The organism is Nocardia sp. NPDC059764, from assembly GCF_042732555.1.
In the GTDB taxonomy this organism is placed as follows: domain Bacteria; phylum Actinomycetota; class Actinomycetes; order Mycobacteriales; family Mycobacteriaceae; genus Nocardia.
In genome coordinates this window covers 1-56922 of sequence record NZ_JBHWHH010000022.1, presented here as the reverse complement: position 1 = coordinate 56922, position 56922 = coordinate 1, and the positions used below count along the sequence as shown (strand labels likewise).

Annotated in this window: 52 protein-coding genes and 4 tRNA genes; 18 read left to right on the top strand and 38 right to left on the bottom strand. The window is 67.4% G+C overall.

The window, feature by feature from the left end:
* Positions 1-54: 54 nt before the first annotated feature.
* The gene (locus ACFV4K_RS07250) at positions 55-1722 is read right to left on the bottom strand and encodes an FAD-dependent oxidoreductase (RefSeq protein WP_379272798.1); all 1668 of its coding nucleotides are present in this window, start codon (positions 1720-1722) and stop codon (positions 55-57) included.
* 228 nt (positions 1723-1950) lie between these two features.
* Between ACFV4K_RS07250 and ACFV4K_RS07245 the strand changes: the two genes are divergently transcribed.
* Entirely contained in the window at positions 1951-2442 is a 492-nt protein-coding gene (locus ACFV4K_RS07245; protein WP_379272797.1) for a SixA phosphatase family protein, read from the top strand.
* Positions 2443-2467: 25 nt separating this feature from the next.
* Here the strand turns inward: ACFV4K_RS07245 and ACFV4K_RS07240 are convergent, their stop codons facing one another.
* Entirely contained in the window at positions 2468-2671 is a 204-nt protein-coding gene (locus ACFV4K_RS07240; RefSeq protein ID WP_213559226.1) for a hypothetical protein, read from the bottom strand.
* Positions 2672-2800: 129 nt separating this feature from the next.
* Between ACFV4K_RS07240 and ACFV4K_RS07235 the strand changes: the two genes are divergently transcribed.
* Both ACFV4K_RS07235 and ACFV4K_RS07230 read left to right on the top strand, forming a co-directional pair.
* Entirely contained in the window at positions 2801-3253 is a 453-nt protein-coding gene (locus tag ACFV4K_RS07235) for a MerR family transcriptional regulator (protein ID WP_379272795.1), read from the top strand.
* Positions 3254-3256: 3 nt separating this feature from the next.
* Positions 3257-4267, top strand: a complete 1011-nt coding sequence (locus ACFV4K_RS07230; protein WP_379272793.1) for an aldo/keto reductase — start codon at positions 3257-3259, stop codon at positions 4265-4267.
* 64 nt (positions 4268-4331) lie between these two features.
* On the opposite strand, the gene ribA is transcribed toward ACFV4K_RS07230, so the two are convergent.
* Positions 4332-4952, bottom strand: coding sequence for a GTP cyclohydrolase II (gene ribA / locus ACFV4K_RS07225; protein ID WP_379272791.1), 621 nt, complete (start codon positions 4950-4952; stop codon positions 4332-4334).
* A 165-nt stretch (positions 4953-5117) separates the two neighbouring features.
* On the opposite strand from ribA, the gene ACFV4K_RS07220 reads away from it, so the two are divergent.
* From ACFV4K_RS07220 to ACFV4K_RS07210, 3 genes are read left to right on the top strand one after another with little or no spacing between them, the layout of a single operon-like run.
* A complete protein-coding gene (locus ACFV4K_RS07220; protein ID WP_379272790.1) occupies positions 5118-5573 on the top strand; it encodes a carboxymuconolactone decarboxylase family protein in 456 nt (151 codons plus the stop codon).
* A 3-nt stretch (positions 5574-5576) separates the two neighbouring features.
* The gene (locus ACFV4K_RS07215) at positions 5577-5897 is read left to right on the top strand and encodes a GNAT family N-acetyltransferase (protein ID WP_357091126.1); all 321 of its coding nucleotides are present in this window, start codon (positions 5577-5579) and stop codon (positions 5895-5897) included.
* 16 nt (positions 5898-5913) lie between these two features.
* Positions 5914-6900, top strand: a complete 987-nt coding sequence (locus ACFV4K_RS07210) for a pirin family protein (protein WP_379272788.1) — start codon at positions 5914-5916, stop codon at positions 6898-6900.
* 3 nt (positions 6901-6903) lie between these two features.
* On the opposite strand, the gene ACFV4K_RS07205 is transcribed toward ACFV4K_RS07210, so the two are convergent.
* Positions 6904-7743 carry a helix-turn-helix transcriptional regulator gene (locus ACFV4K_RS07205; protein ID WP_379272787.1) on the bottom strand — a complete coding sequence of 280 codons (840 nt, stop codon included), beginning with the start codon at positions 7741-7743 and terminating at the stop codon, positions 6904-6906.
* 169 nt (positions 7744-7912) lie between these two features.
* Between ACFV4K_RS07205 and ACFV4K_RS07200 the strand changes: the two genes are divergently transcribed.
* Entirely contained in the window at positions 7913-8938 is a 1026-nt protein-coding gene (locus ACFV4K_RS07200) for an aldo/keto reductase (RefSeq protein WP_379272785.1), read from the top strand.
* A gap of 2 nt (positions 8939-8940) precedes the next feature.
* Here the strand turns inward: ACFV4K_RS07200 and ACFV4K_RS07195 are convergent, their stop codons facing one another.
* The 3 genes from ACFV4K_RS07195 to ACFV4K_RS07185 form a co-directional block, all read right to left on the bottom strand.
* Positions 8941-9417, bottom strand: coding sequence for a PaaI family thioesterase (locus tag ACFV4K_RS07195; protein ID WP_379272783.1), 477 nt, complete (start codon positions 9415-9417; stop codon positions 8941-8943).
* 147 nt (positions 9418-9564) lie between these two features.
* On the bottom strand, positions 9565-11070 hold the full coding sequence (mqo, locus tag ACFV4K_RS07190; RefSeq protein WP_379272782.1) for a malate dehydrogenase (quinone): 1506 nt from the start codon (positions 11068-11070) through the stop codon (positions 9565-9567).
* Between the two features lie 128 nt (positions 11071-11198).
* Positions 11199-11735, bottom strand: a complete 537-nt coding sequence (locus ACFV4K_RS07185; protein WP_379272780.1) for a CGNR zinc finger domain-containing protein — start codon at positions 11733-11735, stop codon at positions 11199-11201.
* A 39-nt stretch (positions 11736-11774) separates the two neighbouring features.
* On the opposite strand from ACFV4K_RS07185, the gene ACFV4K_RS07180 reads away from it, so the two are divergent.
* Together ACFV4K_RS07180 and ACFV4K_RS07175 are read left to right on the top strand one after the other, a co-directional pair.
* Positions 11775-12728 carry a DMT family transporter gene (locus tag ACFV4K_RS07180; RefSeq protein ID WP_379272778.1) on the top strand — a complete coding sequence of 318 codons (954 nt, stop codon included), beginning with the start codon at positions 11775-11777 and terminating at the stop codon, positions 12726-12728.
* Positions 12729-12806: 78 nt separating this feature from the next.
* On the top strand, positions 12807-13499 hold the full coding sequence (locus tag ACFV4K_RS07175) for a hypothetical protein (RefSeq protein ID WP_379272777.1): 693 nt from the start codon (positions 12807-12809) through the stop codon (positions 13497-13499).
* A gap of 18 nt (positions 13500-13517) precedes the next feature.
* On the opposite strand, the gene ACFV4K_RS07170 is transcribed toward ACFV4K_RS07175, so the two are convergent.
* The 26 genes from ACFV4K_RS07170 to ACFV4K_RS07045 form a co-directional block, all read right to left on the bottom strand.
* Positions 13518-13991, bottom strand: coding sequence for a hypothetical protein (locus ACFV4K_RS07170; protein WP_379272775.1), 474 nt, complete (start codon positions 13989-13991; stop codon positions 13518-13520).
* 139 nt (positions 13992-14130) lie between these two features.
* Entirely contained in the window at positions 14131-18084 is a 3954-nt protein-coding gene (locus ACFV4K_RS07165) for a DNA-directed RNA polymerase subunit beta' (RefSeq protein ID WP_379272773.1), read from the bottom strand.
* Positions 18085-18187: 103 nt separating this feature from the next.
* The gene (locus ACFV4K_RS07160; protein ID WP_357281766.1) at positions 18188-21676 is read right to left on the bottom strand and encodes a DNA-directed RNA polymerase subunit beta; all 3489 of its coding nucleotides are present in this window, start codon (positions 21674-21676) and stop codon (positions 18188-18190) included.
* 578 nt (positions 21677-22254) lie between these two features.
* Positions 22255-22998, bottom strand: coding sequence for a hypothetical protein (locus ACFV4K_RS07155; protein ID WP_379272771.1), 744 nt, complete (start codon positions 22996-22998; stop codon positions 22255-22257).
* Between the two features lie 12 nt (positions 22999-23010).
* Positions 23011-23685 (bottom strand): hypothetical protein, encoded by a 675-nt coding sequence (locus ACFV4K_RS07150; RefSeq protein WP_379272770.1) that lies wholly within the window; start codon positions 23683-23685, stop codon positions 23011-23013.
* 29 nt (positions 23686-23714) lie between these two features.
* Positions 23715-24959 (bottom strand): MCE family protein, encoded by a 1245-nt coding sequence (locus tag ACFV4K_RS07145; RefSeq protein WP_379272768.1) that lies wholly within the window; start codon positions 24957-24959, stop codon positions 23715-23717.
* Positions 24956-26182: an MCE family protein gene (locus ACFV4K_RS07140; RefSeq protein WP_379272766.1), complete on the bottom strand. Its 1227-nt coding sequence runs from the start codon at positions 26180-26182 to the stop codon at positions 24956-24958. Before ACFV4K_RS07140 ends, ACFV4K_RS07145 begins: the two co-directional genes overlap by 4 nt.
* Positions 26179-27414 (bottom strand): MCE family protein, encoded by a 1236-nt coding sequence (locus ACFV4K_RS07135; protein WP_379272804.1) that lies wholly within the window; start codon positions 27412-27414, stop codon positions 26179-26181. Before ACFV4K_RS07135 ends, ACFV4K_RS07140 begins: the two co-directional genes overlap by 4 nt.
* A 45-nt stretch (positions 27415-27459) precedes the next feature.
* A complete protein-coding gene (locus tag ACFV4K_RS07130; protein WP_379272765.1) occupies positions 27460-28467 on the bottom strand; it encodes an MCE family protein in 1008 nt (335 codons plus the stop codon).
* Positions 28467-29543, bottom strand: coding sequence for an MCE family protein (locus ACFV4K_RS07125; RefSeq protein ID WP_379272802.1), 1077 nt, complete (start codon positions 29541-29543; stop codon positions 28467-28469). Before ACFV4K_RS07125 ends, ACFV4K_RS07130 begins: the two co-directional genes overlap by 1 nt.
* 8 nt (positions 29544-29551) lie before the next feature.
* Entirely contained in the window at positions 29552-30886 is a 1335-nt protein-coding gene (locus ACFV4K_RS07120; protein WP_379272763.1) for an MCE family protein, read from the bottom strand.
* Positions 30887-30956: 70 nt separating this feature from the next.
* On the bottom strand, positions 30957-31745 hold the full coding sequence (locus tag ACFV4K_RS07115) for an ABC transporter permease (protein ID WP_379095702.1): 789 nt from the start codon (positions 31743-31745) through the stop codon (positions 30957-30959).
* 80 nt (positions 31746-31825) lie between these two features.
* Positions 31826-32620, bottom strand: a complete 795-nt coding sequence (locus tag ACFV4K_RS07110; RefSeq protein WP_357091085.1) for an ABC transporter permease — start codon at positions 32618-32620, stop codon at positions 31826-31828.
* A 10-nt stretch (positions 32621-32630) separates the two neighbouring features.
* Complete coding sequence (locus ACFV4K_RS07105) at positions 32631-33689, bottom strand: ABC transporter ATP-binding protein (RefSeq protein WP_379272762.1); 1059 nt, start codon at positions 33687-33689, stop codon at positions 32631-32633.
* A 279-nt stretch (positions 33690-33968) separates the two neighbouring features.
* Positions 33969-34349, bottom strand: coding sequence for a 50S ribosomal protein L7/L12 (rplL, locus tag ACFV4K_RS07100; RefSeq protein ID WP_379272760.1), 381 nt, complete (start codon positions 34347-34349; stop codon positions 33969-33971).
* A 63-nt stretch (positions 34350-34412) separates the two neighbouring features.
* Positions 34413-34976: a 50S ribosomal protein L10 gene (gene rplJ / locus ACFV4K_RS07095; RefSeq protein WP_379272759.1), complete on the bottom strand. Its 564-nt coding sequence runs from the start codon at positions 34974-34976 to the stop codon at positions 34413-34415.
* 536 nt (positions 34977-35512) lie between these two features.
* Positions 35513-36223, bottom strand: coding sequence for a 50S ribosomal protein L1 (rplA, locus tag ACFV4K_RS07090; RefSeq protein ID WP_357091073.1), 711 nt, complete (start codon positions 36221-36223; stop codon positions 35513-35515).
* Positions 36224-36293: 70 nt separating this feature from the next.
* On the bottom strand, positions 36294-36728 hold the full coding sequence (gene rplK, locus ACFV4K_RS07085; RefSeq protein WP_357091071.1) for a 50S ribosomal protein L11: 435 nt from the start codon (positions 36726-36728) through the stop codon (positions 36294-36296).
* 163 nt (positions 36729-36891) lie between these two features.
* On the bottom strand, positions 36892-37707 hold the full coding sequence (gene nusG / locus ACFV4K_RS07080; protein WP_379272756.1) for a transcription termination/antitermination protein NusG: 816 nt from the start codon (positions 37705-37707) through the stop codon (positions 36892-36894).
* A 138-nt stretch (positions 37708-37845) separates the two neighbouring features.
* A complete protein-coding gene (secE, locus tag ACFV4K_RS07075; protein ID WP_379272755.1) occupies positions 37846-38235 on the bottom strand; it encodes a preprotein translocase subunit SecE in 390 nt (129 codons plus the stop codon).
* 29 nt (positions 38236-38264) lie between these two features.
* Positions 38265-38337 (bottom strand) — tRNA-Trp (locus ACFV4K_RS07070).
* A gap of 183 nt (positions 38338-38520) precedes the next feature.
* The gene (locus ACFV4K_RS07065; RefSeq protein WP_379272800.1) at positions 38521-39564 is read right to left on the bottom strand and encodes a fused (3R)-hydroxyacyl-ACP dehydratase subunits HadA/HadB; all 1044 of its coding nucleotides are present in this window, start codon (positions 39562-39564) and stop codon (positions 38521-38523) included.
* Between the two features lie 199 nt (positions 39565-39763).
* A complete protein-coding gene (gene rpmG, locus ACFV4K_RS07060; RefSeq protein WP_029925945.1) occupies positions 39764-39934 on the bottom strand; it encodes a 50S ribosomal protein L33 in 171 nt (56 codons plus the stop codon).
* Positions 39935-39976: 42 nt separating this feature from the next.
* Positions 39977-40049, bottom strand: a tRNA-Met gene (locus ACFV4K_RS07055).
* Positions 40050-40130: 81 nt separating this feature from the next.
* A tRNA-Thr gene (locus tag ACFV4K_RS07050) sits at positions 40131-40203 on the bottom strand.
* Positions 40204-40439: 236 nt separating this feature from the next.
* Positions 40440-40521 (bottom strand) — tRNA-Tyr (locus ACFV4K_RS07045).
* A gap of 138 nt (positions 40522-40659) precedes the next feature.
* On the opposite strand from ACFV4K_RS07045, the gene ACFV4K_RS07040 reads away from it, so the two are divergent.
* Complete coding sequence (locus tag ACFV4K_RS07040; RefSeq protein WP_357091065.1) at positions 40660-41151, top strand: YajQ family cyclic di-GMP-binding protein; 492 nt, start codon at positions 40660-40662, stop codon at positions 41149-41151.
* Here ACFV4K_RS07040 and htpX read toward each other — a convergent pair whose 3' ends face one another.
* Entirely contained in the window at positions 41152-42030 is an 879-nt protein-coding gene (gene htpX / locus ACFV4K_RS07035) for a zinc metalloprotease HtpX (protein WP_379272753.1), read from the bottom strand.
* A 198-nt stretch (positions 42031-42228) separates the two neighbouring features.
* Positions 42229-43251 (bottom strand): polyprenyl synthetase family protein, encoded by a 1023-nt coding sequence (locus ACFV4K_RS07030; RefSeq protein ID WP_379272751.1) that lies wholly within the window; start codon positions 43249-43251, stop codon positions 42229-42231.
* Between the two features lie 179 nt (positions 43252-43430).
* On the opposite strand from ACFV4K_RS07030, the gene ACFV4K_RS07025 reads away from it, so the two are divergent.
* Together ACFV4K_RS07025 and ACFV4K_RS07020 are read left to right on the top strand one after the other, a co-directional pair.
* Complete coding sequence (locus tag ACFV4K_RS07025; protein ID WP_379272750.1) at positions 43431-44705, top strand: geranylgeranyl reductase family protein; 1275 nt, start codon at positions 43431-43433, stop codon at positions 44703-44705.
* Positions 44702-45121, top strand: a complete 420-nt coding sequence (locus tag ACFV4K_RS07020; RefSeq protein ID WP_379272748.1) for a helix-turn-helix transcriptional regulator — start codon at positions 44702-44704, stop codon at positions 45119-45121. The genes ACFV4K_RS07025 and ACFV4K_RS07020 overlap by 4 nt, the downstream gene beginning before the upstream one ends.
* A gap of 18 nt (positions 45122-45139) precedes the next feature.
* Here ACFV4K_RS07020 and ACFV4K_RS07015 read toward each other — a convergent pair whose 3' ends face one another.
* Entirely contained in the window at positions 45140-46789 is a 1650-nt protein-coding gene (locus tag ACFV4K_RS07015; protein ID WP_379272746.1) for a purine-cytosine permease family protein, read from the bottom strand.
* A 196-nt stretch (positions 46790-46985) separates the two neighbouring features.
* Between ACFV4K_RS07015 and ACFV4K_RS07010 the strand changes: the two genes are divergently transcribed.
* Entirely contained in the window at positions 46986-47423 is a 438-nt protein-coding gene (locus tag ACFV4K_RS07010) for a VOC family protein (protein ID WP_379272744.1), read from the top strand.
* A gap of 50 nt (positions 47424-47473) precedes the next feature.
* Here the strand turns inward: ACFV4K_RS07010 and ACFV4K_RS07005 are convergent, their stop codons facing one another.
* Positions 47474-47977, bottom strand: coding sequence for a DUF2505 domain-containing protein (locus ACFV4K_RS07005; RefSeq protein WP_379272742.1), 504 nt, complete (start codon positions 47975-47977; stop codon positions 47474-47476).
* A gap of 39 nt (positions 47978-48016) precedes the next feature.
* On the opposite strand from ACFV4K_RS07005, the gene ACFV4K_RS07000 reads away from it, so the two are divergent.
* The 4 genes from ACFV4K_RS07000 (at position 48017) to ACFV4K_RS06985 (ending at position 55175) form a co-directional block, all read left to right on the top strand.
* Complete coding sequence (locus ACFV4K_RS07000; protein ID WP_379272740.1) at positions 48017-48511, top strand: DUF3592 domain-containing protein; 495 nt, start codon at positions 48017-48019, stop codon at positions 48509-48511.
* Positions 48512-48682: 171 nt separating this feature from the next.
* Positions 48683-49396, top strand: coding sequence for a demethylmenaquinone methyltransferase (locus ACFV4K_RS06995; RefSeq protein ID WP_379272738.1), 714 nt, complete (start codon positions 48683-48685; stop codon positions 49394-49396).
* 144 nt (positions 49397-49540) lie between these two features.
* The gene (locus tag ACFV4K_RS06990) at positions 49541-53983 is read left to right on the top strand and encodes a molybdopterin-dependent oxidoreductase (RefSeq protein WP_379272736.1); all 4443 of its coding nucleotides are present in this window, start codon (positions 49541-49543) and stop codon (positions 53981-53983) included.
* Positions 53984-54101: 118 nt separating this feature from the next.
* Positions 54102-55175 carry an alpha/beta hydrolase family protein gene (locus ACFV4K_RS06985; RefSeq protein ID WP_357091046.1) on the top strand — a complete coding sequence of 358 codons (1074 nt, stop codon included), beginning with the start codon at positions 54102-54104 and terminating at the stop codon, positions 55173-55175.
* 4 nt (positions 55176-55179) lie between these two features.
* Here ACFV4K_RS06985 and ACFV4K_RS06980 read toward each other — a convergent pair whose 3' ends face one another.
* Positions 55180-56214 (bottom strand): aldo/keto reductase, encoded by a 1035-nt coding sequence (locus tag ACFV4K_RS06980; protein ID WP_379272734.1) that lies wholly within the window; start codon positions 56212-56214, stop codon positions 55180-55182.
* 83 nt (positions 56215-56297) lie between these two features.
* On the opposite strand from ACFV4K_RS06980, the gene ACFV4K_RS06975 reads away from it, so the two are divergent.
* Positions 56298-56922: TetR/AcrR family transcriptional regulator (locus ACFV4K_RS06975; RefSeq protein ID WP_379272733.1), on the top strand; the 625-nt coding region annotated here is incomplete at its 3' end.

Below are 56922 nucleotides of genomic sequence, written 5' to 3'. Positions count from 1 at the left end.
GCACCTTTCCGGGTGGGGCCGCAGTCGTTCATGCGTGGTCGGGCTCCGAGGAAGTTACCCCTTGGCGGCCTTCAGCAGGTCCTCGACGCTGGTGAACTTCACGCGGGGGCGGCCGGCGGCCTTGCCCGCGGCCTTCTCGGCGGCGTCGATGGCCTTCCAGCCCTCGCGGCCGATCTGGTCGGGCTGACGCTCGGCGAGCAGCGCATCGAGGGCAGCGCGGTCGCCCTGCGGGGCGGCCAGCTTGCCGTTGGTGTAGTCCTCGATGATCTGGTCGACGGTCTCGGTCGAGTCGACCCGGTTGGAGCCGATGACGCCGCGCGGGCCGCGCTTGATCCAGCCGGAGACGTACACGCCCTGAACCGGGTTGCCGTCGGCCAGGACTCGGCCCTTGTCGTTCGGGATGACGCCGTTGGACTCGTCGAACGGCACGTCCGCGACCGGCTCGCCCTTGTAGCCGATGGAGCGCAGCACCAGCGACGCCTCCAGGCTGCCGGTGCGGTCGGAGGCGCGGGCCACGGTGCGGCCGTTCTCCTCGACCAGCTCGTTGTGCACGTACTCCACGCCCTCGGCCTTGCCCTCACCGGTGACGGCGGTGGGCGAGACCAGGTAGCGGAACACGATGCGCTTGTTGTCCGGGTTGCGGGTACCGGCGGCGTATTCCTGGGCGAGGGTGTACTTGAGCTGCAGCGACGGCTCGACCTCGGGGCTGTCCAGCTCGGCCTGCGAGGCCGGGTCCAGGACCAGATCCTCGGGGTCGACGATGATGTCGACGCCCTTCAGGTACGCCAGCGCCAGGAACTCCGGCGAGGTGTAGGCGGCCTGCAGCGGGCCACGGCGGCCCAGCACCACGACCTCCTTGATGTTGCTGCGGCGCAGCGCATCCACGGCGTGGTCGGCGATGTCGGTCTTGGCCAGCTCGTCCGGGTTCACGGTGAGCACGCGGGCCACGTCGAGCGCCACATTGCCGTTGCCGACGATGACGGCGCGTTCGCCGGACAGGTCGAACTCGCGGTCGGCGAAGTCCGGGTGGCCGTTGTACCAGGCCACGAACTCGGTGGCGGAGTGGCTGCCGGGCAGGTCCTCACCGGGCACGCCGAGGCGGCGGTCGGTGGCCGCGCCGACGGCGTAGATCACCGCGTGGTGGTGGCCGAGCAGCTCCTCGTGCGAGATGTGCTTGCCGACCTCCACGTTCAGCCGGTACTGCAGCGCCTCGCGCCGGAAGGCCGACTCGAACAGGTTGGCCACCGACTTGGTGCCCGGGTGGTCCGGCGCGACGCCCGCGCGCACCAGGCCGTACGGCGTGGGCAGCCGGTCGAACAGCTCCACCTCGACATCGGCGCGACGCAGTAGCTCCTCGGCGGCGTAGCAGGCCGCGGGGCCGGCGCCCACGATGGCGACGCGCAGCGTGCCCAGCTCCTTGGGCGCGCGGGTCGGGGCGACCAGCGGCTCGAAGTTGGACTCCAGCGGGTGGCGCTGGAAGTAGGCGGCGTTGATATCGCGGAACCGCCCCAGCGAGGCGAGCAGATCGTCCTCGGAGAAGATCGCGTCGACCGGGCAGGCGTCGACGCAGGCGCCGCAGTCGATGCAGGTATCCGGGTCGATGTAGAGCTGCTCCGTCGTCGCGAACTCGCGTTGCTCGGGCGTGGGACGAATGCAATCGACCGGACACTCGGGTACGCAGCTGGCGTCGTTGCAACAACGCTGCGTGATCACATAGGCCATATCTCGCAGATCCTCGAAACTGTCGCGTGGTGCTACTCCGCTCGGGGTTCGAGCAGGGTCGGTAGAACACGTTCTAATATAGGCGGCATTCCAACGGGTGTCGGCACTGCTGTGTGCCGCCAACCACCAGTGTGCCTCGAGTGTGAGCAGTGTCTCGCGGCGGTACCGGCACACACCGCTGTGAGTCCGGTCTCCGGGCTCCGCACGAGGACACCTACCGTAGTGCGTATGGCGCGGACTCTCATCCTGATGCGGCACGGCAAGTCCGGATACCCCGAGGGCGTGGCCGACCACGACCGGCCGCTGGCCCCGCGCGGGCGGCGGGAGGCGGCACTGGCGGGCGAGTGGCTGCGCGCCACCCAGCCGGAGATCGACGCCGTGCTGTGCTCCACCGCGACCCGGACCCGGGAGACGCTGGCGGCCACCGAGGTCACCGCGCCGGTGTCCTACGAGAAGTCGATGTACGAGGCGTCCCCGCACACCCTGATCGAACTGGTGCAGCTCACCGATCCGGCCGTGGAGACCCTGATGCTGGTCGGCCATTCCCCCGGAATGCCCTGGACCGCATGGGAATTGGCAGCCAATCGGAACTCCGGCCCGGCCGGGGAGATGAGCGAGAAGTTCCCCACCTCGGCGCTGGCCGTGCTCGAATTCGACCGGCCGTGGGCAGACGCCGACCCGGGCACGGGTGAGCTGGTGCGCTTCCACGTGCCGCGTTAGCCGCCCGGGCAGGGCGGGCTCGGGCTCAGCCGAACAGCTTGCCCTTCCACACCACGACTCCCGCCATGATCAGCAGGAGCAGCAGCGCCCAGCCGAAACCCGCGAGCGCCCACACGACACCGAGCACCGCCAGCACCGGTAGTACGGCGATGGCCGTGATCACCGGCTGTTCCTTGGCCGTCTCCAGAGCCGATCGCGCTCTGATCCGATCCATGTCTTTTCCAGGCATGCCCCCAGGGTAGGCCTGGAATCGGCCGATTCGCCGACCGTTCGAATCTTCGCGCGCCCCGCCCTTGCTTGGAGTGCACTCCAACCCAGTAGCGTCGATACCGGGGTTCGGCACAGGAGGGCGAGACCGATGAACGCAGCACCGGCGACGAGCGACACCGTGGACTTCGAGCGACCGCGGTATTCGATCGGCGAAGCCTCCGAGCACAGCGGGCTCACCCGCGACACGCTGCGCTGGTATGAGCGCATCGGCCTGATGGACTACGTGGATCGCGACCATTCCGGTCAGCGCCGCTTCAGCGACCGCGACCTGCAGTGGCTCGCGTTCATCGGCAAGCTGCGCAGCACCGGCATGTCGGTGGCCGACATGGTCCGCTACGCCGAGCTGGTGCGCGAGGGCGACCACACCTTCCCGGAGCGCCTCGCCATGTTCCGCCGGACCCGCGAGGAGGTGCTGGCGCAGATCGAGGAACTCCGATCGACGCTGGTGGTCCTCGACCGCAAGATCGCGCTCTATCAGGCCGGCCCGGTCTGCGCACCACCGCCGGCCCGGGCGAAGAGCAGTGCAAACCAAGGGGATTGATTGATGACCAGCACAACGGCGTTGCCCACCACCGCGCTCGGGACCACCCGGGTCGGCGCGCAGGGCTACGGGGCCATGGGGATCAGCGAGTTCTACGGCCCGACCGACGCCGCCGAGGCCCGGGCCACGCTGGAGCGGGCCCTCGAACTGGGCGTGACCCTGTTCGACACCGCCGACATGTACGGCAGCGGCCACAATGAGGAGTTCGTCGGCGAGTTCGTGCGCGCACACCGCGAGAGCGTGGTGCTGGCAACGAAATTCGGCCTGGAGCGCCGCGCGGACGACCCCGGCTTCCGGGGTATCAACAACTCCCCGGAGTACATCCGCGCCGCCGTGGACGCCAGCCTGGGCCGGCTCGGCATCGACGTGATCGACCTGTACTACATGCACCGCAAGCAGGACGGCGTCCCGATCGAGGAGACCGTCGGCGTGATGGCGGAACTCGTGGCGGCGGGCAAGGTTCGGCAGCTGGGATTGTCGGAGGTGACCGGCCCGGAACTGCGCGCCGCGTACGCCGTGCACCCGATCGCGGCCGTCCAGTCGGAGTGGTCGTTGTTCTCGCGGGACGTGGAGCGCGCGGTGGTTCCCGCCGCGGCCGAACTCGGTGTCACCTTCGTGCCCTACTCGCCACTGGGTCGCGGCTTCCTCTCGGGCGCCGTCACGCCGACCGGCGAACTGCCGGAAGGGGATTACCGTCGCCTCCATCCCCGCTTCTCCGGGGACAACGCGGTGCGCAATGCCGAGATCCTGGCCCCGATGCACGTCATCGCGGCGGCGCGGGAGCTGACCCCGGCGCAGGTGGCGCTGGCCTGGGTGCACGCCCGGGCGCGGGTGCACGACCTGCCGGTGGTGCCGATTCCGGGTACCCGCAGCCGCACCCGGGTCGCCGAGAACGTCGCCGCGGCGACGGTGGAACTGACCGCGGCGGAACTGGAGACCCTGGACGCGATCGCGGACCTGGTGGCCGGAGATCGCTACGCGGACATGAAGTTCAGCTCGGCCGGACGCGAATAGTCCCCCTGCCCATACTGTTTCTGGCCCCGCACCGACTCGGCGCGGGGCCCGAAACGCGTCGGGTTCAGCCGACCAGGCGGATGGTGTGCCCGGTGTGCTCGGCTTTTGCCCGGAGGTAGCGCAGGTTGCCGGGATTGGCGTGGACGCCGGTCGGGACGGTGTCGCGCACGGTGACGCCGAGCGCGGTGAGCTGCCGCACCTTGTCCGGGTTGTTGGTGAGCAGATCCAGCTCGCCGACGCCGAGCGCGGTCAGCATCTGGGCGGCCGCGGTGTAGTCGCGAGCGTCCTCGTCGAAGCCGAGGGCGGTGTTGGCCTGGTAGGTGTCGAGGCCGTCGTCCTGCAGGGCGTAGGCGTCGAGCTTGTTGTAGAGGCCGATGTCTCGGCCCTCTTGGCGCAGGTAGAGCAGGACGCCGCCGGTCTCGGTGATGCGTTCCACGGATTCGCGCAGCTGGGGTCCGCAGTCGCAGCGGGCCGAGCCGAAGACGTCGCCGGTGAGGCATTCCGAGTGCAGCCGCACCAGCGGCGTGGCGGCGGCGAGGTCGGGGTCGCCGAGGATGAGGGCGACGTGCTCGCGGCCGTCCTCCAGGCCGTCGAAGGTGACCGCCTGCGCGGTGGTCGAGTAGCCGTCGGCGAAGGCCAGCGGGATCCGCACCCGGGTGCGAACGCCGGCGAGGCTGCTGCTCATTGATTGCTCCAGAGGCCGAGGACCGTGTCGTCGATTGGTGAACCACGGATGTGGGCCGGTTATTTCGCGACGGTCCGGAATGTTCAATTTTCAGACCAGAACGCACGGTTCACCTTCTCGGCTTACGATGCAGCCACTATGCAGTCACCTGTTACTCATGACCGAGTGTGGATCGACAAGCAGTCACCCGAGATCTTCCACGCGCTCAACGGCGTCGCGCTCGCTGTGCGGAACGCCGCCGCGGCAGCCGATCTGGACCGGGCCGTCATGGAATTGGTGAACGTGCGGGTGTCCCAGCTCACCGGTTGCCCGTTCTGCCTCGACCTGCACACCCGCGCGGCCCGCGAGGCCGGCGTCACGCAACAGCAATTGGATGTGCTCTCCGGCTGGCAACGCAGTCCGTATCTGTTCACGGAACTGCAGCAGGCGGCGCTCTCGGTGGCCGAGACCGTCACTTCGTTGCCGGATGAGGAAAGCATGCGGCGTGAGTATGCTGCTGCGCGGCAACATTTGTCGGATGACCAGATGTCCGTTCTCATCTGGGCTGCCACCACTATCGGCGCGTTCAATCGAGCGTCGATTGTGAGCAAACATCCGGTGCGGGTGCGGAAGGAGAACTGAACAATGAGCGAACAGGCCGTGGCGGCTACAGTCGTTCGTAACGACGCGCAACACCGGTACGAGGTGTGGTACGGGAATTCGCTCGCCGGATTCAGCGAGTACCGCGAGCGCGACGACAACGACACCACCTTCATTCACACCGAGGTGGATCAGGAATTCAGCGGCAAGGGCCTGGCGAATCTGCTCGCGCAGGAGGCGATCAAGGATGTGATCGCCCGCGGCCGCACCATCGTGGCGCGCTGCCCGTTCATCAAGGGCTGGCTGGACAAGCATCCGGAGTTCGACGAATACGTGGTCGGCAAGGGCATCAAGCGGGATCGGTGAGCAGGGAGGTGCGGGTGTGAGTGATCTGGAGCCGCGGCCGGAGGAGTCGCTGTGCGAGTCGTCGGGCCGTCCGGGGCCGCGGGCGGAGTTCTTCCCGGCCCGGGAGGTGCCGCTCGGCGGGGTCCGCGGCGTGACCGTGTTCCGGTCGCTGCCGCAGCGGGATCTGCCGACGGTCGGCGCGTGGTGCTTCCTGGACCACTTCGACGGCGCGTCGGAGGCCAACCCCGAGGGCCACGACATCGACCCGCACCCGCACATCGGACTGCAGACCGTCACCTGGCCGCTGGACGGGCGGATCCGGCACCGCGACAGTGTGGGCTCGGATGTGGAGATCGCGCCCGGCCAGCTCAACATCATGACCTCGGGCCACGGCATCGCGCACTCGGAATACCGGGTGCCGGGCCACATCTCGGGGCACGGACTGCAGCTGTGGGTGGCGCTGCCGGGCGAATCCCGGGATATCGCACCGCATTTCGAGCAGCATCGCGAACTGCCCGCCTTCCGGGCGCCGTCGATCGAGGGCACGGTCCTGATCGGCACGCTGGACGGGGTCACCTCCCCGGCCACCGCCTACACCCCGATCGTCGGCGCGGACCTGCGCGTCGCGGCCGGAGCCGACACCGCGCTGCCGCTGAACCCGGCGTTCGAGCACGCGGTGCTGGTGATCGCGGGCGCGCTGAGCCTGGACGGCACCGTGGTCGAGCCGGGCAGCCTGTTCTACCTGGGCAGCGACCGGGACGCGATCCGCGTGCACGACACCGCGGGCGCGCACCTGCTGCTGCTCGGCGGTGAACCGTTCGGCGAGGACCTGGTCATGTGGTGGAACTTCGTGGCCCGCAGTCATGAGGAGATCGAACAGGCCCGCAATGACTGGGAGAAGCACGATGTCGGCCGGTTCGCCGATATCGCGGGCCACACGCCCGAACAGCGGATCCCCGCTCCCCCGCTGCCGGGACTGCATCTCGAGCCGCGCAAGCGGCGCTGCGGCGTCCCGCACGAGTAGGAATCAGCTGCCGGTCATCGACTGGGTTCCGATGACCCGCAACAGATCCAGCTTGTCCTGGGTGTCGGTGCCCGGCGCGGGGTAGTAGATCAGCACGTGCCGGGTGGCGCTGGGGGTGAGCAGCGGCTCGCAGATCAGTTCCAGCACACCGACTTCCGGGTGGATCATGCGTTTGACGTGCCCGGTGCCGGTGCCCACCTCGTGTTCGTGCCACAGCCGCTCGAATTCCGGGCTGGCGGCGCGCAGCCGGGCCACCAGTTCGGTGACGTCGGCGTCGCCCGCGCGGCGGGCGGAGACCGCGCGCAGGTCGGCGACGTGCTTGTGGCTCATGGCTTCCCAGTCCTCCGGCGGGAAGATGGCGCGCGATCCCGGCTCGGTGAACCAGCGCCACGGAATGCAGCGGTCCAGACCGCGCCGCCGCGTGTAGTCCCCGGACAACAGGGTGTGCATGCGGTTCTGCACCAGCACCTCGCCCAGGTCGGAGATGACCACGGCCGGGGTGTCGTCCAGTTTGGACAGCACGTGCAGGATGCCGGGGCCCACGTGGCTGTCGCCGCCGCGGGCCGGGGCCTGATGCCCGGACAGGTGGAAGAGGTGGTCGCGTTCGCTGTCAGTCAGTCGCAGCGCCCGCGCCAGCGCGGCCAGCACCTGCACCGACGGTCGCGGCCCGCGCGCCTGTTCGAGGCGGGTGTAGTAGTCGGTCGACATGCCCGCGAGCAGGGCGACCTCGTCGCGGCGCAGGCCGGGCGTGCGGCGGCGGGCGCCCGGCGGCAGCCCGACGGTCTGCGGTTGCAGCTGCTCACGGCGTCGGCGCAGGAAGTCGGCCAGCTCGGTTCGATCCACCTCACCACTGTCCCCCGACCCCGGTCCGGTAACCAGGTATCGGCAGTCCCAGCCTGGGCGCGGATCCATCCACAACCGTTCACAGCCCGGCCCGGCAAACCAGGGATCGCCGATCCCTGGATCAGCGCTCCTCTCCCGCACTCCCGGGACCGGGCGCAGTGTTGTTCCCATGACCACGAACCTCAGCACCGGCCGGCTCGGCAAGACCGGGCCCGCCGTCTCCCGCATCGCCCTGGGCGCCATGGGGATGTCGGGCATGTACGGGCCGGCCGACGACGCCGTCTCGATCGCCACCGTGCACGCCGCCCTCGATTCCGGCGCGAACCTCATCGACACCGGCGACTTCTACGGCATGGGCCACAATGAACTGCTCATCCGGCAGGCGCTGGCCGACCGCAAGCGGGAGGACGTCCTGCTCAGCGTGAAATACGGGGCGCTGCGCGGCCCGGACAACAGCTTCGGCGGCGTCGACACCCGGCCGGCGGCCACCAAGAACTTCCTGGCCTACTCGCTGCAACGGCTCGGCACCGACTACATCGACATCTACCGGCCCGCGCGGCTGGACCCGAACGTCCCGATCGAGGAGACCATCGGCGGGCTGGCCGAGCTGGTCCAGGCCGGGTACATCCGCCACATCGGCCTGTCCGAGGTGGGCGCGGAGACGCTGCGCCGGGCAGCGGCCGTGCATCCGATCGCGGATCTGCAGATCGAGTACTCGCTGATCTCGCGCGGCATCGAGGCCGAGATCCTGCCCGTCGCACGGGAACTCGGGATCGGCATCACCGCGTACGGGGTGCTCTCGCGCGGCCTGCTCAGCGATTCGGTGCGGGCCGGGCATGCGCGGGGAGGCGGAGCGCAGTTCGCGCCCAGCGACTTCCGCGCCCACAGCCCGCGCTTCCAGGGCGAGAACCTGGACGCCAATCTGCTGTTGGTGGAGGCGCTGGGCAAGATCGCGGCCGAGCGCGAGGTGAGCGTGGCCCAGCTGGCCATCGCCTGGGCGCTGTCGCGCGGCACCGACATCGTGCCGCTGATCGGCGCGCGGAAGCCGGAGCGCTGGGCCGAAGCCGTTGCGGCGGTGGACATCCGGCTGTCCGACGCCGAGCTGGCCACCATCGAGGCCGCCGTGCCCGCCGACCGGGTGGCGGGCGGGCGCTACGCCCCGGCGCAGATGGCCATGCTCGACAGCGAACGCTGAGACTACGTGCGGCGCGGCCGGATGACGGCGGTGAACGCGGCGCGGGCCACGGGCTTGCCGGTGACATCGGCGATGATCACCGGCACCTCCAGCTCGATCTCGGTGCGGGACTCGATGTTCGCGCGGGTCTCGGCGATGGTCTCGGGCGACAGTTCGGCGGTGCCGGTGAACGGGCCCTCCTGGCCCTTGGCGCGGGCCAGGTATTCGATGCGGCCGTCGCGGGCCACGATGAAGGTGTCGCCCATCAGGTCCACGATGCCGGAGATGGACGCGCCCATGGCGGCGGTCTCGGCCAGACCGAACAGCAGGGCGGCGTGGATGTCGCCATTGTGGTTGAAGTGCTCGGGGCGCGCGGCCATGCCGACCACGCTGCGACCCGGGCCGTACTCGACGCTCTCGATGCCCGTGAACTGGATGAAGCCGAGCTTCTTGAAGCCCGCCATCACCATATCGCCCATGGTCGCATTCGCGCTGTCCATCGCGTCTCCCGCCGATAGTGAAATTGAAACGTGTTCCACTCTTTGAGTAGATACAGACATACCGGGCGGGACACTGCTTTGTCCACGGCGGTCCGGGACCGGGGCCTGGCAGTTTCCTGCCGGATCAGCCCACAATGCCCGGAAGAATCAACCCGCCACCCGGCCCGCCAGACCCAGCGCCTCCGCGGTCCGGGCCATGGTCTGCCGGGCCAGCCGCGCGTCGTCGGCCAGACTGTGCCCCAGCGTCGGCATCAACTCCCGCAGCCGCGGCTCCCAGATCCGGGCATAGCGCGGAAAGCAGCGCTGCAGCACCTCGAGCAGCACCACCGGCGCCGTCGACGCGCCCGGGCTCGCCCCCAGTACCGCGGCGATCGACCCGTCCTGCGCGGCCACCACCTCGGTGCCGAACTCGAGCACCCCGCCGCGTTCGGCGTCCGGCTTCACCAGCTGGGCGCGCTGCCCGGCGGTGATCAGCGACCAGTCGTCGGCGCGCGCCTCGGGCACGAACTCGCGCAGCGCGGCCAGCTTCTTCTTCCGGGTCGAGGCCAGCTGCCCGGCCAGCAACCGCAGCAGCTCGGTATTCGCCTTCAACATGGCCGCGATGGACCCGGCATTGCCCGCCCGCAGCGAGGCCGGGGCGTCGAGCAGCGAACCCCGTTTCAGGAAGCGGGGATTCGCGCCCGCGTACGGCCCGAACAGCAGGGCCCGTTCCCCGTTCACGATGCGAGTGTCCAAGTGCGGCATGGCGATCGACGGCGCGCCCGACAGCGCCCGCCCGTACACCTTGGCGTCGTGCCCGGCCGCCACCTCGGGATTGTCGCAGCGCAGGAACCGGCCGCTGACCGGCAGCAGACCGTAGCCGTCGGCCTCGGGAATCCCGGCCTTCTGCAGGATCTTCAGCGCCCAGCCGCCCGCGCCGGCGAAGACGAAACGGGCGTCGGCCTTGCGGGTGAGCCGGTCGTTGTCGGTGCGCCAGTCCACCCGCAGCTGCCAGGTGCCGTCATTGTTGCGGCGCAGTCCGCGCACCTCGCAATTGCGGTGGATCTCCACGTCCTGCCAGCGCAGCCAATGGAACAGCTGCCGGGTCAGTTCACCGAAATCGACATCGCTGCCGGTGATGTCGCGGGTGGCGGCGATCGGCTCGCCGTCGTCGCGGCCCGCGGTGAGCAGCGGCGCCCATTCGCCGATCACCGCCGGATCGTCACTGAACTTCATATTCGCGAAAAGGTGATGCGCGGACATGGCTTCGTGGCGGCGGCGCAGGAAATCCACCTCGGTCTTGCCGCGCGCCAGCGTCATATGCGGGACCGGATTGATGAAGGTCTCCGGATTGCCCAGAATCCCCGAGCCCACCAGCGACGCCCACAATTGCCGGGTCAACTGGAACTGTTCATTCAGCGCGAGCGCCGGCTCGATATCGATGGAGCCGTCGGGATTCTCGCCGGTGTAATCGAGTTCGCACAGTCCCGCGTGCCCGGTGCCCGAATTGTTCCAGGCCGCCGACGCTTCGAGACCGACCTCCGGCAATCGCTCGTAGACCCCGATGGTCCAGCTGGGTTCCAGATGCTTGATCAGCACCGCGAGCGTCGCGCTCATGATGCCGCCGCCGATCAGCACGACGTCGTAGGGACGTAGCGGCAGTTGTGTTCTCATCGTCATTACCTGGAACCCCGATTGAATTCGTACAGCGGGCGTGCTGGCACCAACGACCGGCCCGCCAGGGCGGCCTCGAGAACACTAATGCCGAAGCCCTCTCAGCGCACGCGGAGGGCGGGGAACACTCAATTCGCGGACTTGCGGGCCCGGTACGCGGCGACCGCGTTGCGATTGGTGCAGGCCGTCGAACAGTAGCGACGGGAACGGTTGCGGGACAGGTCCAGCACGATGCCCGCACAGGAGTCGTCGGCACAGATCGACAGGCGGGAGAGCTCGTCGGCGCGGATCAGGTCGATCATCGCCATGGCCGTCTCCACGGCGATCCGGACCTGCAGCGGAGCCTGGGGCGGGACCGCGTGGATGTGGTAGTCGAGGCCGTCGTGGCGGACCAGTTCGGGGACCGCGCGATGCTCGGCGAGGATGGCGTTCACCACAGCGACGGCGATGTCGCGGTCGGCGGTGAGCAGCCGGCGCAGCGGCGCGCGCTGGGCGCGGACCGCCGCGAGTTCGGCGGCGGTCCCGGCATGCGCCCCGGTGTAGCGGTGCTTCTCGAAGAAGGCGTCCAGCTGGGCGATCTCGGTCAGGGTGTCCGGCTCCTCGGCCGAGTTCACCAGCTCGACCGCCGCGGCCAGGGAGGCCACCGTGTCATCAGCGAAAAGCACGTTGACATATTACACACACGGCCTTTAGCGTCATTTGTCATGGCGACTTTGACTCATGACAGGACGGTGGTGTCACACCGGATCCGCTCCGGGCTGATCTGTGCCGCCCTGTCGGCCGCCGCGTTCGGGCTCTCCGGCCCACTGGCCCGCGGACTCATCGACGCGGGCTGGAGCCCCGCCGCCGTCGTCATCGTCCGCGTCCTTCTCGGCGCGGCCGTGCTGCTGCCCGCCGCCGTCGTGCGATTGCGCGGCGACTGGGACATGCTGCGGCGCAATATCTCCCTGCTCGCGGGATACGGGCTGCTGGCCGTCGCCACCGCGCAGTTGTCGTACTTCAATGCCGTCGCCCACATGGATGTCGGCGTCGCGCTGCTCATCGAATACACCGCGCCGATCGCCGTGGTGGTGTGGTTGTGGCTGCGGCACAGCCAGAAGCCCGGTCGCGCAACCGTTCTCGGCGCGATCATCGGGGTGACCGGACTGGTCATGGTGCTCAACCTGCGATCGGGCGCCAGCACCAGCTGGGTCGGCATCGCCTGGGCCCTGGGCGCGATGGTCGGCGCGGCCGCCTATTTCATCCTGAGCGCGCACGCCGGGGACGCGGTGCCCGGCACCGTACTGGCCGCCAGCGGACTACTGGTCGGCGGACTGGGCATCCTGGCCGCGGGCCTGCTCGGTGTCGTCCCGCTGCACGCCACCACCACTCCCGTTGCCTTCCAGGGGTTCACCGTGGACTGGTGGGTGCCGCTGCTCGCGCTCGGCGTGATCACGGCCGCCGTCTCCTATGTCACCGGTATCGCCGCCACCCGGCTGCTCGGGTCACGCCTGGCATCCTTCGCGGCGCTCGCCGAGGTGCTGGCCGCCATCCTGTTCTCGTGGGCGCTGCTGGGCCAGACCCCTGCGCCGATCCAATTGTTCGGTGGCGCTTTGATTCTCATCGGCGTCGTGGTCGTGCGACTCGGGGAACCCGCCGACGACACGAATGCGCCATAATGCTTCACATCTCGAGTTGATAACGGTAGTTTGTCGCAAAGGTCGGGAAACCTATCGCAAACTCGAGGAACAGCCACCATGGGTATCACCAAATACGTTGCGCCCGCCTTGCTTTGCTTGACCGCGACCACCGTCGCCGGCACGGCCACCGCCGCGCCCGAGCAGGCCCCCGCGCAGCCCGCCCTGCAGATCAAGGGCACCGATCACAGCATCGGCTACGACGTGGCGCTCTCCTCGGACCACCGCTCCGCGGTCAGCACCCTGCGGGCCGGGCAGTTCCTCGCCACCTGGGACGGCGAGGCCGTCATCGTCACCGACGACAAGGGCGCCCTGGTCTCCACCGTGCCCCTGAAATACGACATCGACGGCAAGACAGCGGAATTCACCCCGGTCATCGACCAGAGCAACCGCCGCCTCACCCTCACCCCGGTCGCCGCGTCCGACACCGAACTGCGGGATGTCGACGCCCAGCAGCACTTCTTCGACGTAGTCCAGGCCAATATGCCCGCGGTCGCCACCGGCGCGGCCATCGGCGCCACCATCGGCTTCATCGCGGGCTTCCCGCTCGGCCTGTTCGTCCTGGACTTCATCACCGCCCCGCTGCTCGCGGTGATCGGCGGCGTGGTCGGCGGGGCCATCGGCCTGCAGATGTCCGGCGGCCACGAGGCCTCGGAGGCCGCGCTCGCCTACGTCGACACCCTGGCCCCCGGCGCGTCGAACATCTTCCGGCCCGCCTTCGCCGCCATCCCGACTCCCCCGCCCGCCAACTGACGCCTCCCCCACCGGGATTCACGCCAGGAAGCTGACCGACTCCACCGGCATGCTGTTGTTCCAGTGGTACCACCACACGTTCATCTCCTGCGCGAGATCGAAACGGAAGGTGTGGCCATTGCCGGGGCCGTCCACAATCGTCCACAGGCCGTTCGGCTGGCCGATCACCTGACTGACACTGCCGTCGGTCCAGTCGAATCTGCCCAGCGACGGCGAATCGAGGGCGTTGAACGGCAATTCGGCGGTGAAATGGCCGGATTCGATGCCGGGCAGCAGCGGGCTCGAGCAGGCCCAGACGTCCGCCTCGCGGTGGACGCTCTGGCCCACGCTGCCGGTCCCCGGAATCAGCGCGCCGGTCAGGACGCCGCCGTGGCGGCAGCCTCCCAGTGCGCCACCGGGATCGGCGGCGGCGAACGGCAGCGACAACGCGAGCGGCAGGGACAGGGCCGCTCCGCAGCAGACGGCCGAAACGAGAGCACTTCGAGCGAACACGTCAGCTCCTCCCCTGAAACGGGGGCCGGTTACTTCGTCGCAAACAGCATAGACCCGCGCACCACGCTCGAGCGGGAAAAGAGTTCGGCCCCCGCTCCATTTCGGAGCGGGGGCGGAATTCTATTGCCTGGCTACACGCTTAGCGGTAATCGCTGAAGCCGTAGTCGTCCAGCGGAACCGCGGCACCGGTGGAGGTGCCGAAGCCGTCCGGGCTGTAGTAGCTGTCGTCGTAGGACGGGACAGCGTACGCCGCCTGGCGGGCCTCTTCGGTCGGCTGCACCTGGATGTTGCGGTAGCGGTTGATACCGGTACCGGCCGGGATCAGCTTACCGATGATCACGTTCTCCTTCAGGCCGATCAGCTTGTCGGAGCGGCAGTTGATCGCGGCGTCCGTGAGCACGCGGGTGGTCTCCTGGAAGGAGGCCGCCGACAGCCACGAATCGGTCGCGAGCGACGCCTTGGTGATACCCATGAGCACCGGACGACCCGAGGCGGGCTCGCCACCCTCCGCGACCACGCGGCGGTTGGCGGACTCGAACTCGGCGCGCTCCACCAGCGAACCCGGGAGGAACTCGGTCGCACCCGAATCGATGATGGTGACGCGGCGCAGCATCTGGCGAACGATCACCTCGATGTGCTTGTCGTGGATGGACACACCCTGCGAGCGGTACACCTCCTGGACCTCGTGGACCAGGTGGACCTGCACCTGACGCGGACCCATCACGCGCAGCACCTCGTGCGGATCGGCCGAGCCCTCGAGCAGCTGCTGACCGACCTCGACGTGGTCACCGTCGGCCAGGAGACGCTCGGAGCCGTCCTCATGCTTGAACACCCGCAGACGCTGACGCTTCGACAGCTTGTCGTACAGGACCTCGTCCGACCCGTCGTCCGGGATGATCGTGATCTTGTAGAAGCGGTCGTCGTCCTCGAGCCGCACGCGACCCGACACCTCGGCGATGGGGGCCTTGCCCTTGGGCACACGAGCCTCGAAGAGCTCCTGCACGCGGGGCAGACCACCCGTGATGTCGTCACCCGCGACACCACCCTGGTGGAAGGTACGCATGGTCAGCTGGGTACCGGGCTCACCGATGGACTGCGCGGCGACGATACCGACGGCCTCACCGATGTCCACCAGCTTGCCGGTCGCCATCGAGCGGCCGTAGCAGGTGGCGCAGACGCCGGTGCCGGTGGTGCAGGTCAGCACGGAGCGGACCTTCACCTCGGTGATGCCGGCCTCGAGCAGCGCCTCCAGGGCGGGGTCGCCCAGGTCGTGGCCCTTCTCGACGACGACATTGCCGTTGGCGTCGATCGCGTCGGTCGCCAGGGTGCGAGCGTAGGTGCTGGTCTCGACGTGCGCGTCACGGATGACGGAGCCGTCGGCCTGCTTCTCCGCGATCGGCACCACGATGCCGCGCTCGGTGCCACAGTCGGTCTCGCGCACGATGACGTCCTGCGACACGTCCACCAGACGACGGGTCAGGTAACCCGAGTCGGCGGTACGAAGCGCGGTGTCGGCCAGACCCTTTCGCGCACCGTGGGTGTTGATGAAGTACTCCAGAACCGTCAGGCCCTCGCGGAAGGAGGACTTGATCGGCTGCGGGATGAACTCACCCTTCGGGTTCGTCACCAGACCCTTCATACCGGCGAGGGTACGAGTCTGGGTGAAGTTACCCGTGGCGCCCGAGTCGACGATCGTGATGATCGGGTTGTCGGCCGGGTAGTGCGCACGCAGCGCCTTACCGACCTCTTCGGTCGCTTCCTGCCAGATCTTGACCAGGGCGTTGTTGCGCTCCTGGTGGTCGAGAGCACCACGCTGGTACTTCTTCTCGATCTGGTCGGCCTGCGCGTCGTAGCGCGCCATGATCTCCGCCTTCTCCGGCGGAACGAGCACGTCCGACATGGAGACGGTGACACCCGAACGCGTGGCCCAGTAGAAGCCGGCGTCCTTGAGCTTGTCGACGGTCTGCGCGACCACGATCATCGGGTAGCGCTCGGCGAGATCGTTGATGATCGCCGCCTGACGCTTCTTCGGCATCGGCTCGTCGATGAACGCGTAGTCCGCCGGGAGCAGATCGTTGAAGAGCACGCGACCCAGGGTGGTCTTGCAGGTCCACGCGTCGCCACGCTGCCAGCCGTCCGGGAACAGCTCGGCCTCGACGTCCTTCGGCGGACGCTGATCGGTCAGGCGGACCTTGATCAGCGAACGCACGGTCAGGTCGCCGCGGTCCACGGCCATCTGCGCCTCGGCGGGCGAGGAGTAGACGCCGAACTCGGCCTCGTCCTTGGTGGCGGCCTTGTACTCGCCGACCGCGCCCTCTTCCAGACGGGTCAGGTAGTACAGGCCGGTCACCATGTCCAGACGCGGCATGGCGAGCGGACGACCCGAGGCCGGCGACAGGATGTTGTTCGAGGACAGCATCAGGATGCGGGCCTCGGCCTGCGCCTCCGCGGACAGCGGGAGGTGCACGGCCATCTGGTCACCGTCGAAGTCGGCGTTGAACGCCTCACACACGAGCGGGTGCAGCTGGATGGCCTTACCTTCGACCAGCAGCGGCTCGAAGGCCTGGATACCCAGGCGGTGCAGAGTGGGCGCACGGTTCAGCAGCACCGGGTGCTCGGAGATGACCTCTTCGAGGACATCCCACACCTGGGGACGCTGACGCTCGACCATCCGCTTGGCGGACTTGATGTTCTGCGCGTGGTTCAGGTCGACCAGACGCTTCATGACGAACGGCTTGAACAGCTCGAGCGCCATCAGCTTGGGCAGACCACACTGGTGCAGCTTCAGCTGCGGACCGACCACGATGACCGAACGGCCGGAGTAGTCGACACGCTTACCGAGCAGGTTCTGACGGAAACGACCCTGCTTGCCCTTGAGCAGATCGCTCAGGGACTTCAGCGGGCGGTTACCCGGACCGGTGACCGGACGGCCGCGACGGCCGTTGTCGAACAGCGCGTCCACCGACTCCTGAAGCATGCGCTTCTCGTTGTTCACGATGATCTCGGGCGCGCCCAGATCGATCAGTCGCTTCAAACGGTTGTTGCGGTTGATGACGCGGCGGTACAGGTCGTTCAGGTCGGAGGTCGCGAAGCGGCCACCGTCGAGCTGCACCATCGGGCGCAGCTCCGGCGGGATCACCGGAACGGCGTCGAGGACCATGCCCATCGGCGAGTTGCCGTTGGTCTGGAACGCGGCCACGACCTTCAGACGCTTCAGGGCGCGAAGCTTCTTCTGGCCCTTGCCCGTCCGGATGGTCTCGCGCAGGTTCTCGGCCTCCGCGGCGATGTCGAAGGTCTCCATGAGCTTCTGGATCGCCTCGGCGCCCATGGCGCCGGTGAAGTACTCGCCGTAGCGGTCCTGCAGCTCGCGGTAGATCACCTCGTCGATGATCAGCTGCTTCTTGGCCAGCTTGGTGAAGGTGGTCCAGATCTCGTCGAGCCGGTCCAGCTCACGCTGGGCGCGGTCGCGCAGCTGACGCATCTCGCGCTCGCCGCCGTCCTTGACCTTGCGGCGGACGTCGGACTTGGCGCCCTCGGCCTCCAGCTCGGCCAGGTCGGCTTCCAGCTTCTGGGCGCGGGCCTCGAGGTCGGCGTCACGCTGGTCGGCGACGGTCTTCTTCTCGACCTCCATCTCCGCCTCGAGCGTGGAGAGCTCGTTGTGACGCAGCTCGTCGTCCACCGAGGTGATGACGTACGCGGCGAAGTAGATGATCTTTTCCAGATCCTTCGGCGCGAGGTCGAGCAGGTAGCCCAGACGCGACGGGACACCCTTGAAGTACCAGATGTGGGTGACCGGAGCGGCCAGCTCGATGTGGCCCATGCGCTCACGACGCACCTTGGCGCGAGTCACCTCGACACCACAGCGCTCGCAGATGATGCCCTTGAAGCGGACGCGCTTGTACTTACCGCAGTAGCACTCCCAGTCCCGGGTGGGACCGAAGATCTTCTCGCAGAAGAGGCCGTCCTTCTCCGGCTTCAGCGTGCGGTAGTTGATGGTCTCCGGCTTCTTGACCTCGCCGAAAGACCAGTTACGAATGTCTTCGGCGGTCGCCAGGCCGATCCGGAGTTCATCGAAGAAGTTGACGTCTAGCACGTAACTTCCTTTCCCCTGTTCGGGTTGAGTATGAGCAAAAGTTCGCTAAATCCGTTGCCCGGGAAGGCTTCTCGAATCCGATCGGCCTTCCCGGACCGATCGCTCACTGCGCCAGGTCGTCGACCGTCGCAGCCTCGTTGCGGGACAGGTTGATACCCAGGTTCGCCGCGGCGCGCTCCAGGTCCTCGTCGTCACCGTCACGCATCTCGATGGCGGCGCCGTCCGAGGACAGCACCTCCACGTTGAGGCACAGCGACTGGAGTTCCTTGAGCAGAACCTTGAACGACTCCGGGATACCCGGCTCCGGAATGTTCTCGCCCTTGACGATGGCCTCGTACACCTTCACGCGGCCGACCACGTCGTCCGACTTGATGGTGAGGAGTTCCTGCAGGGTGTAGGCCGCGCCGTACGCCTGCATGGCCCAACATTCCATTTCACCGAAGCGCTGACCACCGAACTGCGCCTTACCACCCAGCGGCTGCTGCGTGATCATCGAGTACGGACCGGTCGAACGCGCGTGGATCTTGTCGTCGACCAGGTGGTGCAGCTTCAGGATGTACATGTAGCCGACGGACACCGGGTACGGGAACGGCTCACCGGAGCGACCGTCCAGCAGGATCGCCTTGCCGTCGTCGTTGATCATCTTCTCGCCGTCGCGGTTCGGCAGAGTCGAACCGAGCAGGCCGGTCAGCTCCTCCTCGCGCGCACCGTCGAACACCGGGGTGGCGATGTTCGTGTCGGCGGGCTGACCGATCATCTCGGCCGGCAGGTTCTTCGCCCAATCGGGAGAACCCTCGACCTGCCAACCGGTCTTGGCGATGTAACCCAGGTGGGTTTCCAGCACCTGACCGATGTTCATACGACGCGGCACACCGTGGGTGTTCAGGATGATGTCGACCGGGGTGCCGTCGGGCAGGAACGGCATGTCCTCCTGCGGGAGGATCTTGCCGATGACGCCCTTGTTGCCGTGGCGACCGGCGAGCTTGTCGCCGTCCTGGATCTTGCGCTTCTGCGCGACGTAGACGCGGACCAGCTCGTTGACGCCCGGGGGCAGATCGTCGTCGTCGTCACGCGAGAACACGCGCACGCCGATGACCTTGCCGGACTCACCGTGGGGCACCTTCAGGGAGGTGTCGCGGACCTCGCGGGCCTTCTCACCGAAGATGGCGCGCAGCAGGCGCTCCTCGGGGGTCAGCTCGGTCTCACCCTTCGGGGTGACCTTGCCGACCAGGATGTCGCCGTCACGGACCTCCGCGCCGATGCGCACGATGCCACGCTCGTCCAGGTCCGCCAGGACCTCGTCGGAGACGTTCGGGATGTCCCGGGTGATCTCCTCGGCGCCGAGCTTGGTGTCGCGAGCGTCGATCTCGTGCTCCTCGATGTGGATCGAGGTGAGCACGTCGTCCTCCACGAGGCGCTGCGACAGGATGATCGCGTCCTCGTAGTTGTGGCCTTCCCACGGCATGATCGCCACGAGCAGGTTCTTGCCCAGGGCCATCTCACCGTTCTCGGTGCACGGACCGTCGGCGAGCACGTGCCCGGCCTCCACGCGGGTGCCCTCGTCCACGATCGGACGCTGGTTGGCGCAGGTGCCCTGGTTGGAGCGCTCGAACTTGCGCAGGCGGTACGAACGACGGGTGCCGTCGTCGTGCATGACGGTGATGAAGTCGGCCGAGACCTCTTCCACCACGCCGGCCTTCTGGTTCACGACCACGTCACCGGCGTCGACCGCGGCGCGCAGCTCCATACCGGTGCCGACCAGCGGCGACTCGGAACGGATCAGCGGCACGGCCTGACGCTGCATGTTCGCGCCCATGAGGGCACGGTTGGCGTCGTCGTGCTCGAGGAACGGGATCATGGCGGTCGCGACCGACACCATCTGGCGCGGCGAGACGTCCATGTAGTCGACCGCGCTGGCGTCGACGTATTCCATTTCCTCGTTGCCGTGGCGGGCGAGCACGCGGTCCTCGAGGAAGCGGCCGTCCGCGTCGACCGGCGAGTTCGCCTGGGCGCGGATGTGGCGGTCCTCTTCGTCGGCGGTGAGGTACTTGACCTCATCGGTGACGCGGCCGTCGACGACCTTGCGGTACGGGGTCTCGATGAAACCGAACGGGTTGACCCGCGCGTAGACCGAGAGCGAACCGATCAGGCCGATGTTCGGGCCTTCCGGGGTCTCGATCGGGCACATGCGGCCGTAGTGCGACGGGTGGACGTCACGGACTTCCAGGCCGGCGCGCTCACGGGACAGACCACCCGGGCCCAGCGCCGACAGACGACGCTTGTGGGTCAGACCCGACAGCGGGTTGTTCTGGTCCATGAACTGCGACAGCTGCGAGGTGCCGAAGAACTCCTTGATCGCCGCCACGACGGGACGGATGTTGATCAGGGTCTGCGGGGTGATGGCCTCGACGTCCTGGGTGGTCATGCGCTCACGCACGACCCGCTCCATACGCGAGAGACCCACGCGGATCTGGTTCTGGATCAGCTCGCCAACCGTCCGCAGACGACGGTTGCCGAAGTGGTCGATGTCGTCGACGTCGACCGGGACCTCGGAGCCGCCGGGGGCGGTCATGAGGCGATCGCCCTGGTGCAGGCGGACCAGGTACTCGATCGTCGCGACGATGTCTTCCTTGGTCAGCGTCGAGCCGGTGACCGGCTGGTCCAGGTTCAGGCCCAGCTTCTTGTTGATCTTGTAGCGACCGACGCGCGCCAGGTCGTAGCGCTTCTCCTTGAAGAACAGGTTCTCCAGCAGGGTCTGCGCGGACTCCTTGGTCGGCGGCTCGCCCGGACGCAGCTTGCGGTAGATGTCGAGCAGCGCCTCGTCCTGACCCGGGGTGGAGTCCTTCTCGAGGGTGGACATCATGATCTCGGAGAAACCGAAGCGCTCGGTGATCTCCTCGGTGGTCAGACCCAGCGCCTTGAGCAGCACGGTGACCGGCTGACGACGCTTGCGGTCGATGCGGACACCGACGGTGTCGCGCTTGTCGACGTCGAACTCCAGCCACGCGCCACGCGACGGGATGACGCGCACGGAGTGCAGCGTCTTCTCGGTGGACTTGTCGATGGACGAGTCGAAGTACACACCCGGCGAACGGACGAGCTGCGACACGACGACGCGCTCGGTGCCGTTGATGATGAACGTGCCCTTGTCGGTCATCATCGGGAAGTCACCCATGAAGACCGTCTGAGACTTGATCTCACCGGTGTTGTTGTTGATGAACTCCGCGGTCACGAACAGCGGAGCCGCATAGGTCATGTCCTTGTCCTTGCACTCCTCGATGGAGGCCTTGACCTCTTCGAAGCGCGGGTCGGAGAAGGACAGCGACATGGAGCCGGAGAAGTCCTCGATCGGAGACAGCTCCTCGAGCACCTCCTCGAGGCCCCCGGTGGGGTTGGTGACGTCGCCGCGCGCGGTGGCACGCTCACGCCAGTCTGCTGAACCGACCAGCCAGGCGAACGATTCGGTTTGTAGATCGAGAAGTCCGGGAACCTCCAGGGGTTCACGAATCTTCGCGAAAGACACCCGCTTCGGGGCTCCGGGGATACCGGCCTTGGTCTGGGTGGAGACTGCCAAGATGCGTCCTTCCAGCACCTAACGCGCGTCGCGTGGTGGTCCGCGACCGTCGCTTGTCTGCTACGAATTCCGCTGGTTACGACCCGAACGAAACCCGAACAGCAGACAGCGGAAGTAACACCGGAAGGCGAAACTTTCGTGATGCGATCGAGGTATGGACAGGAGGCAGCCAGCGCAACGTCCAAAACTACACCCAAACCTACGGGGGTGTCAAAGTACCACCCGTGGCGATCCCCGGGCGTCAACTTCGCCCCGGTGTGTCTGTGTCGATATTCCCGGCGTTCAGATCGCCGATACCGCCACAGCCGAGTGGCGGTCTTCACAAGGTGTCCGGCCGGGCCTCAGAGTCCGCTGGCTGCGTTCACAGTGCCCACGCCGGCGAGTTGTCTCCTGTGACAGCCGCCGCTGTTGTGAATAGCGTGACGGCTAGGACGAAAGTCGTCAAGTGGCGGGCCGAGTTGACAAAACGCGAGATCGCCTGTCGCAGAGCAAGATCACCCTCCGACGTCGCGCAATGCCGGAAAGACGGCGGCGAGCAGGCGATGTGACGACCGACTTGGCGGTGATCCCCGACTCCCGCCGGGGATCTCCACGGCCTACTTGTCGGTGATCTCCGAGGCCAGCCAGTGGCCGTCGGTCTTCTGCATGCGCAGCACGATCGGGCCCGACGCGAGCGGTTCGGGCTTGCCGTCCTTGACGGCGGAGATGTTCAGATTCACCAGCAGCTCGGCCCGGTCGCCGGTGAGCAGCGTCACGCCGATCGGGTCGGTCTTGACCGTGGTGTCGGTCTGGGTCTGCTTGATGGTGTCGACCGTGGTGTCGACGAACTTGGCGAAGTCCTTCTGCATCTTCTCGGTGAGGACCGAGTTGACCGAACCCTTCCACTTGTCGATCTCGGCGGCCTTGTAGCCGTAGAGCGTGGTCAGGGCGTGGTCGGCGGCGGCCTTGACCTCGTCGGTGGCCGCGTTGTCGACGTAGGCGAGATTGCCGGAGCCGGAGTTGGGCTTGCTCACCCAGTGATTCACCGCGCCGACGATCGCGAAGGCCAGCAGCAGGGCCGACAGCCCAGCGCAGACCGTCGCGATGCCCCAGTCGGGCCAAAACCCGCCCTGCCCGGTCCGCTTGGAATACTGTTGCGAGGCACGGTCTTTGGCCGGGCCCCGGCCGCGGATACCGGCCCGGACCCGACCGCGCGGGGTGGCGCGCGAGGCAGTGCTGTCGGAACGCTCGGTGGTGGACCGGGCGCTCACGTCCGCGGCGGTGGTCCGCGACGCGGTGCCGCGCTGGGCGGCCGGTCGGCGCGGGGTGACGCGATTGACGGGTCGTTTCCGGTTGGCCATGGTCACTCCCTCCTAGTTGCCCGGCTTGGGCGCCGTGGTCGGCTGCTGGACGGGCTGTCCGGAGCCCAGCGGCACCGGTTCGCCCAGGTTCTGCGCCTTCTCGGCCTTCCAGGTGCTGCCCTGCTTGACCAGATCGAGGGTCCACAGCTGGCGGAACGAGGCGGGCTGGCCGCCGGGCCAGCTGCGGGTGATCTTCAGGACCGCGAAGGCCGAGGCGTGGTCGCGTTCACTGTTGAGCGAGGTCAGCGTGATGCCCTCGACCGAGGACTCGATGCGGGTCTTGGACTCCTGGGCGGTCTGCTTGAGCTGTTCCTGCCCGTCCTCCTGCTGCTTCAGCAGGTCCCCGGTCATCGATGACCGGATGTTCGCCAGCGACCCGTCGATATCGTCGGGATTGATCGACATGAGGTTGACCGCGGCCTGGCGGGCATCGGTGAGGGCGGCGTCGCGGGCTTCGGCCCGGGACTCGTCCTTGCTGTCCCCGATCCACAGGAACCCGATCACACCGGCGGCGACGACCGAGACGGCCAGTAGACCGGCGGCGCCGATCCGAGCAAGTTTCCGCGGATCGCGAGGTTCGGTGGTGACGGCGTCGGCCTGGGACGCGTCCGGGGTCGTGTCGGGAACCGGCTCGACCGCCGGCTTCTCGAGGTTCGCCCCCGATTCGCTGTCCTTGTCCTGGCTCACGCCGCCACCATACTTTCCTCTCTTGCCGGTCAGTGCTTGGGAGTGATGCCCATGAGGGTGGACAGCTGGGTGGCCACCGGGTTCAGGTTGAGCTTCTCCGGGTCGTACTTGGGCTTGTCGTCCCACGGCTGCGCGACATTGGGGTCGGCCAGTTCGGCGCGGGCCCCGCCGCGCACGGCGGTCTCGCTGCCCTGCGGCACCGCGCAGGTGGCCGCGGTATTGAGCGGGAAGTCGTCGCGGGTGTCGTCGAAGTTGGGGTTCTGGGCCTTCATCTGGTCCAGGATCCGTTGCGTGCCTTCGTATCCCAGCGTGCAGGCGGGCGGGTTGTTGGTCTCGAGCACCAGGCCGAAGTGGGTGGTGCCGTCACCGGGCGCGGTGGAGGAACCGCCGAGCGGCAGCAGCGGCAGCATGGCCAGCACCGGGCCGAGGGCGTAGAACTTCGGCGAGATGGCGTGCAACAGGACCCGCAGGTTGGTGAGGTCCTTGGTGAGGGCCGGGCCGCTCTCCTGCAACAGGCGGTTGATCGAGGAGCCCGCGTCGGTGCCGGTGCCGATGAGGCGGCGGATGTCCGGGTCGCTGGACTTCAGTTGCGCGGTGAGCTTGTCGAGACCGTCGCTGAACTGCAGGATCGCCGGGGACTGTTCGGCCTGGGTGCCCAGCACGGTGTGGGCGGACCGGATCAGGGCCAGGGTCTGCTGCAGGTTGTCGCCGCTCGCGGTGGCGGTGAACTTGTTGAGCGAGTCGATCAGGATCTCGAGGTCGTCGCCCTTGCCGTCGAAGGCCTTGCCGAGCTCGGTGATGGTGGTGGACAACGCCTTCAGGTCGGTGGTGCCGGCGAAGGTGTCGACGCTGGTGAGCAGGTCCTCCACGTGGATGGGCAGCTGCGCGCCGGTGATGACCGAGCCGTCCTTCAGGTACGGCCCGCCGTCGCTGGAGGGCAGCAGGTCCACGAACTGCTCGCCGATGGCGGAGCGGTCGGCGACCACGGCCTTGGCGTTGGCGGGGACCTTGGGCTTGGAGGAGTTCATCTCCAGGGTGATGAGCACGCCGTCCGGGGTGATGTCCAGGTCGCCGACCCGGCCGACCGGGACGCCGCGGTAGGTGACCTCGGCGCCCTTGGACAGGTTGCCGGTCTCGGTGGCCTGCACCTTCACCTTGTACAGCCCGAAGCCGAGCATATTGTCCAGCCGCACGTACTTGGCGCCGACGAAGACGACGCCGAGCACGGCGATGATCGCGAAGGCGATCAGCTGATTACGCACCAGACGAGTCATCGCGGACCACCCACTCCCAGCTGCTCGAGGATCGATCCGAGCGGATCGGTCGGTCCCGGCTGCCCGGTGGGCCGCGCCACGGTGGGCGGCAGGGGCAGCAGCGAGACGGTCGGCCAGCCGCCGCGCGGCCCGTTGCCGTTGTAGTACGGGTTGGTCGGATCCACGTTGACCTGGCGGCCCGCGGGCGGCAGGTACTGCGGATCCGGCTTGCCCACACCGAGATTCGACAGCAGGCCGCCGATCTGCAGGTCCACCGAGAGCCAGGTGTTGACCTGGCCGCCGAACGCCGACTTGATGGCCTCGTCCGGGAACGGATACGTGGGGATGAGCGGGAACGCCGTCACCAGGTCACCGGCCGACGCGCCCAGCGCCTGCAGCGTGGGCCGCAGCGAGGACAGGTCGGTGATCAGGTTCTCCTTGGACTTGTCCAGCACGTCGATCCCGGCCTGGCCGACCCGGTCCAGCTGGGTCAGCAGCTGGATCAGTTGCGGCCGTTGCTCGTTGAGGATCTTGATACCGGCGGGCAGCTCGTCGAGGATCTTGGTGATCTGGGTGGTCTGGGTGCTCACCCGGCTGCTCAGCGTGTTCAGGCTGTCCAGCGCGCGGGTGATATTGCCGACCTGGTCGTCGAGGCCCTTGATCAGGGTGTTGGCCTGGCTCAACAGGTCTCGGACCTTGCCCTCGCGGCCGTCCAGAGTCTTGTTGAGCTCCACGATGATCGGCTGCAGCTGCGCCACGCCGCCGCCGTTGAGCAGCAGCGACAGCGCGCCGAGCACCTGCTCCACCTCGGTGGCGGTGCGGGTGTTCTCGACGGGGATGCGGGCCCCGTCCTTCAGGCGCGCGGAGTCGGCGTCCTTGGCGGGCGCGGACAGCTCGATGTACTTCTCGCCCAGCAGGTTGGTCTGCTTGACCTCGGCACGGGCATTGGCGGGCAGGTTCACATCATCGTTGACCAGCACCTGCACGCTGGCTTCCCAAGCGTTGTCAGGGGCGATGCGGATCTTGTCGACCCGGCCCACGGCCACGCCGTCCACCTTCACCGTGGACTGCGGGACCAGGTCCAGCACGTCGGCGAAGCGGATGTCGAGGTGCAGCGGATGCTTGCCGATGTCCGGGCCGCCGGGCAGCGGAATGCTGTCCGCGCTACAGCCCGCCGCCACCAGCGTCACCGCGCCGAGCGAGGTAGCGACCAGCGCCGCGCGCCGGATCCGGTTGGCGCTCATCGCTGTCCACCTTCCTGCTGCGACGGCGGCAGCTGGTCGGACGGATTGCCGGGCACCGAGCCGGGCACCGCGTTGCGCTGTTCGTTCTCGCCGCTGAGGATGCCGAAGGGCAGCACCAGCGACGGCGTCTTCACACCCGCGGTGAGCTGGTCGGTGATCAGCTTGCAGTTGTTCAGGATCGGGCCGAGCTGCCGCGAGATGGCCTCGAACTTGGGGTCGCCGGGACGCAGCTTGCCCAGGTCCAGCATCTTGCAGATGACGCCGAACGGGTCCTGCAGATCGGTGAAGTTGGGGCGCATGTCGAGCGTGCCGGACTCACCGTTGTGCACGTTGATCAGGTTGCTCAGCGCGGTCGGGATGAGCGGCAGCGCCTTGGCCAGATCGTCGCGCTGATCGGCGAGGGTCTGGGTGAGCTTGGTCAGCGCGTCCGCGTTGGACTGCACCAGTTCCCGGTTGTTGTCGATGAACCGGGCCACGTCGCCGAGCGCGACCGAGAGCAGGCTCAGCGCGTCGCCGAGGGTCTGGCGCTCGTCGGACAGGAACCCGGCCAGTGAGGCCAGCTGGGTGTTGAAGGTCCGGACCTGCGCGTCGTTGTCGGCCAGGGTCTGCACGAAGGTCTGCAGGTTCTTGACCGTGTCGAAGATGTCGGTGCGCGAATCGGAGAGCGCATGCGCGGCCTTGGACAGCTGGGTGAAGCTGTTGCCCAGCGCGTCGCCGTTGCCGGCCAAGTTCTCGGCGCCGGTGCGGGCCAGCTGGTTCAGCGCGCCGTCCTTGTTGGCGCCGTTGGGGCCGAGCGCCTCGGACAGTTCGGTGATGCTCTTGTAGAGGCGGTCCACCTCGACCGGGGTCGCGGTGCGCTCCTTCGGGATGGTGGCGTTGCGCCCCATCTTGGGTCCGCCCTTGTAGGCGGGCGCGAGCTGGATGTACCGGTCCGACACCACCGACGGGGTGATCTGGGCGGCCTTGGCGTCGGCGGGGATGTCGTACTTGCGGTCGACCTTCATGACGACCTCGACCACGTCACCCTTGGGGGTCACCGAGTCCACGCGGCCCACCGGCACGCCCAGGACCCGGACGTCCGAGCCCTTGTAGATGCCGATCGACTTGTCGAAATACGCGGTGATCTTGGTGGTTTCGAGCCGGTCGTAGCTCCACCACGCGACACCCGCGAGCACGACCGCCAGGGCGGCCACCACGGCGATGATCTTGCTCTTACGGCCGGTGCCGCTCAACGCGAAGCGCGGGGTGACGGAGCGCAGCGGATTCTTCGCCACGGGTTACCCTCCCAACTTGCGAATCGGATCGCGGTTGCCCGGAATATCGGGCAGCGCGGGCGGAATCAGGTTCGTGATGACCGCGTCGAACCAGCGGCCGGTGCCCAGCACGTTGGAGTACAGCCCGTAGAAGGGCGCCGCCAGCGTGAGGGTCTTGGACAGGTCGGCCTGGTGGTCGTTGAGCAGGTCGATCGTCTTCTCGAGGTTGGTCAGCGCCGGGCCGATCTGCTCCTCGTTGTCCTTGACCAGCGCGGTCAGTTCCGCCGCAACGGTTTTCGCGCCGATCAGCAACTGGCGGATGGCCTGCTGGCGGACATTGAGCTCCGCGATCAGCTGGCCGCCGTTGGCGAGCAGCCGCTCGAACTCCTGATTGCGGTCGGCCAGCACCTTGGAGGTGGTCCGGGTGGCGGCGAACAGCTTCTTGAGCTGGTCGTCACGCTTGGCCAGCGACTCCGAGAGCCGGGCCACGCCGTCGATGGACCCGCGCAGCTGCGGCGGGGTCGCGGAGAAGGCATCCGAGAGCACCTGGAAGCTCTGCGCGAGCTGCCCGGTGTTGGTCTCCTCGATGTTCTTGGCGGCATCACTGAAGGCGTCCACCACGTCGTAGGGAGACACGGTGCGCGACAACGGAATCCGGTCGCGCGGATTCGCGGTGCGGTCGCCCTTGGGGTCGAGCGCCAGGTACTTCTGGCCCAGCAGCGTCTTGATCTGGATGGACGCGGAGGTCTCGTTGCCGATCCAGGCGTCCTGGGTGCGGAAGTCCACCAGCACCTTGTCGCCGTCGAGACGGACATCGGAGACCGCGCCGACCTTCACGCCGGCGATGCGGACCTCGTTGCCCTTCTTCAGGCCCGCGGCCTCGGAGAACTCGGCGGTGTACTTGGTGCCCGCCCCGATCAGCGGCAGCTTGTCCAGGTTGAACGCGGACAAGGTCACCAGCAGCACCAGGATCAGGCCCAGCCCGCCCATGAATGCCGGACTGCGCTTGCCCATGACAATGCGGTCATCCATCAGCGGCCTCCCTTCCCGTGGCAGCGCGGCGCCGGATTCGTGTAGATCGGCTGATTCACCGTCGGCATGTTCTGGAGCGCGGGCGGGAAGTTCAGCTGCGGCGCGTCCTTGATCCCCGGCCCCGCGACGATGTCGATGCCGCACAGATAGAACTGGAACCAGGAGCCGTAGGAGGCGGCGCGGCCCAGCTTCTCCATCTTGATGGGCAGGTTGGTCAGGCCCTCGTCGACCTCGTCCTTGCGGTCGTTGAGCGTGCCGGTCAGCTGGTTCAGGCCCGCGATCGCGCCCTGCAGGTTCGGCCGCACCGGGACCAGCAGGTCGGCGGTGGCCTGGGCCAGACCGCCCAGCGAGGAGACCGCGGAACCGATGGTGCCGCGCTCGGCGTTCAGGCCGGAGACCAGCGCCTCGGTGTTCACGATCAACTGGTCGAGCTGGTCGCCGCGCGCATTGATGCTGTCCAGCACCAGATTCAGGTTCTTGATCAGCTCACCGATCACCGCGTCCTTGTCGGCGATCTTGTTGGTCAGCGAGGCGGTGTTGGCCACCAGGTCCGCGATGGTGCCGGACTCGCCCTGGAAGACCTGGATGATCTCGTAGGACAGCTTGTTGACGTCCTCGGGGGTGAGGGTCTGGAACAGCGGGCGGAAGCCGTTGAACAGCTCGGTCAGACTGACCGCGGGCTTGGTGCGCTCCAGCGGGATCGTCGCGCCCTTGTTCAGCTTGCGGCCCTGCTGCCCGGTCCCCTGCTCCAGCGCGATGTAGCGCTGGCCCACCAGGTTCCGGTACTTGATGGTCGCCGTGGTCGAGGCGGGCAGCCAATCCCGGTCGGTCAGTTCGAATTCCACATTGGCCAGGCGCTTGTCCACGATGGCCACATTGGTCACCTTGCCGACGCGGACACCCGCGACCCGGACCTCGTCACCCTTGTTCAGGGAGGTCACGTCGGTGAAGCGGGCATTGAACTTGGTGCCGCCGCCACCGTAGTTGGCGATGGTGAACGCCAGCACGCCCGTCAGGAAGACCGTGACGAGAATGAAGGCGATCAGTTTGGTCAGCGTCGGCCCGAGACCGCGCAACAGATCCTTCACTTGACGCTCACCTCACTGCCGCGGAAGGCGGGCGCGGCGATCTTGGTGACCCAGCTGGGCACCTCCTCGGGCGAAACACCGTGGGCGGCACCGTAGATCGTGCCCAGCGCCTGGGACTCCTGCGGCGAGTACGCGGTCGTCGGCGTCTGAGGCCCATACACCTTGTACTGCGGCGCCTGCATCCGGCCGATGTTCTGGTCACCCGGGTTGCGGCTCGGCGGCTGGTAGGAGCCGTCATTGGCGGAACCGTCGGTGTACTGACCCGGATCGGTGAAGGGCGGGTACATCGGAACGCAGAGCGGGCCACGCTGATCGAACCACCGCGGCTCGTCCTGGTTGGGGACGTAGCGGCCGCGCGGATTCACGATCGACACGCTCACCCGCGAACCCGGCAGGTCGGTGCCCTTGCCGAAGATCTGGTCGATGCGCGGCTTGAGCTCGGCGAAACCGGCCAGCGCGCAGCTGTAGCTGGGCGAGTACCTGGCCAACTCCACCAATGCGGGCCGCGAGTCCGCGGCCACGTCGATGATGTTGTCGCGGTTGAGCAGCAGGAAGTCGGCGGTGGTGGTGGCGCTCGGGGTGAGCGTCGCCAGCAGGGTGTCGATCTGCGACTTCTTCTGCACCACGGTCGCGTTGGTGGTGCGCAGGTTGTCCAGCGCGGACACCAGCTGCGGCGCGGCGTCGGAGTAGGTGGTGGCCACGTCGGCCAGGCTCTTCAGATCGTCCTGCAGGGTCGGCATCACGCCGTTCACCCGGGTGACGATGTCGTCGAGCCGGTCGATGGTCTTGCCCAGCTCCTCGCCCTGACCCTGCAGCGCGTTGGACAGCGCGCCCAGCGTGGAGGACAGGTACTGCGGCGGAATCGCCTGCAGCAGCGGCAGGATGTGGTCCAGCAGCTGGCTCACCTCGACGGCGTTGCCGGAGGTGTCCTGGTGCAGGGTGAGGCCCTCGGTGAGTTTGCCCTGCGGGCTGTCCGGCCACACCAGGTCGATGTAGCGCTCACCGAACAGCGTCTTGGGCAGCAGCCGCGCGGTCACGTTGGACGGGATCTTGTCCGCCTTGGCCGGGTCGATGGCCAGGTCCAGGTGCACGTTCTTGCCGTCGTAGCTGCTCGAGCGCAGCTCGCCGACGGTCACGCCGCGGACCTTCACATCCGCGTTGCGGGTCAGCGCGTTGCCGACGGTGTCGGTGATCAGGTTGACCCGCACGGTGTCCACGAACTGCTTGTTGTAGATAGCGATGGTGGTCCACAGGAACAGCGCGACGAGCGCGAAGAACAGCACGCCCAGGGTCCGCTTCTTCAGCGTCTGCCCGCGCTCCGGGTTGCTCATGCTGCCCCCATCCGGGATGAACGGGCGGCCTGCGTGGTTACGCAGGCTGCCTCCTCCGGCCGCTGACCGTTCATCCCGCCACCCGCACCGTCGTGGTCGTGCCCCAGATCGCCAGGGACAGGAAGAAGTCCAGCACATTGATCAGCACGATCGCGGCGCGCACCGCGCGGCCCACCGCCACGCCGACGCCCGCCGGACCGCCGGTGGCGTTGTAGCCGTAGTAGCAGTGCACGAGGATGATCACGAACGCGAAGACCAGCACCTTCACGAACGAATAGAGCACGTCCTCGGGTGGCAGGAACAACGCGAAGTAGTGGTCGTAGGAGCCGCTCGACTGCCCGTTGAAGTAGATGCTGATCAACCGCGAGGCCAGGTAGGTGCCCAGCAGGCCGACCACGTACAGCGGGATCACCGCGAGGAAGCCCGCGATGGCGCGCGTGGTCACCAGGAACGGCACCGACGGCACCGCCATCACCTCGAGCGCGTCGATCTCCTCGGAGATCCGCATGGCGCCCAGCTGGGCGGTGAAACCACAGCCGACCGTCGCCGAAAGTGCCAGTGCCGCAACCAGGGGCGCGAGTTCACGGGTGTTGATGTACCCGGTGAGGAAGCCGGTGAGCACACCCGAGCCCAGCGCGTCGAGCGCCTTGAAGCCCTGCAGGCCCACCACCACGCCGACCGAGGCCGACATGAACACGATGACGCCGATGGTGCCGCCGATGACCGCCAGCGCGCCTGATCCGAAGGTCACCTCGGCCAGCAGCCGAGTGACCTCCTTGCGGAAGTGCACGATGGTCCGCGGGATGGCGCCGATCGCCCGCGAGTAGAACGACATCTGGTCGCCGGCCTTGTCGACCATGTTGACCGGAGCCATGAGCGCGGGCTTGACCCGGCGCGCCGACCGGGAGAAAACGGTGGAGCGCTGCGAAACGACCATTGTCACGCGCCCTTTGCGGGTACGACCTGAAGATAGATCAGGGTGAGGATGAGGTTCAGGAAGAAGAGCACGAGGAACGTGATGACCACCGACTGGTTCACCGCGTCGCCCACGCCCTTCGGTCCCCCCTTGGGATGCAGGCCCTTGTAGGCGGCGATGACACCGGCCACCACACCGAAGATCAGTGCCTTGATCTCACCGATCACCAGGTCGGGGATCTGCGCGAGAGCGGAGAAGGACGCCAAGTACGCGCCCGGCGTGCCGCCCTGCAGACCCACGTTGAAGAAGTAGCCGCCGCAGATGCCGACGACCGAGACCATGCCGTTGAGCAGGAAGGCGACCAGCATCATGCCCAGCACGCGCGGAACCACCAGGCGCTGAATGGGATCGATGCCGAGCACTTCCATGGCGTCGATCTCCTCGCGAATGGTGCGCGAGCCGAGATCGGCGGCTACGGCGGAGCCGGCGGCTCCGGCGATGATCAATGCGGTCACCACCGGTGCGGCCTGCTGGACCGTGGCCAGCACACTGGTCGCACCGGTGAAGTTCTCCGCCCCCAGCTGCTTGATGAGCGAGCCGGTCTGCAGGGCCACCACGGCGCCGAACGGGATTGCCACCAGGGCGGCGGGGAGGATCGAGACACTCGCGATGAACCACGATTGCTCGATGAACTCCCGCCACTGGAAAGGCCGGCGGAACGTCTTCCGGAACACGTCGAGAAAGAGTCCGAAAACATTGCCGGCCTGGGCAAGTCCCGACTCGACCGAGGTGCGCAGTCGCGTCGAGGAGGGGTTCACGGGCGGTATGTTACCCGTTAGTTAGGTTCTGTCGAACCGTGGTGTCGTAGCCACCCTGGTACGACGGCATCACCTGCGTGTCGGCATCGCCGTTCTCGGCCATGGACTCCCGGATCGCCTCCTGCGCGGCGGGCGGCAGGGTATGCATGATCTGGCGGACCCGCTCACGGCGACGGCCCACCGCGCCACGCACGGGCATGCCCGGCTGCGCCCGCATCTGCGGGATGATGCCCTCGATCTCCTCGGCGCCACCGGCGTGGTGACCCGAGTCGAACATGGCCTGCTCGCGGGCCATCTGGGCTTCGTCCTTCTCCTCGGACATACCGATCGGACCCTGCATGCGGCCGTTGAGGAACTGCTTGACCACCGGCTCGTCCGAGGTCAACAGCACCTCACGGGGACCGAACATGACCAGGTTGCGGCGGAACAGCATGCCGATGTTGTCCGGCACCGTACGGGCCAGGTTGATGTTGTGCGTGACGATCAGGATCGTCGCGTCGATCTGCGCGTTGATATCGATCAACAGCTGCGAGAGATAGGTCGTACGAACGGGATCCAGACCGGAGTCCGGCTCGTCGACGAGGATGATCTGCGGGTCCAGCACCAGCGCGCGGGCCAGGCCGGCACGCTTGCGCATACCACCGGAGATCTCACCGGGGAGCTTGCCCTCGGCGCCGAGCAGACCGGTCAGCTCGAGCTTCTCCATGACGATCTTCTTGATCTCGGATTCGCTCTTCTTGGTGTGCTCGCGCAACGGGAAGGCCGTGTTGTCGAACAGGTTCATCGACCCGAACAGCGCGCCGTCCTGGAAGAGGACGCCGAACAGCTTGCGGATCTCGTACAGATCCTTGTTCGAGCAGGTCGTGATATCGGTGCCGTCGATGTAGATCGAGCCCTTCTCCGGACGGAGCAGACCGATCAACGACTTCAGGAAGACGGACTTACCGGTACCCGACGGGCCGAGCAGAGCGCTTACTTCCCCCGACGGCAGCGTCAGAGTGACATCCTGCCAAATACGCTGGGATCCGAACGACTTCGTGATGCCTTCGGTCCTGACCTCGACGCCCACGCCAACCTCCACTTTCTCCGACGAGCGCCCTACATGTGGGACGATCCGCCACAAATTTCGCGCGGTGTGGCGCGTCACAGTAGGTCCGGTCACTGTATCGCATAGAGACCGTCTCGGACACTGGGACCTGACCGGTCGGTAGCAATATCTGGAATACCCACCCGATCACGCGCCAATCACGGCAGCAGAATACGCGAAAAGGGCGGTACCACAATGGGTACCGCCCTTTTCACAATATCGACGCGGCCGGGGTGTGACCCCGGCACACCATCAAGTGAATTACTTGATGGTGATCTTGGCGCCGGCCTCTTCCAGCTTCGCCTTGGCAGCCTCGGCGGCGTCCTTGGCGACCTTCTCCAGGATCGGCTTCGGGGCGCCCTCGACCAGGTCCTTGGCTTCCTTCAGGCCCAGGCCGGAGACGATCTCACGCACGACCTTGATGACCTGGATCTTCTTGTCGCCGGCACCCTCGAGGATGACGTCGAACTCGTCCTGCTCCTCGGCGGCCTCGGCCGGAGCGGCAGCGCCACCCGCGACGGCGACGGCGACCGGAGCGGCAGCGGTGACCTCGAACTTGTCCTCGAACGCCTTCACGAACTCGGACAGCTCCAGCAGGGTCATGCCGGCGAAGGTCTCGAGCAGCTCATCAACGTTGGCCATTGATATTTCCTTTCGGTAGTTCCGTCACCGCGCGGCGGTGACGAATAGGTTTGGGGTAGTGACTTATTCGGCGTCGGCAGCAGCGTCGGCGGCCGGAGCGGCAGCGCCACCCTCGGCCTGCTTCTTCTCCTGCAGCGCGGCCATGAGGCGCGCGACCTGGTTGCCGGGGGCGGCGAACAGGCCGGCAGCCTTCGACAGGTTGCCCTTCATGGCGCCGGCCAGCTTGGCCAGCAGCACCTCGCGCGACTCGAGGTCGGCGATGCGCTCGACCTCGGCCACGGACAGCGCGGCGCCGTCCATGTAGCCGCCCTTGATGATGAGCGCCTTGTTGTCCTTGGCGAACGCCTTCAGCGCCTTGGCGGCCTCGACCGGCTCGCCGGTGATGAAGGTGATAGCGGTCGGACCGACGAACAAGTCATCCAGGCCAGCCACGCCCGCCTCGGCGGCAGCGCGCTTGACCAGGGTGTTCTTGGCGACGGAGTAAGTAGCGTTCGCGCCGAGCGCACGACGCAGCTCGGTGATCTTGCTGACCGACAGACCGCGGTACTCCGTGACAACCGTCGCGGTGGACGACTTGAACTGCTCGGTGATCTCCGCGACCGCGGTGACCTTCTCAGAATTCGCCATACTTCGCCTCCTCTCTGGATGGTCGGTTCTCGTATGAACTACCGAGTTCCGCCAACAGGGGCCGGCGACAAAGCTAACGCCCCGGTCGCAGAGCGAACCCGGGGCGCACAAGAAACGATCGCGATCTCTCGCGGGTTTCCCGACCTCGGCTCTCCCTGCGTGGGTCGCCGGCAATATCGCCGGACCTTCAGCCGCCTGACGGCAGCAACCAACGGTCTTCGGTAGAACGATGTGGGGTGATCACCGAAACTCCGGAGAGCATGTCGATGACCGTCGTCCAATATAGCGGACCAGCATCGATACGCCAAAACGGGGTGGTTCGAGCAGCCCGGGCCCCCACCGAAGCCCGCTCTGCGCCCTGATCTTCGAGATCGGCAGCGGCAGCGTCGAACCGGATCCGGTCCAACCGCGATACCAGCGCGGTCTGCCATCTCGGCGAGGTCGATCTGTCACCGCGGAAAAGCGAAGGGCCGGTACGAGATTCGTACCGGCCCTTCGGGCTTTCATGCGTTGCTACGCGTCACCGCGTCGAGGAATCAGTCTTCCTCGGCGAAGTTACGGGTGCGGTTCGGATCCACCGGGATGCCCGGTCCGGTGTTCGTCGAGAACGTCACCTTCTTGACGTAGCGGCCCTTCGCGGTGGAGGGCTTGACACGCAGGATCTCGTCGAGGGCGGCGCCGTAGTTCTCGGCCAGCTTCTTCTCGTCGAAGGAAGCCTTGCCGATCACGAAGTGCAGGTTGGCCTGCTTGTCGACGCGGAAGTTGATCTTACCGCCCTTGATGTCGTTGACAGCCTTGGTGACATCGGGGGTGACCGTGCCGGTCTTCGGGTTCGGCATCAGGCCACGCGGGCCCAGCACGCGAGCGATACGACCGACCTTGGCCATCTGATCCGGCGTGGCGATCGCGGCGTCGAACTCCAGCCAGCCGCCCTGAATGCGCTCGATCAGGTCCTCGGCGCCCACGGCGTCGGCACCGGCGGCCTCGGCCTCGGCGGCCTTGTCACCGACGGCGAACACGATGACGCGGGCGGTCTTACCGGTGCCGTGCGGCAGGTTGACGGTGCCGCGGACCATCTGGTCGGCCTTACGCGGGTCGACACCCAGACGGACGGCAACCTCGACGGTCGCGTCGGTCTTGGTGGTGGCGGTCTCCTTCGCGAGCCGCGCGGCGGCCAGCGGAGCGTAGAGAGCAGCGCGGTCGACCTTGGCGGCCGCCTCGAGATAAGCCTTGCTTCGTTTTGCCATGTTGATCTGTCCTTGTCTAAGTCAGAAGTGGTGCGGGACAGGCGGTCCCTCCCACCGAGCCGGAAGGCTCTTACTCCGCGATGGTGATACCCATCGAGCGGGCAGTACCAGCGATGATCTTCGCCGCGGCGTCGATGTCGTTGGCGTTCAGGTCTTCCTGCTTGGTCTTGGCGATCTCACGGACCTGGTCCATGGTGATCTGCGCGACCTTGGTGCGGTGCGGCTCGGCGGAGCCCTTCTGCACACCGGCGGCCTTCAGCAGCAGACGCGCGGCGGGCGGCGTCTTCAGCTTGAAGTCGAACGTGCGGTCTTCGTAGACCGTGATCTCGACCGGGATGACGTTGCCACGCTGCGACTCGGTCGCCGCGTTGTACGCCTTGCAGAACTCCATGATGTTGACGCCGTGCTGACCCAGCGCCGGACCCACCGGCGGAGCCGGGTTGGCCTGGCCGGCCTGGATCTGGAGCTTGATGAGCCCAGCGACCTTCTTCTTCTTCGGGGGCATCTTTCTTCCTTGGTTAGGTTCCTTACGGATCACCCGTAAGCCTTATCCGGGACTTGCGCCCAGGGCAGCTCGAGATCAGGCCCTAGGCACAACCCGGCAAGTCTACGTGAACGCGAAAAAGGCGGTGACACCGGGTGAAACCCGGGCCACCGCCTCCTTGCGACTAAATCTTGGCGACCTGCGTGAACGCCAGTTCGACCGGGGTCTCGCGGCCGAAGATCGAGACCAGCACCTTGAGCTTCTGCTGCTCGGCGTTGACCTCGGAGATGCTGGCCGGCAGGGTCGCGAACGGGCCGTCCATGACGGTCACCGACTCGCCGACCTCGAAGTCGACCTCGATGATCGGCTTCGCGACGGCGGCCTCGCCACCGGCCGTGGCGGCGGCAGCGGCGGCGGCCGGAGCGGCGGCCTTCTTCTGCTGCGCGGCCGGGACCAGGAACTTCACCACGTCCGGAATGGTCAGCGGCGAGGGACGCGAGGTGGCGCCGACGAAACCGGTGACACCGGGGGTGTTGCGCACCGCGCCCCACGACTCGTCGTTCAGCTCCATGCGGACCAGGATGTAGCCCGGCAGCACCTTGCGGTTGACGTTCTTCTTCTGGCCGTTCTTGATCTCGGTGACCTCTTCGGTCGGCACCTCGACCTGGAAGATGTAGTCCTCGAGACCGAGGTTCTGCACGCGGGTCTCGAGATTGGTCTTCACCTTGTTCTCGTACCCGGCGTAGGAGTGCACGACGTACCAGTCGCCGGGCGCGCGACGCAGCGCGGCGGTCATCTCGGCGACCGGGTCGGCGGGCTCGTCGGAGATCTGGGCCGCGGGCTGCGCGGGCTCGGCCTCTTCGGCGTCGGCCGCGAACTCGTCGGCCTCGAACTCAGCGGCAACGGAGCCTTCAGCGTCCTCGACGTCCGCGGTGGTCTCTTCGATCACCGCGTCATCCACCGGGAATTCCTCGGTTGTGCCGTTCTCCGGGGTGCTCACTGGGGCACTCGCTTCCTTAGTCGTCACGTAATCCTCTGCGCGCCGGGGCAAGGCATAGCCCGGCGGATGTTCCCGCTCCCCGCCTCTGCCCGGGGGCCGGTCACCGGCCGCGGCGGTCAGACGCGGTCACCGTGCCGCCTAGCCGAAGAGCCAGTTGACACCCTTGATGAACGCCACATCCAAACCGCTGATGTACGCGATGATGAAAATCACGAACACCAGGACAACGCTCGTATAGGTGACCATCTGCTTGCGGTTGGGCCAGATGACCTTGCGAAGTTCCGCGATGACTTCCTTGAGGAACTTCATCAGGCGCTTGAACGGATTGCCCGAACCGCCCTGCCCGGCCTTCTTGCCTTTGCCGGACCGCTTGGTGGCTGCCTTGGCCGAATCCGACGGTCGTTCGATCGTCGCGACGGCGCTGGACGACGCGGCGCGGGTGCGCCGGGCGGACCGCTTGCCGCTCGGACGAGCCACCGCGGCGGTGTCGTCGCCATCTTCGTGGCGAGTGTCCCGCTCGTCGCTCACGTCGATCCTCTCTAAGTCGGCATCCAGGGCAGGGGCGACAGGACTTGAACCTGCAACCTGCGGTTTTGGAGACCGCTGCTCTGCCAGTTGAGCTACGCCCCTTCGGCTGGACGGGGGTTGCTTCCAGCCTCTGTTCTTTTTCAGTTGTACTACAGGGTCATTTCATACAAACACGCGCCGCTCCTCGGAGCAGCGCGCATCGGCTGGTGACCCCAGATTTTCGAGTGTACGTTACCCCGACTGACGATCGCCAATCGGGGTGTCGCGGCCTACCCCGGTTTCCGGTCAGCCGAGCTGCACCGTCGCGGTGGCGCGACCGAAGATCTTGCGACCCTCCGACTTCGCCACGATGGCGACCACCGCGGTGCGGGTCTCGGGGTCCACCGACTTCACCTTGCCGGTGTACTCGATCTCCGCGGGACGGTCGATCGGGACGTACACGGGGCTGGTGAAGCGGACGTTGTACTCCTTGACCGAACCCGGGTCGCCCAGCCACGAGGTGACGAAGCCGCCGCCCAGGCCCATGGTCAGCATGCCGTGCGCGACAACGTTTTCCAGGCCGACCAGCTTCACGACGTCGTCGCTCCAGTGGATCGGGTTGGCGTCGCCGGAGACGCCGGCGTAGTTCACCAGGTCGCCGCGGGTGAGCAGCACGGTGCGGGAGGGCAGTTCGTCGCCGGCGGCGACATCGTCGAAGCGGCGGGTCTGCGCGCTCGCGACCACGGCGCCGATCGGCAGCGCCGCCACGGACTGGTCGGGGGTGTCGATCTCGATCGGCTCGCCCGCGTCGGCGGCGTCCGGGCCGACCCCGTGCATGAGCACATTGCGCACGGCGTCACCGATATTGGGGTCGATGTCACCGCCGCTGCGGCCGATCAGGGTGGTGTAGGTGGTGAGCACCAGTTCGTCGTTCTGGGCCAGCACGTCGTTGCGGGTGACGATGATGTCGCCGCCGAAGGCCTGGCGGAACGAGTGCAGGTAGACGACACAGGACAGCTGGTCCCCGGCCTTGATCGGACGGTGGAACTCCAGGATCTGGTCCGTCTGCATGATCTGGCTCAGGTCGTAGCCGGTGACGATCTGCTCGAAGAGCTTGCGCTGGGCCAGGATTCCGACCAGCGAGATGAAGGTGAGGGGGGCGACCAGGCCGTCGTGACCGTGCGCGGCGGCGGCGTCCTCGTCCCAGTGCACCGGGTGGTAATCCTGCACCGCGCGGGCGTACTCACGCACCTTCTCGCGGCCGACCTCGTAGTAGTCCTCCACGCGGTAGTGATGGCCGACCATGGCGGCGGCGTGCGCGGCGGGGTCGAAGAGCTCTGATTCGACCATGTCGGCCTCGATATCGATATCGGTGTTGATCGTCACGGCAGGAAGTCCCTATCTGCTCCCAGGAAACGGGAACGGGCGAGAGCGCAGAACCACCGCTATATACGCCAAGTGCCGGACCGGGTCCCTTGTCCCTTTCTAAGAGACGAAGTGACTTACCGATCCGGCACTCTGTCCACGCGGTTGTTCGCGCGGGTTTAAGTTAGCGAGACTCGCGATGCGCCCGGTGGGTACCGCAGTTCGGGCAGAACTTCTTCAGCTCGAGACGGTCCGGGTCGTTACGCCGATTCTTCTTGGTGATGTAGTTGCGGTGCTTGCACTGCTCGCAGGCCAAGGTGATCTTTGGCCGGATATCAGTGGACTTCGCGGCCACGATTGCCTTCTTTCCGGTCAGCCTGATTGGGATATCAGTATGTAGCGATGGCCGGACTTGAACCGGCGACACAACGATTATGAGTCGTTTGCTCTACCGACTGAGCTACACCGCCATCTGGTGTCGGTACTTGACGGCGGGGAGGTCCCGGGTCCTGCTAGGAGAAGCCGAGCCGTTCACCACCGGCAATCCGGCGAGCCCCCTAACGGAATCGAACCGTTGACCTTTTCCTTACCATGGAAACGCTCTGCCGACTGAGCTAAGGGGGCGTGTCTGTCTTGCTCCGGTCTGGACCGGGGCGCTGACGACTTGAACGAGATTACACACATCCCCGCGCACTCTCCAAACCGGCTGGTCACCGCCCATTTTCTAGACCGGGTAGATGCCGTGGCACTCGGCGCCGGAGGACCATCCGGGGTTGCGCCGCGAACCCGCCCGACGCATCACGCCCTGACCCGTGAAACGCGAAGAGCCCCTCAGACTCTGGTCTGAGGGGCTCTTGCAGTGGCGGATGAAGGATTTGAACCTCCGAAGCATTACGCGGCTGATTTACAGTCAGCTCCCTTTGGCCGCTCGGGCAATCCGCCGGGGTACGCCTTCCAGCGCTTCAGCAGAATACCCTGAACCCACGCCCGGAATGCAAACCGGCTGGATACAGCCATGCCGGAGCGGCTAGCGTCGACGTTGGAACATCCCGAATATCCGATCTCGGACAGGAGAAGAGTGTGGCGGATTCGTCGTTCGATGTGGTCAGCAAGATCGATCGCCAGGAGGTGGACAACGCCCTGAACCAGGCCGCCAAGGAGCTGAGCCAGCGCTACGACTTCCGCGGCACCGGGGCGAGCATCGAATGGTCGGGCGAGGAGAAGATCATCCTCAGCGCCGAGTCCGAGGACCGCGTGAAGGCGGCTCTGGACGTGTTCAAGGAGAAGCTGATCCGCCGCGACATCTCGCTCAAGGCGTTCGACGCGGGCGATCCGCAGGCCTCCGGCAAGGTGTACAAAATCACAGGAAACCTGGTGCAGGGCATCACCACGGAGAACGCGAAGAAGATCGCCAAGAAGATCCGTGACGAGGGCCCCAAGAGCGTCAAGGCGCAGATCCAGGGCGAGGAGTTGCGCGTCAGCAGCAAGAACCGTGACGATCTCCAGGCCGTCATCGCGCTGCTCAAGGGCGGCGACTTCGATATCGCCCTGCAGTTCGTGAACTACCGCTAGCTAGTAGTTCCGGTTTCCACCGGCCAACTCCTCGAGGCGGGCGATGCGGTCCGCCATCGGGGGGTGGGTGGAGAACCAGCGGGCCATCTTGTCGCCGGCCCGGAAGGGGTTGGCGATCATCAGGTGGGACTGGGCGGTCAGCTGCGGTTCGGGGGGCAGCGGTGCGGCCTGGGTGCCGCGTTCCAGTTTGCGCAGGGCCGAGGCGAGCGCCAGGGGGTCGCCGGTGAGTTCCGCGCCGTCCTGGTCGGCCTGGTATTCGCGGGAACGGGAGACGGCCAGTTTGATGAGCGAGGCCGCGATCGGTCCCAGCAGTGAGACCAGCAGCAGCGCAATGACATTCGGCCCCTCGCCATTGCGGTTGCCGCCGCCGAAGGCGCCCGCGAAGAAGGCCAGGTTGGCCAGGCCGGAGATGACCGAGGCGAGCGCGCCCGCGACCGACGAGATCAGGATGTCGCGGTTGTAGACGTGGGACAGCTCGTGCCCCAGCACCGCGCGCAGCTCCCGTTCTTCGAGGATCTGCAGGATGCCGGTGGTGCAGCAGACCGCGGCATTGCGCGGATTACGGCCGGTGGCAAAGGCATTGGGCGCGTTGGTGGGGCTGATGTACAGACGCGGCATGGGCTGGCGTGCGGCCGTGGCCAATTCGCGCACGATGCGGTACATCGCGGGTGCCTCGAGCTCGGTGACCGGCTGCGCGTGCATGGCCTTCAACGCGAGCTTGTCGCTGTTGAAGTACGCGTAGGCGTTCATGCCCACCGCCAGCACGATCGACAGGATCAAGATCGTGGGATTGCGGAACAGCGCTCCCACGAACACGATCAGGGCCGACATCCCGACCAGAAGCCCGAACGTCTTCAACCCGTTCGCATAGCTGTGCATATTTGCCCTCCGCTTCGCTCCGGGCGGGTTCGCGGCCCCGAGGTCTCGATTCTTCCCTCCTCCGCTCCTCCGCTTCCTCCCCCGCTCCGTCAGTCCAGAATCGAGACGGCCGCGAACCACCGCTGGATTGTTCTTACCGGCGGGGGTAGGTAACACCAGGTCAACGATACGGAGCGGGAACAGGTTCCCCCGGAAGCGTCAGCCCACGCGTTCGATGGTGTAGCGGACCAGCTGCTCGAGCGCGTCGTTGGCCGGGCCGTCGGGCAGGGCCGAGAGTTCGGCGTGCGCGAGGTCGGCGTAGCCGTGCAGTTTCTCCTTGGCCAGCACCAGGCCGCGCGACCGCGACAGCAGGTAGAGGGCCTCCTCCACGTCGGCGTCGGTCTGCGGCGGGGTGGCCAGCAGCTTGCGCAGGCGGTCGCCCTCGGCGCCCTCCTCGCGCAGCGCGTAGAGGACGGGCAGGGTGTGCACGCCCTCGCGCAGGTCGGTGCCGGGGGTCTTGCCGGACTGCTCGGACGCCGAGGAGATGTCGATGATGTCGTCGGCGATCTGGAAGGCGGTGCCCACGGCGTCGCCGAGGCGGGCCAGGCGTTCCACGTGGTCCAGGCTCGCGCCGGAGAAGGTGCCGCCGAAGCGTCCGGCGGCGGCGATCAGCGAGCCGGTCTTCTCCCACACCACGCGCAGGTAGTGCTCGACCGGGTCCTGGGACTGCCGGGCGCCGATGGTCTCGCGCATCTGGCCGGTGACCAGCTCGGCGAAGGTCTCGGCGATGATCCGGACCGCGTCCGGGCCGAGGGTGGAGACCAGACGGGAGGCGTGCGCGAACAGGTAGTCGCCCGCGAGGATGGCGACGGAGTTGCCCCAGCGGGAGTTCACGCTGGGGGCGCCGCGGCGCATGGAGGCTTCGTCCATGACGTCGTCGTGGTACAGGGTGGCCAGGTGCACCAGCTCCACCACGGTGCCGGCGACGACCAGGTCGGGGCTGGTCGGATTGGGGCCGAGCTGACCGGTGAGGATGGTGAACAGCGGGCGGAAGCGCTTGCCGCCGGCCTTGGCCAGGTGCAGCGCCGCTTCCTGCAGGAATTCCTCGCCGTCGGACAGCTCGGTGATGAGCAGGTCCTCGACCTCGATCAGGCCCTTGCGCACTGTGGCGGCGAGCTCGGGATCGCCAAGATCCACCCCCGCGACCACGGTGCTCTCATCGCTCACAGCTGATGCGCTCATTTCTTCTCCCAGTGCCGCGTCCGACCCCACGCCAAAGAACCTAGCGTGTGCGTCGATCACCCCCTATGGACACCACCGTAGTGCGACCAACGAAACACCCGCCACGGGAATCGAAACGCCCGGAGGTGAACCCCGGGGCAAATATACGCACGCGGTGATGTGCTGCGAGTATTGGTCGCATGGGTTCATCGGAAGTCGCGCCCGAGCAGGGGAAATCGTCGGATGTTCTGCCGGCGCACGCCGATATTCTGGTCGTCGGCGCTGGTCCCGCCGGGTCCGCCGCGGCCGCGTGGGCCGCGCGCGCGGGACGGGACGTGCTCCTGACCGATTCGGCGCTGTTCCCCCGCGACAAGACCTGCGGCGACGGGCTCACCCCGCGCGCCACGGCCGAGCTGGAGCATCTGGGGCTCGGCGACTGGGTGCGGACGCACACCGTGAACCGGGGCCTGCGGATGGCCGGGTTCGGCCGCGAGGCCCTGCTGCCCTGGCCGAACGGATCCTTCCCCGCCTACGGAAGTGCCGTTCCGCGAACCGAACTCGACGACAAGCTGCGCGAGACCGCGGTGAAGTCGGGGGCCCGGATGGTGGAGGGCGCCAAGGTGATCGAGGTGGCCCGCGAGGGCGACCGGGTCACCGGCGTGACCATCAAGACCGACAGTGGGCTGCGCGCGGTGTCCTGCAAGACGCTGATCGTGGCGGACGGGGTCCGCTCCCCCGTCGGCAAGATGCTGGGCCGCACCTGGCACCGGCAGTACGCGTACGGGACCGCGGCGCGGGCGTACATCAAATCCGAGCGCAGCGACGACGAGTGGATCACCTCACATCTCGAATTGCGTGATGCGAACAATGAATTGATTCCCGGCTACGGCTGGGTCTTCCCGCTCGGCAATGGCGAGGTGAATATCGGCGTCGGTTCGCTGGCCACCGAAAAGCGACCCTCGCATATCGCGTTGAAACCGTTGCTGCAGCACTATGTGTCGCAGCGGCGCGCGGAATGGGGTTTCGAGGGCGAGGCGCGGGCGGTGGCGTCGGCGCTGCTGCCCATGGGCGGCGCGGTGTCGAATCTGGCCGGGCGCAACTGGGCGCTGGTCGGCGACGCGGCGGGCTGCGTGAACCCGCTCAACGGCGAGGGCATCGACTACGGCCTGGAGGGCGGGCACATGCTGGCCGCGCTGCTGGACCAGCCGGACCTCACCCACATCTGGCCGGACCTGCTGCGCGAGCGCTACGGCCGCACCTATTCGGTGGCGCGGCGACTGGCCGCGCTGGCCACGCATCCGCGCACGGTGCCGCTGGGCGGGCCGCCGATGATGCGGTCGAGGCTGTTGCAGCGCACCGCGGTCCGGGTGATGGGCAATCTGGTCACCGACGAGGACCTGGATCTGACCGCCCGCTTGTGGCGGGGCGCGGGCCGGGCCTCGATGCGGATCGACAAGCTGCAGCCGTTCTCGTGAACGCCCGGCCGGTTCCCGAGGAGCTGCTGCCGCATCTGCGGCGAGCGCGGGATCTGGCCGACCGGCAGTACGCGGAGTCGCTGGACCTGGACAGTCTGGCGGCGGCCGCGGGGGTGTCGAAGTACCACTTCCTGCGGTGTTTCGCGGCCACCTACGGCAAGACGCCCGCCCTGTATCTCGCCGAGCGGCGGATCGAGCGGGCGCAGGACCTGCTGCGCGCCACCAATGTGACGGTGACCGAGGCCTGCATGCTGGTGGGCTACTCCAGCCTCGGATCGTTCAGCCGGAAGTTCACCGACCTGGTCGGGATGTCGCCCTCGGAGTATCAAGCGAAGTTCGCGGCCGAGGGCGCACCCCATATCCCGGGTTGCTACGTCTTCATGCACGGGCTCTCGGATCGGAAGCGCAAGGACTGACGCAAGGACTGACCGGTCTCATCGAGACGGCAGCACGTGGATTCCGGTCTTGTCGGTGGAGAGGGCCAGCGAGCTGATGTACCGGATCTCGCCCTCCGGTCCCGGCACCGCCGAGGCGATCATGTCGGGGCGCTCGAACTCCATGCCGGTGACGACGCAGGTCAGCGTCTCCCCCGACGGGTTGCCGTGCTCGTCGAACATGGGCAGGTCGATGCCGTCGTGGTCGCGGCGCAGGTAGTACTTGCCCTTGGTCAGGACCGCGGTCAGCGGGGTGGCCAGGAACGAGACCACCACGGCCACGATCGGCGAGTACGGCTTCAGGGTCTCACCGAACAGGCCGAAGAAGGTCATGATCGACAGCACCGCCGACAGGCCGAAACCGACCAGTCCGACCGGGTTGAAGTCGTAGAGCATGCCGCGGCGGAACTCCGGCTCCTTGGGCGAGAGCTTCAGGGCGTACTTGTTGATCGCGATATCCGTTGCGACGGTGACGATCCAGGCGATACCGCAGTTGGCGTAGAAGCCGAGGATGTTGTTGAGGAAGTCGAACATGTTGGCTTCCATCAGGATCAGCGCGATGGCCAGGTTCAGGCCGAGGAACACGATCCGGCCCGGGTAGTTCTTGGTGACGCGGGTGAAGGAGTTGGTCCACGCCAGCGAACCCGAATACGCGTTGGTCACATTGATTTTGATCTGGCTGATCACGACCAGCACCACGGCCAGGGTCATGGCCAGCCAGGACGGCATCATGTCGCGGTAGATCTCGAGGAACTGGTGCACCGGCTGGTTGGCGATGTCCTGCGCGCCGGGCAGGTTGGCGATCAGGTAGACCGCCAGGAACAGGCCGACGACCTGCTTGATGGCTCCGAACAGCACCCAGCCCGGTCCGGCCAGCAGCATCCAGCCCCACCACTTGCGGGCGTTGTCCGGGGTGCGGGGCGGCATGAAGCGCAGGTAGTCGATCTGCTCGGCGATCTGGGCGATGAGCGAGAGGCAGACGCCGGCGGCGAGCAGCGCGCCGGACAGGCTGACGCCCTTGCCGTCCTGGCCGCCGTAGGACAGGAAGGCGCCCACCGAGTCGGGGTGGCGGACCAGCAGGAAGCCGAACGGCAGCACCATCAGGATCAGCCACAGCGGGGTGGTCCACACCTGCAGTTCGGCGAGGGTGTTCATGCCGTAGATGACCAGCGGGAAGATCATCACCGTGGACACCAGGTAGCCGATCGGGAGCGGCACGTGCAGGCCGAGTCGCAGGCCCTGCGCCATGATCGAGCCCTCGAGCGCGAAGAAGATGAAGGTGAAGGAGGCGAACACGATGTTCGTCACCACCGACCCGTAGTACCCGAAGCCGCTGCCGCGGGTGATCAGGTCCAGGTCGACGTTGTAGCGGGCCGCGTAGTAGGCCAGCGGGAAGCCGGTGATCATGATGACGATCGCGAAGATGCCGATGCCCAGCAGCGCGTTGCCGGTGCCGTTGGCGATGCCGATGTTCGCGCCGATGGAGAAGTCGGCCAGGTAGGCGATGCCGCCGAGCGCCGAGACGCCGACCACCGCCGGACTCCATTTCCGGTAGCTGCGGGGCGCGAACCGCAGCGTGTAATCCTCCAGCGTCTCCTTGGACGCGGCCACCGCGTTCGCCGTGGGGGTTTCGACTTGAACCACCGGCACTCCTCGTTCGGGCTCGTCGCGAGCTGTTTTCCGATTCGAGGGTGCGCAGTGATTGTTGATCTTGGCTTTCCGGCCGATTGCGCGGCTGTTACGGCGACCTCACTGAGGTTCCGAGTGTGTGAACTCAGCAATCCGGGCGTGAATCGCGCAATTTCGGAGAAGCCCGCGGCGAGGGCTCGTCCATAGCCTGGAAACCATGACGACCATTACCAATGTCTCGCTCGTGACCGTCTATGTGACCGACCAGTCGGCCGCCAAGGCCTGGTACATCGACAAACTGGGTTTCGTGGAGGGCAGCGATGTCACCATGGGCGACAACGGCTTCCGCTGGGTGACGGTGGCGCATCCGGATCATCCGGAGCTGGAGGTGACGCTGATGATCCCGGGTCCCCCGCTCGACGACAATCTCGCCGAGGCCGTCCGCCGGTCGCTGGCCAACGGCACGCACGGCGCACTGGGCCTGCGAACCGATAACTGCCAGAAGACTTTCGACGAGCTCACCGCCAAAGGCGTGGAGTTCGTGCAGCCGCCCGCGGAGCGCCCCTACGGCGTCGAGGCCATCATCCGCGACAACTCCGGCAACTGGCTCGTGCTCACCGAACCCCGCGAATTCGATCCGAAATTCGGGCAGTAGCGACCGGGACCGTGGATGCGGGACCACCCCGCATCCACGGATTACCGGGATCAGGCGTTCTGCGCGGCGAACCAGGTTTCGACGGACTTGCGTTCGCTGTTCATGACCTTCTCGAGCAGGTTCTCGACCAGCGGTTCGATGGCTCCGCCGACCAGCGGGACCTTCACGTCGACGGTGCCGGTGGCCTCGATCTCGGAACCCTCGGCGGTGGGCCGCAATTCGAACGCGCCCGCCATCTCGGTGGTGACGCCGCCGGAGCGGCCGCTGAAGCTGCCCCGCGCGACACCGTCGGTCAGCGGACCCCAGGAGTCGGTGCGCTCGAGCATGAGCTCGCTCTTGAGGACCTTCTTGACGATGCCGGGAATCTGGTCCTCGGGCGCCTTCTCGGTCATGTGGATCTGGATGGTGCCGGGCCCGTCCGGGTGGGTGAGCTCCAGCTCGGCGGTGGTCGCTTCGGCGAAGCGGGCCTGCCACATCTCGTCATTGGTGAGTGCCCGGTGAAGCTCTTCGACCGGGACGCTGTACTGCACGGTGAAGCTGAATTTTCGGGACATGGCGAAGACCGTAGCCCAGCGATGGAATAGCCTGCTGAAGTGTCGGAAACTAGCCAGTCTCCCAGGACTGAACAGCGGCAGGCGGTTCGGTGGCGGCGGGCTCGGCTCGGGATCGTCATCACCGCGGCGACGGTCAGCTTCCTGGCCGTGCTGCTGGTGCTCGCGGCCTGGCGCGACGACCATCTCATCAATAGTGATCGGGGCGTGACCAGCGCCGAAGTGCTCTCGGCGGGCACCCTGAGGTCCGCGGTCATCTTCGTCACGCCCGACGGCGAGACCCACAACCCGAAGACCGGCGTGCTCTATCCGACCAAACTGACCGTCGGCGAGCGCATCAATGTCGAATATCGGCGCAGCGACCCCGATCTGGTTCGGGTGGCGGGTCGCGATGCGCGGGTCGCCATCATCCCGGCGCTGTCGGTGATCGTGGTCGCCTGGGCCATCGCCATCCCCGCGCTCTGGCTGCTCGGCTCGCCCCCCACGCGCTGGGTCGGCGCACTGCGGAGCCGCCTGCGAACTAGGCTCCGACAGTAGACAGTCCCGACATTCGCCCACAGGTTCGCGGCCCGTCTCGTTCTGGACTGACCGGAGCGGGGGAGCGAACGACTCCATAGGCCTGCGCCTTGGAGGAGCGGAGGGAGGGAAGAACGAGACCTCCAGGGCCGCGAACCCGCCCGGAGCGTAGCGGAGGGCAAAATAAGCGCCGTGGCGAAAATCAGGCAGCGGGAGTCTTTTCGGGCCCAGCTGGACAAGCAGCCGAACGAAGTCGCGTCGATGTTCGATGGCGTGGCCAAGCGGTACGACATCACCAACACGGTGATGACCGGCGGCATCGACCGGTACTGGCGGATGGCGACCCGGAAAGCCCTGGCGCTGCGGCCCGGCGAGCGGGTGCTGGATCTGGCCGCCGGAACCGGTGTCTCGACGGTGGAACTGGCCAAATCCGGGGCCTGGTGCCTGGCCGCCGACTTCTCCCAGGGCATGCTCGCGGCCGGACGCTGGCGCAATGTGCCCATGGTCGCCGGTGACGCCATGGCCCTGCCCTTCGCCGACGACTCCTTCGACGCCGTCACCATCTCCTACGGGCTGCGCAATGTGTCCGACCCGGACCTGGCGCTGCGCGAGATGCTGCGGGTGACCAAGCCCGGCGGGCGGCTCGTGGTGGCCGAGTTCTCCACCCCGACGTTCCCGCCGTTCCGGACCGTCTACATGGAGTACCTGATGAAGGCGCTGCCGCGGGTGGCCAGCGCGGTCAGCTCCAATCCGGACGCCTACGTGTACCTGGCCGAGTCCATCCGGGCCTGGCCCAACCAGCCGCAGCTGGCCCTGCGGATCGCGGACGCGGGCTGGTCGGCGGTGAAGTGGCGCAATCTCACCGGCGGCATCGTGGCGCTGCACCGCGGCTACAAACTGGGCTGATACCCGCCGCCGACCTGTGGCATTGCTCACGGTAGCGGCCCGACCCGCGCCTCACAGCCGCGAAAAACGGCTGTGAGGTGGATTGTCATCTGCCGATAACGTTCGGTAAATCCCCCGCAACTCGGGGTGGCTTAACTCGGAACCATGCCCGAACAGCCGACGCCCCCGACGAGCACCCGGACCGCGTGCTCGTACTGCGGGGTGGGCTGCGGCATCACCGTGGAAACCACGATCGGCCCGCTCGGGCTGCCGGTGATCGCCAAGGTCAAGGGCGACAAGGAACACCCCGTCAATGCCGGGCGGCTGTGCACCAAGGGCAACACCCACGCCGAGCTGATGGCCGCGCCCGGCCGCATGGAGACCGCCTACCGCCGCCCCGAACGCGGCCAGCCGCCCGTGCCCATGCCGGTCGACGAGGCCGTTCACGAAGCCGCCCAACGGCTTCGCGTGATCCTCGACACGCACGGTCCGGACGCCGTCGCGCTGTACGTGTCCGGTCAGCTGTCGATCGAGGCCCAGTACCTGGCCACCAAACTCGCCAAGGGCCACCTGCGCACCGTGCACATGGAGGCCAACTCGCGGCTGTGCATGGCCAGCGCGGCCAGCGGTTACAAGCTGTCGCTCGGCGCGGACGGGCCGCCCGGCTCCTACGACGACCTCGACCACGCCGACCTGTTCTTCGTGATCGGCGCGAACATGGCCGACTGCCACCCGATCCTGTTCCTGCGCATGGCCGATCGGCTCAAGGCGGGCGCGAAACTCATCGTGGTGGACCCGCGGCGCACCGACACCGCCGCGCGCGCCGACCTGTTCCTGCAGCTCGAGCCGGGCACCGATCTGGCGCTGCTGAACGGGCTGCTGCACCTGCTGGTCGAGAACGGCGACATCGACGCCGACTTCATCGCCGAGCACACCGAGGGCTGGGAGGACCTGCCCGAATTCCTCGACGCCTACACCCCGGACCTGGTCGCCCAGGTCACCGGACTCGCCGAGGCCGACATCCGCACCGCCGCCGAGTGGATCGGCGCGGCCGGCGAATGGATGTCGCTGTGGACCATGGGGATCAACCAGTCCACGCACGGCACCTGGGCCACCAACGCCATCATCAACCTGCACCTGGCCACCGGCGCCATCTGCCGCACCGGCAGCGGGCCGTTCTCCCTCACCGGGCAGCCCAACGCCATGGGCGGGCGCGAAATGGGTTACATGGGACCGGGACTGCCCGGCCAGCGCAGTGTGCTCGCCGACGCCGACCGAGCCTTCGTGGAAGCCGAATGGGGGCTGGAACCCGGCACCATTCGCGCCGAGCCCGGACCCGGGTCGATCGAGATGTTCCGCGGTCTGGCCGACGGGCGGATCAAGGCCTGCTGGATCATGTGCAGCAATCCGGTCGCCTCCATGGCCAACCGGCGCACCGTGATCGCCGGCCTGGAAGCCGCCGACCTGGTGATCGCGCAGGACGTGTACACCGACACGGCCACCAACGCCTACGCCGACCTGCTGCTGCCCGCCACCCTGTGGGCGGAGGCCGATGGGGTGCAGGTGAATTCGGAACGCAACCTGACCCTGCTGCAGCGCTCGGTCGAGCCGATCGGCGACGCCCGGCCGGACTGGCAGCTCATCGCGCAGATGGCGACGGCGCTCGGCTTCCCCGGCTTCGACTACGCCTCCAGCGCCGAGATCTTCGACGAGATCCGCCGCTTCGCCAACCCGGCCACCGGATACGACCTGCGCGGCATCGACTACGACCTGCTGCGCGCCGGGCCCGCGCAGTGGCCGTGCCCCGATCCGGCCCAGCGGCGCAACCCGATTCGCTATGTGAACGACGGCGTCAGCCAGACCCGCTTCACCGATGCGGAGGGGAACACGCCCCGCCTGGCCTTCGCCACCGCGAGCCGCAAGGCCGTGTTCTGGCCGCGCCCGCACCTGCTGCCCGCCGAGATGCCGGACGAGGACCACCCGTTCGTCCTCAATACCGGCCGCCTGCAACACCAGTGGCACACCATGACCAAGACCGGGAAGGTGGCGAAACTGAACAAGCTCAACGGCAAGCCGTTCCTGGAACTGCATCCCGACGACGCCGCCCGCCTCGAGGTCCGCGACGGCGACCAGCTCGAGATCGCCTCCCGCCGCGGCCGCGCCGTGCTGCCCGCCCTGCTCAGCGACCGCGTCCTGCCCGGCAGCTGCTTCGCGCCCTTCCACTGGAACGACGAACAGGGCGAATACCTCACCATCAATGCCGTCACCAATGACGCGGTGGACCCGATCTCGCTGCAACCGGAGTTCAAGGCCTGCGCGGTGCGCCTGCGCAAGGTCGCGGCGCTGAGTACGGCGACGACCGGCGACCCCGAGACGGAAACGGATGCCGCCGAACGGGTTCCGTCCGCGCCCGAGAGCGGCGGCGCACCCGTGCCCGCGTTCGGCGGCGTGGACCTCGGCGGCCCGCATCCACTGGCGGTCATGCTCGGATTGGAGACCGCCACCGCGCCCACGCTCAGCGAGGTCGAGCGCATCTACCTGGGCGGGTATCTCGCGGCGCTGCAGAGCCTGCCGGTCAGCGGGGTGCCGGTGCTGCCGGCGACCGCGCCGATCTCCGAACGCAGCCGGGCATGGATCGACGGCCTGCTGGGCGGGATGTACTCCCGTGGCGCGCAGCCGCTCCCGACCGGGTTCGCGGCGGATTCGATCGGCTTCGCGGCGGACGTGAGCACGGGTTTCACCGGCCGGTCCGAGGGCGGCCAGAGCGCGGAGGCTCCGGCGCGGACCGTCACGATCCTGTGGGCCTCGCAGACCGGGACCGCGGAGGATCTGGCCGCCGCGCTGACGACTCATCTCGTGGAGTCGGGCTTCGCGCCGCGGCTCCTGGACATGGACTCGGCCGAACTGTCCGATCTCACCGGCGATGTGCTGGTCATCAGCAGCACCTTCGGCGACGGCGGGCCGCCGGACAATGGCGCGGACTTCTGGGAACGATTGAACGACAGCGCGATCCGGCTGACCGGGATGCGCTTCGCGGTGTTCGCGCTCGGCGACTCCGCCTACGACGACTTCTGCGGCCACGGCCGCAAGCTGGACGAACTGCTCGCCAAGCGCGGCGCGGCCCGCCTGCTGCCCCGCGTGGACAGCGAACCCGACCACGAGGACGCGTCCGCGGTCTGGTTCGACGCCGTGACCGGCGTGCTCGCGGACGCGGCGGGCGACGCGGCCACCGATGACGGGAACCGAGGCGGGTCCGGTGTGGGACCGCGGGGCGGAAATTCCACACCGCCGTTCGGTGCTCCGGGCGGCCGGGGTTCCGGCGGGACGTCCGTTGGCGACACACCCACCTGGAACGCTGCCGGTAGTTACGACGTGCGTGGCGGCGCGGGCGCTTCGAGTCCGCTCGGACACGGTGCCGGCCGCTCCGGAAGTGCCCGGGGCGCGACGGCTGTCGCTCCGGGTCGGGCACGCGCCGCGGCGCCTTTCACCCGGAATTCTCCGGTGCTCTCGAAACTGGTTCGCAATGAATTGCTTTCCCGCGAGAGTTCCGGGAAAGAGGTTCGGCAGTTCGGATTCGATCTGAGCGATCCGGAGACCACCTACGAGGTCGGGGATTCGCTGGGCATTCGGCCCGCGAATTGCGAGTCGCTGGTGCGGGAATGGCTGGCGGCGACCGGTCTCGAAGGTCGCCGGCTGATCGAGATCGACAATGGCGAGGTTCCGCTGGCGGAGGCGCTGCGCACGCATTACGACATCACGCGGGTGAGCACGGATCTGTTGTCGTTCGTGGCCGGACACAATGCCGATCCGCGGCTGGCCAAGCTGTTGCGGCGCGACAATCGCAATGAGCTGGACGGATATCTGTGGGATCGGCAGGCGGTGGACGTGCTGCGCGATTTCCCGGTGCGGGCCGATCTGGTGGAGTGGCTGAGCACGCTGAAGAAGCTGCAGCCGCGCCAGTATTCGATCTCGTCGAGTCCGCTGGTGAGCCCGGACGAGGTGCAGCTGACGGTCGGCGTGGTGCGCTACGGCGATCCGGCGGCCATCGGGTCGGCGGCCCGGCGCGGCGGCGTGAGCTCGACCTTCCTGGCCGATCGCGCGGACGCCGAGGTGCCGATCTTCCTGCAGCGGGCCCCGCACTTCCGGCCGCCGCTGGACCCGGCCGCGCCGATGATCATGGTGGGCCCGGGCACCGGCATCGCGCCGTTCCGCGGCTTCCTGCAGGAGCGCCGGGCGCTGGGCTGCACGGGCCGCAACTGGCTGTTCTTCGGCGATCAGCACGCGAAGGACAATTTCTATTACCGGGCCGAGCTGGAGGACATGTTCCGCTCGGGTTTCCTGACCCGGCTGGATCTGGCGTTCTCCCGCGATCAGCGGGAGCGGATCTACGTGCAGCACCGCATGATCGAGCACGGCGCCGAGTTGTGGGCGTGGCTGCGTGAGGGCGGGCATTTCTACGTGTGCGGTGACGCGGCGCGAATGGCGAAGGATGTGGACGACACCTTGCTGAAGATCGCGCGCATTCACGGGAAGCTGAGCGAGGACGGCGCGCTGGCCTTCAAGAAGCAGTTGGTGGCGGAGAAGCGGTACGTGCGCGACGTGTACTGACTGGTTCGATTCCGGCACCCCGAATGTGAAACTGTGGTATTTGTAACTCGCCCGTCCAGTCTCACAGGTGGGCGAGCCGTCCCCGCGACGGCTGCCAGCAGCACGGAGGGCCGGGAGCGTGAACGGTCGGATCAGTCGAATCACCGGACGAATCGCGGTGGCGGCCCTCGCGGCCGCCGCGACCCTGAGCCTGGGCTGCGTGCCCGCCGGCGCGGAACCCACCACCCCCGCCGCCCCGGTCGCCCCCGGCGTCAGCGTCCCCGACTTCAAGACCGAGGACGGCTCCTACATCAAGAGCGTCGCGGCCACCGACAGCCGCCACGTCGTCTTCACCGTCTACTCCGCGGCCATGAACCAGACCTTCCCGGTCGACGTGCAGCGCCCCGAGAACATCGACGACGCCCGCCCCACCCTGTACCTGCTCAATGGCGCGGGCGGCGGCGTGGACGCCGCCACCTGGCAATTGCGCACTGACGCACTGGATTTCCTGGCCGACAAGAACATCAATGTCGTGCAGATCATCGGCGGCGCGTTCACCTGGTACACCGACTGGGCGCAGGCCGACAAGTCGCTCGGCGTCAACAAGTGGTCCACCTACCTCGGCAAGGAGCTGCCGCCGCTGATGGACGCGGCGCTGGGCAGCAATGGCAACAACGCCATCGCCGGGATCTCCATGGCCGGTCTGCCCGTGCTGAACTCGGTCATCTTCAACCCCGGCCTGTTCAAGAGCGCGGCCGTGTACAGCGGCTTCTTCCAGACCATGACGCCGATGGGCCGCGAGGCCATCAAGATGGTCACCGAGCTGTACGGCGGCGGCAAGGTCGAGAACATGTGGGGCCCCGAGGGCAGCGCCCAGTGGGCCGCCAACGACCCCACCCTCAATGCCGAGAAACTGCGCGGCACCAACCTTTTCATCTCCACCGGCAACGGCATCCCGGGCGCGTTCGACATGCCCGGGGCGCGCGGCCGCATGGAGAAGCCCGAGGACACCGCCAAGACCGTCGCGCTGGGCTCGCTCATCGAGGCCAATTGCGAACTGTCCACGGTGATCCTGCAGAAGCGCCTGGAATCCATGCGCATTCCCGCGACCTTCGAATTCCGCAGCAGCGGCACCCACATCTGGGGCTACTGGCAGGACGACCTGAAGGCGTCGTGGCCGGTGCTCGCGCAGGGTCTGTTCCCGCCCGCGTAACCGCCTACACGACAGGCGGATTGACGCGCGCGAAGTCCCCCGGCCCGTAGTACGGGTAGTAGGGGTAGGGCGGCGTCACCGCGCTCGCCTTGTCCAGTCGGCCGATCTGCTCGGCGTCGAGGCTCCAGCCCACCGCGCCCAGGTTCTGGCGCAACTGCTCCTCGTCACGCGCGCCGACGATGACGGTGGCCACGGTCGGGCGGCGCAACAGCCAGTTCAGGGCGATCTGCGGGACGGTGCGGCCGGTTTCGGCGGCGATCTCGTCGAGCACGTCGACCACGTCGTAGAGCAGCTCGTCGTCGACGGGCGGCCCGGCCTCGGCGGTCTTGTGCAGGCGGCTGCCGGGCGGAAGCGGTTGGCCGCGACGGATCTTCCCGGTGAGCCGACCCCAGCCGAGCGGGCTCCAGACCACCGCGCCGACACCCTGATCCACACCGAGCGGCATGAGCTCCCATTCGTAGTCGCGCCCGGCGAGCGAGTAGTAGACCTGATGCGCGACATAGCGCGGGAAGCCGTGCCGGTCCGCGGCGGCCAGGGATTTCATCAGCTGCCAGCCCGCGAAGTTGGAGGCGCCCACGTAGCGGATCTTGCCGGAGCGCACCAGCGAGTCGAGGGCGGAGAGCACTTCCTCGACGGGCGTGCCCGCGTCGAAGGCGTGCAGCTGGAACAGGTCGATGTGCTCGACGCCGAGCCGGCGCAGCGACCCCTCGACCGCCGAGATCAGCCGGGCGCGACCCGATCCCGCGTCGGCCGGGCCCGGTCCGGTGGGCAGGGTGGCCTTGGTCGAGATCAGCACGCGGTCGCGGCGGCCCCGGATCGCCTCGCCCAGTACCTCTTCCGAGGCGCCGTCCGAGTAGACGTCGGCGGTGTCGAACAGGGTGACGCCCGCGTCCAGGCTGATGTCCACCAGGCGGCGGGCCTGGGCCGCGTCGGTGTCGCCCCAGGCCGAGAAGAGTTCGCCGCGGCCGCCGAAGGTGCCCGCGCCGAAACTCAGGGCCGGAACCAGCAGACCGGATGCGCCGAGCCGGCGGTATTCCATGATCACCACTCCTAACGGAACCATAGTTTCATTAACACCGGACGCTACACTCGTCTCGCCGCAAACGGAACTGGAGACCCGTTATGAATCAGGACACAACGAGCCCCGGCTCGGTCCGCCCCGGTGGACGCACCGCGCGCGTCCGCGAATCCGTGCTGCGCGCCGCGGGCGACCTCCTGGCCGAACACGGCTACGCCACCCTCGATCTGGCCGAGGTCGCGGCCCGCGCCGAGGTCGGCAAGACCACCGTCTACCGCCGCTGGCGCAGCCCCGCCGGACTGGTCGCGGACCTGCTCGCCGATATGGCCGAAACCTCACTCCCCCACAGCGATACCGGCACCCTGCGCGGCGACCTGCTCGCCAATGCGCGGCTGGTCGGGAAGACCCTCACCGACCCCCGGCAGGGCCGCCTGTTCCGGGCCGTCATCGCCGCCGCCACCAGCGACGACACCGCGGCAGCGGCGCTGCGCGCCTTCTACGACACCCGGCTCACCGAATGGTCACCGTGCGTCGAAGCCGCCGCCGCCCGCGGCGAGGTTCCGGCCGGAACCGACCCGCGCGCAGTGCTTTCCGCCGTCTCCGCCCCGCTCTACTACCGCCTGCTGGCCAGCGGCGACCCGGTCGACGAGGCCACCGTCACAGCCGCGGCGACGGCCGCCGCCCTCGCCGCCGAACAGGGCGTATTCGTCTCCGGCACCGGCCGATCCG

Coding starts and splice junctions, on each gene's coding strand:
- ACFV4K_RS07010 (WP_379272744.1), top strand. CDS start 46,986: ATGACGACCATTACCAATGTCTCGCTCGTGACCGTCTATGTGACCGAC.
- rplK (WP_357091071.1), bottom strand. CDS start 36,728: ATGCCCCCGAAGAAGAAGAAGGTCGCTGGGCTCATCAAGCTCCAGATC.
- ACFV4K_RS07235 (WP_379272795.1), top strand. CDS start 2,801: ATGAACGCAGCACCGGCGACGAGCGACACCGTGGACTTCGAGCGACCG.
- ACFV4K_RS07250 (WP_379272798.1), bottom strand. CDS start 1,722: ATGGCCTATGTGATCACGCAGCGTTGTTGCAACGACGCCAGCTGCGTA.
- ACFV4K_RS07195 (WP_379272783.1), bottom strand. CDS start 9,417: ATGGACAGCGCGAATGCGACCATGGGCGATATGGTGATGGCGGGCTTC.
- ACFV4K_RS06980 (WP_379272734.1), bottom strand. CDS start 56,214: ATGGAATACCGCCGGCTCGGCGCATCCGGTCTGCTGGTTCCGGCCCTG.
- rplA (WP_357091073.1), bottom strand. CDS start 36,223: ATGGCAAAACGAAGCAAGGCTTATCTCGAGGCGGCCGCCAAGGTCGAC.
- ACFV4K_RS07145 (WP_379272768.1), bottom strand. CDS start 24,959: ATGACTCGTCTGGTGCGTAATCAGCTGATCGCCTTCGCGATCATCGCC.
- ACFV4K_RS07180 (WP_379272778.1), top strand. CDS start 11,775: ATGGCGACTTTGACTCATGACAGGACGGTGGTGTCACACCGGATCCGC.
- ACFV4K_RS07130 (WP_379272765.1), bottom strand. CDS start 28,467: ATGGATGACCGCATTGTCATGGGCAAGCGCAGTCCGGCATTCATGGGC.
- ACFV4K_RS07215 (WP_357091126.1), top strand. CDS start 5,577: ATGAGCGAACAGGCCGTGGCGGCTACAGTCGTTCGTAACGACGCGCAA.
- ACFV4K_RS07245 (WP_379272797.1), top strand. CDS start 1,951: ATGGCGCGGACTCTCATCCTGATGCGGCACGGCAAGTCCGGATACCCC.
- ACFV4K_RS07005 (WP_379272742.1), bottom strand. CDS start 47,977: ATGTCCCGAAAATTCAGCTTCACCGTGCAGTACAGCGTCCCGGTCGAA.
- ACFV4K_RS07200 (WP_379272785.1), top strand. CDS start 7,913: ATGACCACGAACCTCAGCACCGGCCGGCTCGGCAAGACCGGGCCCGCC.
- ACFV4K_RS07240 (WP_213559226.1), bottom strand. CDS start 2,671: ATGCCTGGAAAAGACATGGATCGGATCAGAGCGCGATCGGCTCTGGAG.
- ACFV4K_RS07230 (WP_379272793.1), top strand. CDS start 3,257: ATGACCAGCACAACGGCGTTGCCCACCACCGCGCTCGGGACCACCCGG.
- ACFV4K_RS07030 (WP_379272751.1), bottom strand. CDS start 43,251: ATGAGCGCATCAGCTGTGAGCGATGAGAGCACCGTGGTCGCGGGGGTG.
- ACFV4K_RS07140 (WP_379272766.1), bottom strand. CDS start 26,182: ATGAGCGCCAACCGGATCCGGCGCGCGGCGCTGGTCGCTACCTCGCTC.
- ACFV4K_RS07175 (WP_379272777.1), top strand. CDS start 12,807: ATGGGTATCACCAAATACGTTGCGCCCGCCTTGCTTTGCTTGACCGCG.
- ACFV4K_RS07155 (WP_379272771.1), bottom strand. CDS start 22,998: ATGGCCAACCGGAAACGACCCGTCAATCGCGTCACCCCGCGCCGACCG.
- ACFV4K_RS07065 (WP_379272800.1), bottom strand. CDS start 39,564: ATGGTCGAATCAGAGCTCTTCGACCCCGCCGCGCACGCCGCCGCCATG.
- rplJ (WP_379272759.1), bottom strand. CDS start 34,976: ATGGCGAATTCTGAGAAGGTCACCGCGGTCGCGGAGATCACCGAGCAG.
- rplL (WP_379272760.1), bottom strand. CDS start 34,349: ATGGCCAACGTTGATGAGCTGCTCGAGACCTTCGCCGGCATGACCCTG.
- ACFV4K_RS06990 (WP_379272736.1), top strand. CDS start 49,541: ATGCCCGAACAGCCGACGCCCCCGACGAGCACCCGGACCGCGTGCTCG.
- htpX (WP_379272753.1), bottom strand. CDS start 42,030: ATGCACAGCTATGCGAACGGGTTGAAGACGTTCGGGCTTCTGGTCGGG.
- mqo (WP_379272782.1), bottom strand. CDS start 11,070: ATGAGAACACAACTGCCGCTACGTCCCTACGACGTCGTGCTGATCGGC.
- ACFV4K_RS07025 (WP_379272750.1), top strand. CDS start 43,431: ATGGGTTCATCGGAAGTCGCGCCCGAGCAGGGGAAATCGTCGGATGTT.
- ribA (WP_379272791.1), bottom strand. CDS start 4,952: ATGAGCAGCAGCCTCGCCGGCGTTCGCACCCGGGTGCGGATCCCGCTG.
- ACFV4K_RS07120 (WP_379272763.1), bottom strand. CDS start 30,886: ATGAGCAACCCGGAGCGCGGGCAGACGCTGAAGAAGCGGACCCTGGGC.
- ACFV4K_RS07115 (WP_379095702.1), bottom strand. CDS start 31,745: ATGGTCGACAAGGCCGGCGACCAGATGTCGTTCTACTCGCGGGCGATC.